Annotated in this window: 55 protein-coding genes and 2 pseudogenes (2 of these 57 only partly in view); 31 read left to right on the top strand and 26 right to left on the bottom strand. The window is 71.8% G+C overall.

Going from position 1 to position 55,845, the window contains the following annotated elements:
* The 5 genes from AMK33_RS21130 to serC all read left to right on the top strand — a co-directional run.
* Nucleotides 1-217, top strand: partial view of a DUF742 domain-containing protein gene (locus tag AMK33_RS21130; protein ID WP_030835307.1) — the 3' portion only. The gene continues 131 nt to the left of window position 1, outside the view; 217 of the gene's 348 nt are visible here — the last part of the coding sequence; its start codon lies beyond the left edge, outside the window; its stop codon occupies nt 215-217.
* Nucleotides 198-815, top strand: coding sequence for a GTP-binding protein (locus AMK33_RS21125; RefSeq protein WP_073934445.1), 618 nt, complete (start codon nt 198-200; stop codon nt 813-815). Before AMK33_RS21130 ends, AMK33_RS21125 begins: the two co-directional genes overlap by 20 nt.
* Nucleotides 812-2,047, top strand: a complete 1,236-nt coding sequence (locus tag AMK33_RS21120; RefSeq protein WP_073934444.1) for a cytochrome P450 — start codon at nt 812-814, stop codon at nt 2,045-2,047. The genes AMK33_RS21125 and AMK33_RS21120 overlap by 4 nt, the downstream gene beginning before the upstream one ends.
* Nucleotides 2,044-3,294 carry a cytochrome P450 family protein gene (locus tag AMK33_RS21115; RefSeq protein ID WP_201263057.1) on the top strand — a complete coding sequence of 417 codons (1,251 nt, stop codon included), beginning with the start codon at nt 2,044-2,046 and terminating at the stop codon, nt 3,292-3,294. Before AMK33_RS21120 ends, AMK33_RS21115 begins: the two co-directional genes overlap by 4 nt.
* A gap of 148 nt (nt 3,295-3,442) precedes the next feature.
* Entirely contained in the window at nt 3,443-4,561 is a 1,119-nt protein-coding gene (gene serC, locus AMK33_RS21110; RefSeq protein WP_073934442.1) for a phosphoserine transaminase, read from the top strand.
* Between the two features lie 288 nt (nt 4,562-4,849).
* Here serC and AMK33_RS44730 read toward each other — a convergent pair whose 3' ends face one another.
* From AMK33_RS44730 to AMK33_RS21095, 4 genes are all read right to left on the bottom strand, one after another.
* Nucleotides 4,850-4,978 (bottom strand): hypothetical protein, encoded by a 129-nt coding sequence (locus AMK33_RS44730; protein ID WP_268817376.1) that lies wholly within the window; start codon nt 4,976-4,978, stop codon nt 4,850-4,852.
* Nucleotides 4,979-5,036: 58 nt separating this feature from the next.
* The gene (locus tag AMK33_RS21105; protein ID WP_073934441.1) at nt 5,037-5,714 is read right to left on the bottom strand and encodes a ricin-type beta-trefoil lectin domain protein; all 678 of its coding nucleotides are present in this window, start codon (nt 5,712-5,714) and stop codon (nt 5,037-5,039) included.
* 889 nt (nt 5,715-6,603) lie between these two features.
* Nucleotides 6,604-7,425: an ABC transporter permease gene (locus AMK33_RS21100; protein ID WP_073934440.1), complete on the bottom strand. Its 822-nt coding sequence runs from the start codon at nt 7,423-7,425 to the stop codon at nt 6,604-6,606.
* Complete coding sequence (locus tag AMK33_RS21095) at nt 7,422-8,384, bottom strand: ATP-binding cassette domain-containing protein (protein ID WP_073934439.1); 963 nt, start codon at nt 8,382-8,384, stop codon at nt 7,422-7,424. The genes AMK33_RS21100 and AMK33_RS21095 overlap by 4 nt, the downstream gene beginning before the upstream one ends.
* A gap of 86 nt (nt 8,385-8,470) precedes the next feature.
* Here AMK33_RS21095 and AMK33_RS21090 point away from each other — a divergent pair, with 86 nt between their 5' ends.
* A complete protein-coding gene (locus AMK33_RS21090; protein ID WP_073934438.1) occupies nt 8,471-9,262 on the top strand; it encodes a TetR/AcrR family transcriptional regulator in 792 nt (263 codons plus the stop codon).
* Here the strand turns inward: AMK33_RS21090 and AMK33_RS21085 are convergent, their stop codons facing one another.
* Nucleotides 9,263-10,237, bottom strand: coding sequence for a hypothetical protein (locus AMK33_RS21085; protein WP_073934437.1), 975 nt, complete (start codon nt 10,235-10,237; stop codon nt 9,263-9,265).
* Between the two features lie 255 nt (nt 10,238-10,492).
* Here AMK33_RS21085 and AMK33_RS21080 point away from each other — a divergent pair, with 255 nt between their 5' ends.
* From AMK33_RS21080 to AMK33_RS21065, 5 genes and pseudogenes are all read left to right on the top strand, one after another.
* Nucleotides 10,493-11,407 carry a transposase gene (locus AMK33_RS21080; protein WP_235618153.1) on the top strand — a complete coding sequence of 305 codons (915 nt, stop codon included), beginning with the start codon at nt 10,493-10,495 and terminating at the stop codon, nt 11,405-11,407.
* 15 nt (nt 11,408-11,422) lie between these two features.
* Nucleotides 11,423-11,647 (top strand): annotated as a pseudogene (locus AMK33_RS43900) (zinc ribbon domain-containing protein); the annotation flags it as partial.
* 184 nt (nt 11,648-11,831) lie between these two features.
* Nucleotides 11,832-12,509 (top strand): SGNH/GDSL hydrolase family protein, encoded by a 678-nt coding sequence (locus AMK33_RS21075; protein ID WP_073934555.1) that lies wholly within the window; start codon nt 11,832-11,834, stop codon nt 12,507-12,509.
* A gap of 110 nt (nt 12,510-12,619) precedes the next feature.
* On the top strand, nt 12,620-13,222 hold the full coding sequence (locus tag AMK33_RS21070) for a Uma2 family endonuclease (RefSeq protein WP_073934436.1): 603 nt from the start codon (nt 12,620-12,622) through the stop codon (nt 13,220-13,222).
* A gap of 30 nt (nt 13,223-13,252) precedes the next feature.
* Nucleotides 13,253-14,245, top strand: a complete 993-nt coding sequence (locus AMK33_RS21065; RefSeq protein WP_073934435.1) for an aldo/keto reductase — start codon at nt 13,253-13,255, stop codon at nt 14,243-14,245.
* 166 nt (nt 14,246-14,411) lie between these two features.
* Here AMK33_RS21065 and thpR read toward each other — a convergent pair whose 3' ends face one another.
* The 3 genes from thpR to AMK33_RS21050 are packed head-to-tail and all read right to left on the bottom strand — an operon-like array spanning nt 14,412 to nt 16,851.
* Nucleotides 14,412-14,984, bottom strand: coding sequence for an RNA 2',3'-cyclic phosphodiesterase (gene thpR / locus AMK33_RS21060; protein ID WP_073934434.1), 573 nt, complete (start codon nt 14,982-14,984; stop codon nt 14,412-14,414).
* A 15-nt stretch (nt 14,985-14,999) separates the two neighbouring features.
* Entirely contained in the window at nt 15,000-16,367 is a 1,368-nt protein-coding gene (locus tag AMK33_RS21055; RefSeq protein WP_073934433.1) for an MFS transporter, read from the bottom strand.
* Between the two features lie 46 nt (nt 16,368-16,413).
* Nucleotides 16,414-16,851: a MarR family winged helix-turn-helix transcriptional regulator gene (locus AMK33_RS21050; protein WP_073934432.1), complete on the bottom strand. Its 438-nt coding sequence runs from the start codon at nt 16,849-16,851 to the stop codon at nt 16,414-16,416.
* Nucleotides 16,852-17,006: 155 nt separating this feature from the next.
* Between AMK33_RS21050 and AMK33_RS21045 the strand changes: the two genes are divergently transcribed.
* Complete coding sequence (locus AMK33_RS21045; protein ID WP_073934554.1) at nt 17,007-17,189, top strand: ribbon-helix-helix protein, CopG family; 183 nt, start codon at nt 17,007-17,009, stop codon at nt 17,187-17,189.
* A gap of 16 nt (nt 17,190-17,205) precedes the next feature.
* Here AMK33_RS21045 and AMK33_RS21040 read toward each other — a convergent pair whose 3' ends face one another.
* A complete protein-coding gene (locus AMK33_RS21040; protein WP_073934431.1) occupies nt 17,206-18,657 on the bottom strand; it encodes an NCS2 family permease in 1,452 nt (483 codons plus the stop codon).
* A 205-nt stretch (nt 18,658-18,862) separates the two neighbouring features.
* Between AMK33_RS21040 and AMK33_RS21035 the strand changes: the two genes are divergently transcribed.
* Both AMK33_RS21035 and AMK33_RS21030 read left to right on the top strand, forming a co-directional pair.
* Complete coding sequence (locus tag AMK33_RS21035) at nt 18,863-19,165, top strand: DUF2530 domain-containing protein (RefSeq protein ID WP_073934430.1); 303 nt, start codon at nt 18,863-18,865, stop codon at nt 19,163-19,165.
* Nucleotides 19,166-19,295: 130 nt separating this feature from the next.
* Nucleotides 19,296-21,695 (top strand): cation-translocating P-type ATPase, encoded by a 2,400-nt coding sequence (locus AMK33_RS21030; protein WP_073934429.1) that lies wholly within the window; start codon nt 19,296-19,298, stop codon nt 21,693-21,695.
* A 361-nt stretch (nt 21,696-22,056) separates the two neighbouring features.
* On the opposite strand, the gene AMK33_RS21025 is transcribed toward AMK33_RS21030, so the two are convergent.
* Nucleotides 22,057-25,200 (bottom strand): sacsin N-terminal ATP-binding-like domain-containing protein, encoded by a 3,144-nt coding sequence (locus tag AMK33_RS21025; protein ID WP_073934553.1) that lies wholly within the window; start codon nt 25,198-25,200, stop codon nt 22,057-22,059.
* 99 nt (nt 25,201-25,299) lie between these two features.
* On the opposite strand from AMK33_RS21025, the gene AMK33_RS21020 reads away from it, so the two are divergent.
* Together AMK33_RS21020 and AMK33_RS21015 are read left to right on the top strand one after the other, a co-directional pair.
* Nucleotides 25,300-26,562: an SLC13 family permease gene (locus AMK33_RS21020; RefSeq protein ID WP_201263059.1), complete on the top strand. Its 1,263-nt coding sequence runs from the start codon at nt 25,300-25,302 to the stop codon at nt 26,560-26,562.
* A gap of 351 nt (nt 26,563-26,913) precedes the next feature.
* On the top strand, nt 26,914-27,519 hold the full coding sequence (locus tag AMK33_RS21015) for a M23 family metallopeptidase (RefSeq protein WP_073934428.1): 606 nt from the start codon (nt 26,914-26,916) through the stop codon (nt 27,517-27,519).
* 87 nt (nt 27,520-27,606) lie between these two features.
* Here the strand turns inward: AMK33_RS21015 and AMK33_RS21010 are convergent, their stop codons facing one another.
* The 4 genes from AMK33_RS21010 to AMK33_RS20990 form a co-directional block, all read right to left on the bottom strand.
* Complete coding sequence (locus AMK33_RS21010) at nt 27,607-27,915, bottom strand: helix-turn-helix domain-containing protein (RefSeq protein ID WP_073934427.1); 309 nt, start codon at nt 27,913-27,915, stop codon at nt 27,607-27,609.
* A complete protein-coding gene (locus tag AMK33_RS21005; protein WP_073934426.1) occupies nt 27,915-28,292 on the bottom strand; it encodes a type II toxin-antitoxin system RelE/ParE family toxin in 378 nt (125 codons plus the stop codon). The genes AMK33_RS21010 and AMK33_RS21005 overlap by 1 nt, the downstream gene beginning before the upstream one ends.
* A gap of 331 nt (nt 28,293-28,623) precedes the next feature.
* Nucleotides 28,624-28,833, bottom strand: coding sequence for a DUF397 domain-containing protein (locus AMK33_RS20995; protein ID WP_073934425.1), 210 nt, complete (start codon nt 28,831-28,833; stop codon nt 28,624-28,626).
* A complete protein-coding gene (locus AMK33_RS20990) occupies nt 28,830-29,708 on the bottom strand; it encodes a helix-turn-helix domain-containing protein (protein ID WP_073934424.1) in 879 nt (292 codons plus the stop codon). Before AMK33_RS20990 ends, AMK33_RS20995 begins: the two co-directional genes overlap by 4 nt.
* Before the next feature lie 159 nt (nt 29,709-29,867).
* Here AMK33_RS20990 and AMK33_RS20985 point away from each other — a divergent pair, with 159 nt between their 5' ends.
* From AMK33_RS20985 to AMK33_RS20975, 3 genes and pseudogenes are all read left to right on the top strand, one after another.
* A complete protein-coding gene (locus AMK33_RS20985) occupies nt 29,868-30,296 on the top strand; it encodes an ATP-binding protein (RefSeq protein WP_073934423.1) in 429 nt (142 codons plus the stop codon).
* Nucleotides 30,297-30,655: 359 nt separating this feature from the next.
* Nucleotides 30,656-31,009: pseudogene (locus AMK33_RS20980) on the top strand (helix-turn-helix domain-containing protein); the annotation flags it as partial.
* A gap of 120 nt (nt 31,010-31,129) precedes the next feature.
* On the top strand, nt 31,130-32,170 hold the full coding sequence (locus tag AMK33_RS20975; protein ID WP_073934551.1) for a hypothetical protein: 1,041 nt from the start codon (nt 31,130-31,132) through the stop codon (nt 32,168-32,170).
* 114 nt (nt 32,171-32,284) lie between these two features.
* On the opposite strand, the gene AMK33_RS20970 is transcribed toward AMK33_RS20975, so the two are convergent.
* Nucleotides 32,285-33,211 carry a DUF3027 domain-containing protein gene (locus AMK33_RS20970; protein WP_073934422.1) on the bottom strand — a complete coding sequence of 309 codons (927 nt, stop codon included), beginning with the start codon at nt 33,209-33,211 and terminating at the stop codon, nt 32,285-32,287.
* A 342-nt stretch (nt 33,212-33,553) separates the two neighbouring features.
* On the opposite strand from AMK33_RS20970, the gene AMK33_RS20965 reads away from it, so the two are divergent.
* The 4 genes from AMK33_RS20965 (at nt 33,554) to AMK33_RS20950 (ending at nt 37,142) form a co-directional block, all read left to right on the top strand.
* Entirely contained in the window at nt 33,554-34,987 is a 1,434-nt protein-coding gene (locus AMK33_RS20965) for an MFS transporter (protein WP_073934421.1), read from the top strand.
* Between the two features lie 64 nt (nt 34,988-35,051).
* Nucleotides 35,052-35,552, top strand: coding sequence for a DUF2703 domain-containing protein (locus AMK33_RS20960; protein WP_235618152.1), 501 nt, complete (start codon nt 35,052-35,054; stop codon nt 35,550-35,552).
* A gap of 5 nt (nt 35,553-35,557) precedes the next feature.
* Nucleotides 35,558-36,301 carry a futalosine hydrolase gene (locus tag AMK33_RS20955; protein ID WP_073934550.1) on the top strand — a complete coding sequence of 248 codons (744 nt, stop codon included), beginning with the start codon at nt 35,558-35,560 and terminating at the stop codon, nt 36,299-36,301.
* Nucleotides 36,288-37,142 carry a 1,4-dihydroxy-6-naphthoate synthase gene (locus tag AMK33_RS20950; protein ID WP_073934419.1) on the top strand — a complete coding sequence of 285 codons (855 nt, stop codon included), beginning with the start codon at nt 36,288-36,290 and terminating at the stop codon, nt 37,140-37,142. The genes AMK33_RS20955 and AMK33_RS20950 overlap by 14 nt, the downstream gene beginning before the upstream one ends.
* Nucleotides 37,143-37,149: 7 nt before the next feature.
* Here the strand turns inward: AMK33_RS20950 and AMK33_RS44915 are convergent, their stop codons facing one another.
* Nucleotides 37,150-37,533, bottom strand: coding sequence for a cold-shock protein (locus AMK33_RS44915; RefSeq protein WP_030864536.1), 384 nt, complete (start codon nt 37,531-37,533; stop codon nt 37,150-37,152).
* A gap of 164 nt (nt 37,534-37,697) precedes the next feature.
* Between AMK33_RS44915 and AMK33_RS20940 the strand changes: the two genes are divergently transcribed.
* A complete protein-coding gene (locus AMK33_RS20940) occupies nt 37,698-37,964 on the top strand; it encodes a hypothetical protein (protein ID WP_073934418.1) in 267 nt (88 codons plus the stop codon).
* An 11-nt stretch (nt 37,965-37,975) separates the two neighbouring features.
* Here AMK33_RS20940 and AMK33_RS20935 read toward each other — a convergent pair whose 3' ends face one another.
* Together AMK33_RS20935 and AMK33_RS20930 are read right to left on the bottom strand one after the other, a co-directional pair.
* Complete coding sequence (locus AMK33_RS20935; protein ID WP_073934417.1) at nt 37,976-38,605, bottom strand: HAD family hydrolase; 630 nt, start codon at nt 38,603-38,605, stop codon at nt 37,976-37,978.
* Between the two features lie 402 nt (nt 38,606-39,007).
* Nucleotides 39,008-40,114, bottom strand: coding sequence for a hypothetical protein (locus tag AMK33_RS20930; protein WP_073934416.1), 1,107 nt, complete (start codon nt 40,112-40,114; stop codon nt 39,008-39,010).
* A gap of 117 nt (nt 40,115-40,231) precedes the next feature.
* On the opposite strand from AMK33_RS20930, the gene AMK33_RS20925 reads away from it, so the two are divergent.
* The 3 genes from AMK33_RS20925 to AMK33_RS20915 all read left to right on the top strand — a co-directional run bounded on the left by AMK33_RS20925 (nt 40,232) and on the right by AMK33_RS20915 (nt 45,401).
* Nucleotides 40,232-43,027 (top strand): helicase C-terminal domain-containing protein, encoded by a 2,796-nt coding sequence (locus AMK33_RS20925; protein ID WP_073934415.1) that lies wholly within the window; start codon nt 40,232-40,234, stop codon nt 43,025-43,027.
* A gap of 448 nt (nt 43,028-43,475) precedes the next feature.
* Nucleotides 43,476-43,661: a hypothetical protein gene (locus tag AMK33_RS42225; protein WP_073934414.1), complete on the top strand. Its 186-nt coding sequence runs from the start codon at nt 43,476-43,478 to the stop codon at nt 43,659-43,661.
* Between the two features lie 96 nt (nt 43,662-43,757).
* Nucleotides 43,758-45,401, top strand: coding sequence for a DNA repair helicase XPB (locus AMK33_RS20915; protein WP_073934413.1), 1,644 nt, complete (start codon nt 43,758-43,760; stop codon nt 45,399-45,401).
* A 4-nt stretch (nt 45,402-45,405) separates the two neighbouring features.
* On the opposite strand, the gene AMK33_RS20910 is transcribed toward AMK33_RS20915, so the two are convergent.
* From AMK33_RS20910 to AMK33_RS20895, 4 genes are all read right to left on the bottom strand, one after another.
* Nucleotides 45,406-45,789, bottom strand: a complete 384-nt coding sequence (locus tag AMK33_RS20910) for a hypothetical protein (protein ID WP_073934412.1) — start codon at nt 45,787-45,789, stop codon at nt 45,406-45,408.
* Between the two features lie 162 nt (nt 45,790-45,951).
* Nucleotides 45,952-46,743 carry an ABC transporter permease gene (locus AMK33_RS20905; protein WP_073934411.1) on the bottom strand — a complete coding sequence of 264 codons (792 nt, stop codon included), beginning with the start codon at nt 46,741-46,743 and terminating at the stop codon, nt 45,952-45,954.
* On the bottom strand, nt 46,740-47,696 hold the full coding sequence (locus AMK33_RS20900) for an ATP-binding cassette domain-containing protein (protein ID WP_073934410.1): 957 nt from the start codon (nt 47,694-47,696) through the stop codon (nt 46,740-46,742). Before AMK33_RS20900 ends, AMK33_RS20905 begins: the two co-directional genes overlap by 4 nt.
* A 37-nt stretch (nt 47,697-47,733) precedes the next feature.
* A complete protein-coding gene (locus AMK33_RS20895; protein WP_073934409.1) occupies nt 47,734-48,402 on the bottom strand; it encodes a DUF4097 family beta strand repeat-containing protein in 669 nt (222 codons plus the stop codon).
* A 221-nt stretch (nt 48,403-48,623) separates the two neighbouring features.
* Between AMK33_RS20895 and AMK33_RS20890 the strand changes: the two genes are divergently transcribed.
* Nucleotides 48,624-49,364: a helix-turn-helix domain-containing protein gene (locus AMK33_RS20890; RefSeq protein WP_073934549.1), complete on the top strand. Its 741-nt coding sequence runs from the start codon at nt 48,624-48,626 to the stop codon at nt 49,362-49,364.
* Between the two features lie 10 nt (nt 49,365-49,374).
* Here the strand turns inward: AMK33_RS20890 and AMK33_RS20885 are convergent, their stop codons facing one another.
* Nucleotides 49,375-49,560 carry a hypothetical protein gene (locus tag AMK33_RS20885; RefSeq protein WP_107425167.1) on the bottom strand — a complete coding sequence of 62 codons (186 nt, stop codon included), beginning with the start codon at nt 49,558-49,560 and terminating at the stop codon, nt 49,375-49,377.
* A gap of 277 nt (nt 49,561-49,837) precedes the next feature.
* Here AMK33_RS20885 and AMK33_RS20880 point away from each other — a divergent pair, with 277 nt between their 5' ends.
* Nucleotides 49,838-51,919 (top strand): HelD family protein, encoded by a 2,082-nt coding sequence (locus AMK33_RS20880; RefSeq protein ID WP_073934407.1) that lies wholly within the window; start codon nt 49,838-49,840, stop codon nt 51,917-51,919.
* 218 nt (nt 51,920-52,137) lie between these two features.
* On the opposite strand, the gene AMK33_RS20875 is transcribed toward AMK33_RS20880, so the two are convergent.
* The 3 genes from AMK33_RS20875 to AMK33_RS20865 all read right to left on the bottom strand — a co-directional run bounded on the left by AMK33_RS20875 (nt 52,138) and on the right by AMK33_RS20865 (nt 54,057).
* On the bottom strand, nt 52,138-52,827 hold the full coding sequence (locus AMK33_RS20875) for a copper homeostasis protein CutC (RefSeq protein ID WP_073934406.1): 690 nt from the start codon (nt 52,825-52,827) through the stop codon (nt 52,138-52,140).
* A 96-nt stretch (nt 52,828-52,923) separates the two neighbouring features.
* Entirely contained in the window at nt 52,924-53,604 is a 681-nt protein-coding gene (locus AMK33_RS20870) for a maleylpyruvate isomerase family mycothiol-dependent enzyme (RefSeq protein ID WP_073934405.1), read from the bottom strand.
* Nucleotides 53,605-53,637: 33 nt separating this feature from the next.
* A complete protein-coding gene (locus AMK33_RS20865) occupies nt 53,638-54,057 on the bottom strand; it encodes a cytidine deaminase (RefSeq protein ID WP_073934404.1) in 420 nt (139 codons plus the stop codon).
* A gap of 48 nt (nt 54,058-54,105) precedes the next feature.
* Here AMK33_RS20865 and AMK33_RS20860 point away from each other — a divergent pair, with 48 nt between their 5' ends.
* Nucleotides 54,106-54,768, top strand: coding sequence for an HD domain-containing protein (locus tag AMK33_RS20860; RefSeq protein ID WP_073934403.1), 663 nt, complete (start codon nt 54,106-54,108; stop codon nt 54,766-54,768).
* Between the two features lie 10 nt (nt 54,769-54,778).
* A protein-coding gene (locus AMK33_RS20855) for a GNAT family N-acetyltransferase (protein WP_235618150.1) crosses the window boundary here: on the top strand, nt 54,779-55,845 show its 5' portion. 19 nt of this gene lie beyond the right edge of the window; the window shows 1,067 of its 1,086 coding nt (coding positions 1-1,067); the start codon lies at nt 54,779-54,781; its stop codon lies off the right edge, out of view.

Below are 55,845 nucleotides of genomic sequence, written 5' to 3'. Positions count from 1 at the left end.
CATGCAGTCCGAGCACGCGGCGATCCTGCGGCTGACCGAACGCCCCACGGCGGTCGTGGAGATCGCGGCCGAGCTGAAGCTGCCCGTGAGCATCACCCGGATCCTGCTCTCCGACCTGCAGGCGGCGGGCCGGGTCAGCGCCCGTCACCCCCGCAAGGCCGCCGTACCCGACCCCGACATCCTGGAGCAGGTGCTCGTTGGACTCCGCAACCTCTGAGACGCGTACGCCGCTGGGCGCGTCGGCCGACAACGGCCTGAAGATCGTGGTCGTGGGCGGCTTCGGCGCCGGCAAGACGACGATGGTCCGCTCGGTCAGCGAGATCCGTCCCCTCAACACCGAGGAGACGATGACCCAGGCCGGGGAGGCCGTCGACGACACCAGCGGGGTGAGCGGCAAGACCGCGACCACCGTCGCCTTCGACTTCGGCCGCATCACCCTCGACACCCGCAATGTGCTGTACCTGTTCGGGGCGCCGGGCCAGGAACGCTTCTGGTTCCTGTGGGACCGGCTGTTCTCCGGCACGCTCGGCGCGGTCGTCCTGGTCGACACCCGGCGCATCGACGACTCCTGGTACGCCATCGACCGGCTGGAGAAGCACGGCACGCCGTTCATCGTGGCGTGCAACGACTTCGGCGGCGCCACCTTCACCCCCCAGCAGATCCGCGAGGCCCTCGACCTCGACCCGCACGTGCCGCTGGTCAACTGCGACGCACGCTCCCGGGAGTCCAGCAAGATCGTGCTGATCACGCTGGTGGAGCACATCCAGGCCCTGTACGCCGACCCGGCCCGAGCCCCCCGTCAGGAGCTGGTGTGAGTCCCGCCTCCGTCCCCAACGCCGTCCGTTTCCAAGGGTCCCTGCTCCAGGACGACCCGGCCCGCGTGTACCGGGAGATGCGGCGCGAGCACGGCAGCGTCGTCCCGGTGGTGCTGGACGGGGACGCACCGGCGTGGCTGGTGCTCGGCTACCGCGAGCTGCACCAGATCACCGGCGACCCGGTGCTGTTCAGCCGCGACTCCGACCTGTGGAACCAGTGGGAGAACATCCCCGACGACTGGCCGCTGCTGCCGATGATCGGCCGCAAGCAGCCGTCGATCCTCTACACCGTCGGCGAGCGGCACCGTGAGCGGGCCGGGATGCTGGGGAACGCGCTGGAGGCGGTCGACCCGTTCGAACTGCGCGGGTACGCCGAGAAGTTCGCGGACGAGCTGATCGACGGCATCTGCCCCAGGGGCACCGCCGACCTGATCGGCGAGTTCGCGATGCTGCTGCCGGTGCGGGTGCTGGCCCGGCTCTACGGCTTCTCCGACGAGGAGGGCCCGGCCCTGGTCACCGCCCTCAACGACATGATCGACGGGCGGGAGCGGGCGCTGGCGGGCCAGACCCACCTGTTCACGTCGATGACGGAGCTGGTGGCCGCCCGCAAGAGCGCGCCCGCCGAGGACGTCGTGTCCCGGATGCTCGCCGACACCTCGGGCTTCACCGAGGAGGAGATCGGCCAGGACCTGATGGTGATGATGGCGGCCGGGCACCAGCCGACCGCCGACTGGATCGGCAACTCGCTGCACCTGATGCTCACCGACGCCCGGTTCGCCGCCTCCCTCTTCGGGGGCCGCAACAGCATCGCCGAGGCGATGAACGAGGTGCTGTGGGAGGACACGCCGACCCAGAACGTGGCCGCCCGCTGGGCGTCCCGCGACACCCAGCTCGGCGGTCGCCGCGTCCGCGCCGGCGACATGCTGCTGCTCGGTCTCCAGGGCGCCAACTCCGACCCCCAGGTGCGGACCGACGGCTCGGCGCTGACCGGCGGAAACAGCGCGCACTTCTCCTTCGGTCACGGGGAGCACCGCTGTCCGTTCCCGGCGCAGGAGATCGCCGAGGTGATCGCCCGGACCGGCATCGAGGTCGTACTGGACCGGCTGCCGGACATCGACCTCGCGGTGCCGGCCGCGAAGCTGACCCGCCGCCCGTCGCCGTGGCTGCGCGGACTGTCCGAACTCCCGGTCACGTTCACACCCACTCCCGCCCTTGGAGGCTCGCTCGCATGACGGCTGGTACGGACACCATGACGACCGACACCGGACAGACCCGTATCCCCCTCGACCCCTTCGTCTCCGACCTGGACGGGGAGAGCGCGGCGCTGCGGGCCGCCGGGCCGCTGGCCGCCGTGACGCTGCCGGGTGGCGTGCCGGTGTGGGCGGTCACCCACCACGCCGAGGCGAAGAAGCTGCTCACCGACCCGCGCGTGGTGAAGGACATCAACGTCTGGACCGCCTGGCAGCGCGGCGAGATCGCCCCCGACTGGCCGCTGATCGGGCTGGCCAACCCGCCCCGCTCCATGCTCACCGTGGACGGCTCCGACCACCGCCGGCTGCGCACCCTGGTCGCGCAGGCGCTCACCCCGCGCCGGGTGGAGCGGATGCGGGAGCGGATCACCGAGCTGACCGAGGGCCTGCTGAACCAGGTGGCCGCCCAGCCCGGCGACACGGTGGACCTGAAGGCGACGTTCGCCTACCCGCTGCCGATGTACGTCATCGCCGACCTGATGGGTCTCGCGGAGGAGCGGCTGCCGCGCCTGAAGGAACTCTTCGAGAAGTTCTTCTCCACGCAGACCCCGCCCGAGGAGGTCGTCGCGACGCTGACCGAGCTGGCCGGGATCATGGCCGAGACGGTGGCGCACAAGCGTGAGAACCCGGGCGACGACCTGACCTCCGCGCTCATCCAGGCGTCGGAGGACGGCGACAGCCTCACCGACGAGGAGATCGTCGCCACGCTCCAGCTCATGGTGGCGGCCGGCCACGAGACGACGATCTCCCTCATCGTCAACGCGGTGGCCAACCTGTCACTCCACCCCGAGCAGCGGGAACTGGTGCTGTCCGGCGAGGCGGACTGGTCGGCGGTGGTCGAGGAGACGCTGCGGTACGCCACGCCGACGTCCCACGTGCTGATCCGGTTCGCGACCGAGGACATACCGGTGGGCGACAAGGTCCTCCCGGCGGGTGACGCGCTGATCGTGTCGTACGCCGCGATCGGCCGCGACGAGCAGGCGCACGGCCCGACGGCCGGCGACTTCGACATCACCCGCGAGATCACCAACCGGCACATCTCCTTCGGCCACGGCCCGCACGTCTGCCCCGGTGCGGCGCTCTCCCGCCTGGAGGCGGGCGTGGCCCTCCCGGCCCTGTACGCCCGCTTCCCGAAGCTGGACCTGGCGGTCCCGGCGGACGAGCTGCGCAACAAGCCGGTGGTCACCCAGAACGACCTGTTCGAGCTCCCGGTGAAGCTCGGCGGGTGACCGACGCGGGTGGCGGCCGGGCCTCCCCCCGGTCCGCCCGCCACCCGTCCCCCCTCCCCTCCCCCTCCCGTCCACCACCCGTCCACCACCCGTCTCAGCGGACGGACGATGTTTCGCCGGGGTTTCCCGCAGCCGCTAGGCTCCGGTCGTGGCTGATATCCAGATTCCCGCTGACATCAAGCCCGCCGACGGACGTTTCGGCGCGGGTCCCTCCAAGGTGCGGACGGAGGCGCTGGACGCCCTGGCCGCGACCGGCACGTCCCTGCTCGGCACCTCCCACCGCCAGGCCCCGGTGAAGAACCTGGTCGGCAAGGTGCGCGAGGGCATCTCCGAGCTGTTCCGGCTCCCCGACGGCTACGAGGTCGTCCTCGGCAACGGCGGCTCCACCGCGTTCTGGGACGTCGCGACCCACGGCCTGATCGAGAACAAGTCGCAGCACCTCACCTTCGGCGAGTTCAGCTCCAAGTTCGCCAAGGCCGCCAAGCTCGCCCCCTGGCTCGCCGACCCCACGGTCGTCTCCGCCGACCCGGGCACGCACCCCGAGGCGGCCGCCGAAGCCGGCGTGGACGTCTACGCCTTCACCCACAACGAGACCTCCACCGGCGTCGCCATGCCCATCAGGCGCGTCGCCGGCGCCGACGAGGGCTCCCTCGTCCTGGTGGACGCCACCTCCGGCGCGGGCGGCCTCCCGGTCGACATCGCCGAGACGGACGTCTACTACTTCGCCCCGCAGAAGTCCTTCGCCTCCGACGGCGGCCTGTGGATCGGCGTGTTCTCCCCGGCCGCGATCGAGCGCGCCGAGCGGATCCACGCGTCCGGCCGCCACGTCCCGGAGTTCTTCAGTCTCCCCACGGCGATCGACAACTCCCGCAAGAACCAGACGTACAACACCCCGGCGCTGGCCACCCTGTTCCTGCTCAACGAGCAGCTCGAGTGGATCAACGGCCAGGGCGGCCTCGACTGGTCCACGGCCCGCACGAAGGACTCCTCGACCCGCCTGTACGCCTGGGCGGACGAGTCCAAGCACGCCACCCCGTTCGTCACCGACCCGGCCAAGCGCTCCCAGGTCATCGGCACGATCGACTTCACGGACGAGATCGACGCCGCCGCCGTCGCCAAGGTCCTGCGCGCCAACGGCATCGTCGACACCGAGCCCTACCGCAAGCTCGGCCGCAACCAGCTCCGCGTCGCGATGTTCCCGGCGATCGACCCGGCGGACGTCGAGGCCCTGACGAAGTGCGTCGACTACGTCATCGAGCAGCTGTAGCCCGCCATACGCGAGTGAGGGGCGCCCGGTGGACGATCCACCGGGCGCCCCTCGCACATCCCTACGCCCTACTCCTCGACGGACAACTCCTCGGCGTCCGCCGCGCACTAAGGGAGCGGTCGAGCCAGGTCTCCAGCACGTCGAGGTCGGTGCAGTCGTTGATCCGCTGCCGGGCCGTGGGCCGTTGCCTGCCCTTCCCGGCCGAGGAGGCATGCTGGAACGTACCGCCGCCCCGCCCCGCGTCAAAGCCCTGGCGCACCGACGACGACGTGGTACGGCCGTACGTCCTCAGACCTTGATGCTCCTGCGAACGCGGGCGATCACCTGCTGGGCGTCGGGCCCGGAGGCGGCCGACTCCGCGGGGGTGCCCCGGACGCGGTGGCGGTGAGCGGTCGTTCCCTCCACGGTGCGGCTCACGGGAGCATCCCACCACCCAGGTCCGGGCCCCGGCGGACCGGCCCTCCCTGCGCAGTGGTCAGGTAGTACTCCACCGCTGGTTGTCACGGCCGTTGCATTCCCAGAGCACCACCTGGGTGCCGGACGCCCCTCCGAAGAGGTCCAGGCATTTGCCGCTCGACGCGGACAGCAACGATTTTCCTGACAGGCTGAACCGCTGAGCTGCCGACTGGTCACACGGTGCGAGGACCACCGGTGCGCGGTCCTCGGTGCCGGTGACGGTCGCGCAGAGGTCACCCTGCTGGAGTGCCGTGTTGGACCCGGTGTTCCACGACTGGGAGGCTGCGCCGGTGCAGGCCGCGACCACGAGTTCGGACCCCGAACCGGCGCCTGTCAGGCAGTTGCCGGAGGCTTCGACCGCGAGCGCCCTCCCGGGGTCGGGAGCCGAGCCGCCTGCCTGGCCGGTTCCGTCCTTGTCCGGCGCCTTGCTCACGGTGGGGTCCGCGTCGTTCTTCGCCGCCTTGTCCGTGCCCGGTTCCGTTTCCCGGCCGGAGGGCGTGGGGGAGCCGGTGGAAGGAGGCCGAGACGACGCGGTCGCGCTCGCCGAAGCGCTCAAAGACGGCTTCACATCGGGGACTTCAGGTTCGGTCGCATCGGACTGGTACAGCTCGCCCGCGACGTTGGACTGCCGATCGTCCTCCCCCTGGGACCCGCTGATCGTGACGACCGCTCCGGCGATTATCACCGCGACGGCCACGGAGGCGATGGCGATCCACTTCGCGGGTGGGCGGCGTGGACCGGACCGAGGGCTGTCGTCCGGCGCCGCCGCCGGGCCAGTGGCGGATTCGTCGCGGCCGGTGATACGGGCGGGCGGCTCCGGTCGTGCAGTTGCCTTGCCGCCCTCGGTGTCGGCTCGGTGAGCCGTAGCCGCACGGGCGAGAGCGGCACGGGCTGCCGCCAGCTTCGCCGCGTCGTTGACACCGGAAGGCCTGTCCGGTGGTAAGTCCACGCGTCGGTCCTGGCCTGTGTTCCGTTTGGGCAGCTCCGGCATTCTGCCGTACTCCTCGTGCAGGGGTCGAGTGCGCCCGGAACTCGCGTTCCGGGAGAGGGCGAGCGGTGCGGTTGCGGTGGGGCCCGGGCCCGTTCCGGGCCGACTGCGGTCCTCGCGTACTCCGCGAACACCCAATAGATCATTTCCTGATCATCGTTGCCAGTTTAAGCACATTGGTGACGGAATCCTGCCCGTGTCCGACGAAGGCAGCGGCGGCGTCGCACGGTGAACCAGCGTGCCGGGAAGCGCCGTTCACCCCGGGAGGGACCTTCGGCTGTCCGCCGGGCTGCGCGCGCCCCGGTGTGGCGCCGGTGTGTGTGACGACAGTGCGGACTTCACGGGGCTGCTCGACAACAACCCGGTCCGAGTGTCGGACCTCGATCACCGCGGTGACTTGTCGGAAGTCGGGCCCCACCAGAAGTGGGTGGCTCCGGTGGAGTGGGACAACCGCGTCTCTTCGTATCGGCAGCGTCGACGAGACCTACAAGAGCGAGGCCGGCCGCGACATCCTCGCCGAGCCCGCCCTCCTGCTTCTCGGACGCCGAGAAACAGGAGGGCGTTCTTCATGTCCGAAGCACTCCCGAAAATCCGAAGCTCACCGGCTGAGCTTCTGGAAACGGCGTACCGCGAGCGGCAGGAAGACCGCCGTCAGCACGAGCGGCCACACCCCCGCCATCAGCAGCGCGTGCTGCTCGACCCAGGAGTCGCCGCCGCCGACCGGCGTGCCGAACAGGTCGCGGGCCGCGGCGGCCGTGGAGGAGATCGGGTTCCAGGCCGCCACCCAGCCCAGCCAGTCCGGCATGAGCTGCGGGGCGACGAAGATGCTGGAGATCATCGTCAGCGGGAACGCGACCGCGAACAGCCCGCCCGCGGCCTCCGGGTTGGGCACCAGCAGCCCCAGCCAGACCCCGATCCAGATCAGCGCGAACCGCAGCCACAGCAGCAGCCCGAACGCCGCCAGGAAGCCCCAGCCGCCGTCCGGCCGCCAGCCCATGGCCAGCGCGGTCAGCATCATGATGGCCAGCTCGGCGCAGGCGACGACCAGATCGGTCACCCCGCGCCCGGCCACCACCGCGGACGACGCCATCGGCATGGAGCGGAACCGGTCGATGACCCCCTTGGTGGAGTCGTAGACGACGACGGTCGCGGTGTTGATGAAGCCGAACGCCATGGTCATCACGAACATGCCCGGCATCAGGAAGTCCTTGTAGTCCCCGCCGCCGGGCACGGTCATCGCGCTGCCGAAGACATAGCCGTAGAGGAGGACCGACAGGATCGGGAAGCCGAGCTGCCAGGCGATGTTGACGGGCTGGCGCCGGTAGTGGGTGAGGCCGCGGCGGACGATGTTCCAGCAGTCCGCGAGCATCCAGTACGTACGGCCGTGCTCGGCCGGTGCGGTCAGTTGGGCCGCGCTCATGCCGCCGCCTCCTTCTCCGTGCGGTGTCCGGTCAGGCGCAGGAACACGTCGTCGAGGCTGGGCCTGCGCAGTCCGAGGTCCTCCACCCGTACGCCCTCGTCCTGAAGGGTGCGCGCCACTTCGGTGAGCGCGGCCACCCGGTCGGTCACGGGCGCGTGCACCCGCAACTCGGTGTCGTCCGACTCGGGTTCGCCCTCGGCGACCCGCGCGACCACCTTCACCGCGCGCGGGATGTCGGAGCGCTCGGCGACCACGACCTCGATACGGTCGCCGCCGACCAGGTTCTTCAGCCCGTCCGGGCTGTCGTCGGCGATGGCCCGCCCCTGGTCGATGACGGTGATCCGGGAGGCCAGCTTGTCGGCCTCCTCCAGGTACTGCGTGGTCAGCAGCACGGTCGTACCGTCCGCCACCAACGCCCGCACAGAATCCCAGACTTCGCCGCGACTACGGGGGTCGAGTCCCGTGGTCGGCTCGTCCAGGAAGAGCACGGCCGGGGCGAGGATCATCGAAGCGGCGAGGTCGAGACGCCGGCGCATGCCGCCGCTGTAACCGCCCACGCCCTTGTCGGCGGCGTCGGCCAGGTCGAACCGCTCCAGCAGCTCGACCGCCCGCGCCTTGGCCCGTTCGCCGCCGAGGTGGAACAGCCTGCCGAACATCTCCAGGTTCTGCCGCCCGGTGAGCACCTCGTCCACCGCCGCGTACTGCCCGGTGAGCCCGATCCGCGCCCGCACCTCGCGCGCCCGCCGGGTGACATCGAGCCCCGCGACCGTGGCGCGGCCGCCGTCGAGCCGGATCAGCGTCGACAGGATGCGTACGGCGGTGGTCTTGCCGGCGCCGTTCGGTCCGAGGAGTCCGTGCACCGTGCCCTCGCGGACGGCGAGGTCGAAGCCGTCGAGGGCGCGCTTCTCGCCGTAGCGCTTCTCCAGGCCCTCCGCCCGGACCGCGTAGCCGTCGTTCATGAGTCCCCCTTCCAAGAACCGAGTACACCGTACCCGATTGCGCGTACACCGTACCCAGTTTTTGTGGGCGGTTTTAAACTGCCCTCATGAGCAGCGGTTCGGGCGGTACGGAGACCAGTGGCGGCGGCGACATCGCCCGCACCCTCGACCTGTTGTGGGACACCGGCCCGCGGCCCAGCCGGGGGCCGAAGCCGGGGCTGACGCTGGACCGCATCGTGGAGACCGCCGTCGGGGTCGCGGACCGGGACGGGCTGGGCGCGCTGTCGATGCGCCGGATCGCCACGGAACTCGGCACCGGCACGATGTCCCTGTACCGCTACGTCCCCGGCAAGGCCGAGCTGCTCGACCTGATGCTGGACCGGGTGCAGCGGCCCTCGGAGGACCCCGCGGACCTCGGCGACGGCGGCTGGCGCGCGGCGCTGGAGGCCCTCGGCCACGCCACCCTCGCCCTGTACCGCCGGCACCCGTGGCTGATGGAGGTCAACCAGTCCCGCCCGATCCTCGGCCCGGGCGCGCTGGACGGCATGGAGAAGGTGCTCTCCCGGATCAAGCCGATGGGCCTGTCCGACCCCGAGCTGCTGTCGGCGATCATCATGATCGACGGATACGTGGTCGGGGCCGCCCGGACCCAGCTCTACCAGGAGCAGGCCGAGCGCGGCTCCGGGCTGACGGACGCGCAGTTCTGGGAGGCGCAGCGGCCGGCCCTGGAGAAGGCCATGCTCAGCGGGCGCTACCCCGTCCTGGCCGGACTGTCCGAGGACACCTTCGGCACCGGCTTCGACCACTTCGAGTTCGGTTTGCAGCGCATCCTGGACGGTCTTGAGGTGTTCGTCGCCGGGCGGGCCCCGGAGGGGCAGGGCGGCGGATCGGGCGGCTGATCAGCGGTTGCGGCGCCGCAGCAGCCGGAAGAGGAGCACGCAGAGGAGGGCCGCCGCGGCGGCGGCACCGACCTTGACGTTGCCGCCGGTGCCGTCGGCGGCGGCGGCGCCGCTCTCGCTCTTCTCGCCCTCGGCGCCCGCACCCGGCTCTCCGTCGGGCCCTGGCGCGTCCTCGGCCTTGACGGGGCTCTCGACGCCTTCCATGCCGAGCAGCAGCTTCCTGCCGTCGGTGGTGTAGGTGGCGGACTCGCCCTGCCCCAGCGGCACGCTGATCCGCCCCCCGCGCCGGATCTCGCCGCCGTTCCAGTCGTACCAGATGCCTCCGAGGTAGCCGCGCACGGCGAGCCGTTCGCCGTCCGGGGAGAACGCTGCGTCGGTGGCCCAGAGGTCGACGGGGACGGTGGGCCGGAAGACGTTCGTTCCGGAGGCGGAGAGCTTCGCCGGACCCTCGTACAGGTGTCCGCCGTCCTCGTTCTTGTCGATGATGTAGACCCGCCCGGTCTTCGGGTGGACGACCATCGACTCCGCGTCGCGGGCACCGTCCGCGTACTTCACGACGTACTGCGTCGCCCGGACCGTCTGGTCCTTCAGCTCCGTCGGCTCGGGCAGCTCGTAGATCCACACGTGGGGCCAGGTACCGCCGAGGTTGTCCCCGATGTCACCGACGAAGATCCGGTTGTCCGGCCCGACGGCGATCGCCTCGACGTCACGGGGCGTGCCGACGCCGGAGAGCGCGACGCGTGCGACCGTCTCGCCGGTGCCGCCGTCGACGGCGTACAGGTAGGGCCCGTCGTCCTGGTCGTTGTGGGTCCAGTAGACGCCGGGGTGGAGGCGGGAGGCGGCGAGTCCGCTGGACTCGGTGATGCGCGGGTCCTTGATGGTGAAGCCCTCGTCGCCGTCGACTGCGGAGGCGGCGGGCACGGCGAGCGCGCCCGCGAGGAGGGTCGCGGCGATCAGGGAGAAGGGTCGGCGCATGTGCCAAGAGTGCCATTGTTCAGCGCACTTCACCGGGTCCCGGCGAGGACGCCCCGGTGTTCACGCCGGGGAGGGATCGGCTCTCCTGGCTGCGACACAGTGCGTCACCGCGTCTGTCCTGCCGGGCGCGGAGTGCCCGTGTGGTTGCCCGGTGGAGCCGGGGAATGCGAACGACTGTCCCGTGAATCGCTTGCTCGGGTGGTCGCCGGGTGAACTGCGATTGTGTGTGCGGTGCTCGGACCAGGGTCCGATGCCATGAAGCTGGTGGTCCAGGTGAAACTGCTGCCGACGCCCGAGCAGGTGTCGGCCTTGGAGGCGACTCTGCGTGCCTGTAACCGGGCCGCCACCTATGCCTCCGGTGTCGCTTTCGCCAAGGGCCTCAAGGACCGCAACGGCCTGCAGAAGGAGGTCTACGCGGACTTGAAGGCCACCTTCGGACTGTCCGCGCAGCCCGCGGTCCGGGTGGTGAAGAAAGTCGTCGACGCCTACGCAACCCTGCAGTCCGGTCTGCGGGCCGGGAGGCTGGGCCCAGCCACCTCCAAGCGGTACCGCAGGGCGGTCGGTACGCCGGTCGCTTTCCGACTCGAGGCGGCCCAGCCGTTCGACGACCGCTGCCTGTCCTGGCAGTACGACGCGCGCACGGTGTCGATCTGGACCGTGGACGGGCGGATGAAGGGTCTCCGGTTCACCTGCTCGCCCGAGCAACTCAAGACGATCGCGGAGCACCGCAAGGGGGAGAGCGACCTGGCCCAGCGAGGCGGGACATGGTTCCTGGTCGCCACCTGTGACATTCCCGAACCGGAGGTGTACGAGCCGGTCGACTGGATCGGGGTGGACCGGGGGATCGTGAACCTGGCCACCACCTCCGACGGCGCGAACTACCAGGGCCGCAGCCTGTCCCGGTACCGGCACTGGCAGGCCCGCAAACGCACCGAACTCCAGAAGAGGAACACCCGCTCCGCCACCCGCCGCCTGGCCCGCCGGGCACAGAAGGAGAAACGCCATGCCACCCACGTGAACCACAAGATCAGCAAGGAGATCGTGTCCGTCGCGCAACGCACCGCGCGTGGTATCGCCGTCGAGGAACTCGGCGGGATCCGTGAGCGGGTACGGCTTCGCCGCGACCAGCGGGGCACCCTCTCCTCCTGGCCGTTCCACCAGCTCGGGTAGCACCTCGCCTACAAGGCCAAGAAGGCCGGGGTGCCGTTTTTGGAGGTGGACGCGCGTCATACCTCGCAGCGCTGTCCGCGCTGCCGGCACACCGAGCGGGCCAACCGGCCCGACCGGGACCGGTTTCGCTGTCGTCGGTGCGGCCTCGCTGGGCCGGCCGATGTCGTCGCCGGGGTCAACGTGCGTGACCGCGCACGCCCGGCGTGGGTGTTTGTCACCGCACCCGCACCCGCGCCCTGAACCCAGGGAGCCGGGTGGATGCGCCCCGTGACCGCCCTGCCGTAGGGGGCAGTCGGGAGCGCGACGAGGTGTGAACGACCGAGTGCACAAGCTCAGCCGCTCACGGCCGAGAAGGTGACGGTAGGTGTCCGGACTCACATCGCGACGGATCGCGGCGGCCGGACCGATCGTCCATGATGACCGGGTGCTCAGGTTCATGCCCGTAGGTGACTCGATGACGATCGGGAGCGCGGGTGAACACACCTGGCGTTACCGGCTGTGGCAGCACCTGTGCACGGCGTACGGCGGTCCCTTCACGCTGGTCGGCCCGCGCGAGACGCTGCACGACCCGGTGGCGGACGCCCCCACCTCGTACGCGTACGCCGATCCCGACTTCCCGCGCGCCCACCTGGCCGGCTGGGGCGAGGGCTGGCAGCACATGGCCCCGCTGATCGGCGAGACCGTGCGCTCCTGCCGCGCGGATGTGCTGCTGGTGTCGCTGGGCCTGATCGACCTGGGCTTCTACACGAACGCCGAGCAGACGGCGGAGAACGTCCGCGCCTTCGTCGCCGGGGCGAGGGCGGCGAACCCGCGCGTCCGCGTGGCCGTCATGCCGGTGGTCCGCAACGTCCGGGTGGAAGCGGACCCGACCTTCGCCGAACAGGTCGCCCACTTCAACGAACTCCTGGCGAAGACCGTCGCCGACCTGGACGATCCGGGCTCACCACTGCTGCTGGTCCCGCCGCCGGCGTCGTACGACTTCCGCACGGACACGTACGACGGCACGCATCCCAACGAGAGCGGCGAGCACAGGATCGCGGGGGCGTTCGCGGAGGCGATGTGGCGGGGGTGGGGGCTGGGCGGGCCGTACGGGGCGGCGTAGCGGCCGGGGAGTTCTGGCATATGCGCTCCGCCCTGTGTCCTCCTCACCGTGCGTATCGTTGTACCGCGCGGCCGCACTCGTCCGTGGGGCGGCCGGGGAGGAGCGCCACGATGACCGTCCTTGAAGACAGGATCGCCATGGCCGACGTCAACACTCAGCGCTTGGACGAGTGGTTCGAGCGCCTGGAGCGGATGCCCGTCCCCGAAGGATTCAGGGTCGAGATCGTCGGGGGCAACGTCTACATGACACCGCAGCGTGACACCCATTGGGCCATCATCTTCAAGCTCGCCATGGCTGTTGAAGCCCGGTTCGGGGAGGACGTCAAGGTGTTCTCGGATGTCCGCATCGACTTCCCCGGCCACGAGAACGGTCTCTGCCCGGACGTCGCCGTACTCCGCGCCTCCGCCGAGAAGGACGACGAGGGCCACTGGCGGTACGAGGACGTCGAGTTCGTCTTCGAGGTCATCTCCGAGGGCACGGCCGCCAACGACTACGGCCCGAAGAAGGCCGCCTACGCGACCGCCGAGGTCCCTCTCTACGTCATCGCCGACCCCTACCAGGGCCGCTGCTACGTCTACACCGACCCGAAGAACGGCGACTACGTCACGAGGACGCGGGTGGACTTCGGTGACGACATCGATCTGACCGGCACCGTGGCCGACCTGACCGTGAGCACCAGCAACTTCCCCCGGGACCGGTCCCCTCTTGCATAGAGCGCACTCCAAGCCGTTGGCTTGACGACCATGGAGTACACGCAGCTCGGACGCACGGGACTCAAGGTCAGCCGCCTCGTCCTCGGGACGATGAACTTCGGTCCGCAGACCGACGAGGCCGACAGCCACGCCATCATGGACGCCGCGCTGGACGCGGGTCTGAACTTCTTCGACACCGCCAACGTCTACGGCTGGGGCGAGAACAAGGGCCGTACCGAGAGCATCATCGGCAGCTGGTTCGCGAAGGGCGGCGACCGCCGCGACAAGGTGGTCCTCGCGACCAAGGTGTACGGCAACATGGCCGCCGACGGCGAGGCGTGGCCCAACCACGACAAGCTGTCCGCGGTGAACATCCGCCGGGCCGTCGACGCCTCGCTGAAGCGGCTGGGGACCGACTACATCGACGTCTACCAGTTCCACCACGTCGACCGGGACACCCCGTTCGAGGAGATCTGGCAGGCGATCGACGTCCTGGTCCAGCAGGGCAAGGTCCTCTACGCCGGTTCCTCGAACTTCCCCGGCTACAAGATCGCCCAGGCCAACGAGATCGCCGCCCGGCGCGGCGGCACCATCGGCCTGGTCAGCGAGCAGTGCCTGTACAACCTCGCCGAGCGCCGCGCCGAGATGGAGGTCATCCCGGCCGCGCAGGAGTACGGGCTCGGGGTCATCCCGTGGTCGCCGCTGCACGGCGGGCTGCTGGGTGGTGTGATCAAGAAGGAGGTCCAGGGCGGCCGACGCGCCTCCGGGCGGGCCGCCGACACGCTCGCCGACCCGTCGTCCCGCGCGCAGATCCAGGCGTACGAGGACCTGCTCGACAAGCACGGCGTCGAGCCCGGCGAGGCCGCGCTGGCCTGGCTGCTCACCCGGCCCGGCGTGACCGGCCCGATCGTCGGTCCGCGCACGGCCGAGCAGCTCGCCTCCGCGCTGCGCGCGGTCGAGCTGGAGCTGAGCGAGGAGCTGCTGACCTCGCTGGACGAGATCTTCCCGGGTCCGGGTCCGTCGCCGGAGGCCTTCGCCTGGTAGCGGCGCGTACGGGGGCGGGCGGCGGCGCTGACTGCCCGGCGGCGCGTACGGCGGCCGGCGGCGACGCTAATTGCCCAGCGCCGCCGCCAGCGCCACCACGACGAACATCAGCACGAGCGCACCGGCCATGATCCGGTTACGGGTCTTCGGGTCCACGCCACCGAGCCTAACCGGCCGCGCCCAGCGCCCGCCGGGCGACCGCCTCGTAACGGGGCTGCTCGCCCGGCACCCCGGACGTCGGCAGGTTGCTGCGCACCAGCACCACCTCGTCCACGGTCCAGGTGCGGCTGCGGAACGCGTGCAGGGCCTCCACGTACGGCCGCACGTCGACGGCGTCCCGGCTGCGGGCCACCGTCAGGTGGGCCTTGTAGCGGCGGTGCTCGTCCATCGGCACGCCCGCCTTGCGCGCCGCCGCCTCGGCCCGCTCGGCCAGCAGCCGCATCGTGCGCAGGTCCCCCTCCGCACCGGCCCACAGCGCCCTGCCGTGCCCGAACTGACCGCCGCCGAGCAACGCCAGCCGGAACGGCTCGGTCCGGGACGCGGCCCGCCCCAGCCGCGCCGTCAGCTCCGGTACGAGCTCGTCGTCGACCTCGCCGTAGAAGGCGAGCGTGAAGTGCCACCCGGCCCGCTCGGTCCACCGCATCCCGTCCGCCCCGGGCAGCCTCCGCAACCGAGCCACCTCGGCGGCGAGCTCACGGACCACTTCCACGGGGGGCAGCACTGCGGCGAAGAGTCTCATGGGGCCAGTCTGCCGTCAGACCGCGGGAGCCAGGGCTTCCTGGCGCTCACGGGGCACGAAGCGGACGCTGGGATGGCCCCGGTGCCAGCCCACCGACAGGCGCAGGCCGCCGACCCTGGCCAGGATCAGGCCGATGACGGTCGCCGCGGCCACCGCGACCGCGCCGCCGGCCGCGAAGCCGACGCGGGCGCCGTAGGTGTCGGTGATCCAGCCGACGATGGGGGCGCCGACCGGGGAGCCGCCGAGGAAGACCATCATGTAGAGGGCCATGACACGACCGCGCATCGCCGGGTCGGTGGCCATCTGGAGGCTGGTGTTGGTGGTGACGTTGACCGTCATCGAGAACAGGCCCAGTGGGACCATGAGCAGGGCGAACATCCACAGCTGCGGTGAGGCGGAGGCCAGGATCTCCAGGCCGCCGAAGGCCAGCGCGGCCAGGATCAGCAGCCGCAGCCGGGCCGTGCCGCGCCGGGCGGCGAGCAGGGCGCCGGAGACGGAGCCGACCGCCATCAGGGTGTTGAACATGCTGTAGGCGCCCGCGCCCCCGTGGAAGACGTCGTCGGCGAAGGCCGAGAGGTAGACGGGGAAGTTGAAGGCGAAGGTGCCGATGAAGCCGACCAGGACGATCGGCCAGATCAGCTCGGGCCGCCCGGTGACATAGCGCACGCCCTCCCGGAGCTGTCCCTTGCCGCGCGGGGCGCGCTCGACGGCGTGCAGCTCGCGGGCGCGCATCATCATCAGGCCGGCGAGCGGCGCGACGAAGGACAGGCCGTTGAGGAGGAACGCCCAGCCGGTGCCGACACCGGTGATCAGCAGGCCCGCGACGGCGGGGCCGACCAGGCGGGCGGACTGGAAGTTCGCGGAGTTCAGGCTGACCGCGTTCTGGAGCTGGCCGGGGCCGACGAGCTCGGAGACGAAGGACTGGCGGGCCGGGTTGTCGACGACGGTCGCGAGACCGAGGGCGAAGGCGGCGACGTAGATGTGCCAGACCTCGACCCGTCCCGTCAGGGTGAGGGCGGCGAGCGCGAGGGCGGTGAGGGCCATCGCGGTCTGGGTGACGAGCAGCGTGGGGCGCTTGCGCAGGCGGTCGACGAGGACACCGCCGTACAGGCCGAACAGCAGCATCGGCAGGAACTGCAGGGCCGTGGTGATGCCGACGGCGGCCGAGGAGCCGGTGAGGCTGAGCACCAGCCAGTCCTGGGCGATGCGCTGCATCCAGGTGCCGATGTTGGAGACGACCTGGCCGATGAAGAACAGGCGGTAGTTCCTGACCCTCAGCGAGGCGAACATCGAGGTCTTGCGGGCGGGGGTGGTGTCGGGGGCGGGCAGGGTGTCGTGGGGGTCAGGTGCGGGGGCGGAAGCTGCTCCGGATCCCGTACTCAAAAGGGTTCGCCTCCTGGCTTGCTGCTGTGGGGCTGTGCTGCCGTGCTCAGATGTGTGCCAGTTTCTCCAGGACGGGGGCGGCGGCGCGCAGTTTCGCCCACTCGTCGTCGTCGAGTTCCTCGACCAGCGTGGCCAGGAACGCGTTCCGCTTGCGGCGGCTCTCCTCGAGCATCGCCTCGGCCCGCTCGGTCTGCGTGACGACCTTCTGGCGGCGGTCGTCGGGGTGCGGCTCCAGGCGGACCAGTCCCTTGGCCTCCAGCAGGGCCACGATGCGGGTCATCGACGGCGGCTGGACGTGCTCCTTGCGGGCGAGCTCGCCCGGGGTGGCCCGGCCGCAGCGGGCCAGGGTGCCCAGCACCGACATCTCGGTGGGGCTGAGGGACTCGTCGACGCGCTGGTGCTTGAGCCGACGGGACAGCCGCATCACGGCGGATCGGAGGGCGTTCACGGCGGCTGCGTCGTCGCCATGGCTGAAGTCCGGCATGTTCTTTAGCGTAACTCATTACTCTGGCTAAGGACCACCCGGAAGGCGCGTACGTGCCCATGACCCCCGCCACTGTCACGCCGTATCACCCGTACGAGTGATCCATCCGCGAATCGCGGCGCGGCGCACCATGGTGTGCAGGGACCCTCATGCGCATGGGGACCGACGTGCTCAGCCTGCGTATCGACCACGAACTGCTCGAACGGCTCCGGGAGCATGCCGCAAAACGCGGCATGAGCGTCCAGGACTATGTCGTCCGGACGCTCATGCGCGATGACTTCGACCAGCGGTTCCAGACCGCCGTCGAGGAGACGGAGAAGTTCTACGGGGTCACGTGAGCCCCCGCGGGCACGGTCAGGTCAGGCCCAGCGCCGGCATCAGGTAGTAGAAGGCGAACACCGCCGACACCACGTACATCGCCGCCGGGACCTCCCGGCCGCGCCCGGCCGCCAGGCGCAGCACCACGAAGGTGACGAAGCCCATGCCGATGCCGTTGGTGATCGAGTAGGTGAACGGCATCATCACCATCGTCACGAAGGCCGGGATGGCGATCGTGTGGTCCGCCCAGTCGATCTCCTTGATCGAACCGGCCAGGATCAGGAAGCCCACCGCGACCAGCGCCGGGGTGGCCGCCTGGGACGGGACCATCGTGGCGATGGGCGTGAGGAACAGCGCCACCGCGAACAGGGAGCCGGTGACGACGTTGGCGAAGCCGGTCCGCGCGCCCTCGCCGACGCCGGCCGTGGACTCCACGAAGGCGGTGGTGGCCGAGGCGGAGGCGGCACCGCCCGCGGCGACCCCGACGCCGTCGAGGAACAGGACCTTGTTGACGCCGGGCATCTGGCCCTGGGCGTCGGTCAGCTTGGCCTCGTCCGAGACGCCCATGATCGTGCCCATCGCGTCGAAGAAGCTCGACAGCAGCACGGTGAAGACGAACAGGATGCCGGTCAGCACGCCGACCTTCTCGAAGCCGCCGAACAGGCTGACCTGGCCGATCAGGCCGAAGTCGGGGGTGGCGACCGGGTTGCCGGGCCACTCGGGGGTCGTCAGGCCCCAGGTGGGGATGTCGGCCACGGCGTTGATGACCAGCGCGAGGACCGTCATCGCGACGATCGAGATGAGGATCGCGCCGGGCACCCGACGCGCGATCAGCACCAGCGTGAGCAGCGCGCCGAGGACGAAGACGAGGACCGGCCAGCCGGTGAGGTGACCGGTGCCGCCGAGCTGGAGCGGGACGGTGGTGTGGGCGGCGTCCGGGATGCGGGAGACGAACCCGGCGTCGACCAGGCCGATCAGCATGATGAACAGGCCGATACCGATGGCGATGGCCTTGCGCAGACCGTAGAGGACAGCGTTCATCACGCGCTCGCGCAGACCGGTGGCGACCAGCAGCATCACGATGAAACCGGCCAGCACCACCATGCCCATGGCGTCCGGCCACGACATGCGCGGCGCGAGCTGGAGCGCGACGACCGAGTTGATGCCCAGACCGGCGGCCAGCGCGATCGGGACGTTGCCGATGACGCCCATGAGCAGCGTGGTGAACGCGGCGGTCAGGGCGGTCGCGGTGACGAGCTGGCCGTTGTCGAGCTGATGGCCGTACATGTCCTTCGCGCTGCCCAGGATGATCGGGTTCAGCACGATGATGTACGCCATCGCGAAGAAGGTGGCGAAACCGCCGCGGATCTCACGGGACAGGGTGCTGCCGCGCTCGGAGATCCGGAAGTAGCGGTCGAGGGCGCCGGACGCGGCACCGGACCCCGGCTGCTCGGGGGTGGGGGCCTTGGTCGTGGCCGACGGGGACATGCGGGGACCTCATCACCGGCGGGCGCCCCCCGAAGCCCTTTGGTGTTTTCTACGAATGAAAGTGGTCAGAGACAAACGGATTCAGTATGAAGATATAACGCCGTCCACGCTATCTCCGCGCGTAGACCAGCGTGGCTCCCTGCGGTCCCCGTCACGTGGCCCACGCGGTCCCCGTCACACGCGGGACCCCTCGTAAGCTGTCCGCATGGCCGGGTTTTTTTCGGGATCCCCCGAGCACGAGGCGCCGGAGCCCCTGGAGGGCCCCGTGGTCGCCACCATCGTCGGCGGCACGATCATCTGGTTCGTCCTGTTCCTGGTGCAGCTTCCGTTCTACGGCTGGTTCGACGACCACGGCCACACCTGGTGGCTGTGGACCTGCCTGGCCGGCGGCGGGCTCGGCTTCATCGGCATCTGGTACGTCCGCAGGCGCGACGCCGCGATCAAGCGGGCCCGGTCGGCCGAGGGGGCGCCGGAGCCGGACCGCTCCCCCGCCCCCTCGGCCGACTGAGCCCGACGGGCCTCCGCGCCACCGTCGTACGACCACGGCACTACGACCGTCCTGACGGCCGTCCTACCCCGGTCGGATCTTCCGCCCATCGGGTGGGTGAACCGCCGAATCCGCACGTACCGTCGAATGCATGACGCATCTCGAGGCGGGCGACCGGATCGATGCCGAACACCCCGCCGGGGTCACCTCGCCGGTGACCGGGCTGACGGCCGCGCAAGTGGCCGAACGAGTGGCGCGCGGACAGGTCAACGATGTACCGGCGCGCAGCAGCCGGTCCCTCACCGAGATCGTCCGCGCGAACGTCTTCACCCGGTTCAACGCGATCATCGGCGTGCTCTGGGTGATCATGCTGATCGTCGCGCCCATCCAGGACAGCCTGTTCGGCTTCGTGATCCTCGCCAACACCGGCATCGGCATCGTCCAGGAGTGGCGGGCGAAGAAGACCCTCGACTCCCTCGCGGTGATCGGCGAGGTACGGCCCACGGTGCGCCGGGACGGGACGGCCACGGAGGTCGGCACCTCCGAGATCGTGCTGGACGACCTGATCGAGATCGGGCCGGGTGACAAGGTCGTCGTCGACGGGGTGTGCGCCGAGGCGGACGGCCTGGAGATCGACGAGTCGCTGCTCACCGGCGAGGCCGACCCCGTGGTGAAGCGGCCCGGGGACCAGGTCATGTCCGGCAGCTTCGTCGTCGCGGGCGGCGGCTCCTTCCAGGCGACCCGGGTGGGACGCGAGGCGTACGCGGCGCAGCTCGCCGAGGAGGCGTCCCGGTTCACCCTCGTCCACTCCGAGCTGCGCTCGGGCATCTCCACGATCCTCAAGTACGTGACGTGGATGATGGTCCCGACCGCGATCGGTCTGATCATCAGCCAGTTGGTGGTCAAGGACAACGAGCTGAAGAACTCGGTCGCCCGCACGGTCGGCGGGATCGTGCCGATGGTCCCCGAGGGCCTGGTGCTGCTCACCTCCGTCGCCTTCGCGATCGGGGTGATCCGGCTGGGGCGCAAGCAGTGCCTGGTGCAGGAACTGCCGGCGATCGAGGGGCTGGCCCGCGTCGACACGGTCTGCCTGGACAAGACGGGCACGCTCACCGAGGGCGGCATGGACGTCACCGAGCTGCGGGTGCTCGGCGACGGCGACGGGACGTACGTACGCGGGGTGCTGGGCGCGCTGGGGGCGGCGGACCCGCGCCCCAACGCGTCCCTGAAGGCGATCATCGAGGCGTACCCGGACGGCGGGGGCCGGCGCCTCACCGACACGCTGCCCTTCTCCTCCGCCCGGAAGTACAGCGGCGCCACCTTCGAGGAGGACTCCGGGGAGTCCGTCACCTGGCTGCTGGGGGCGCCCGACGTGCTGCTGGACCCCGGCGACCCGGCGCTGGCCGAGACCGAGCGGATGAACGAGCAGGGGCTGCGGGTGCTGCTGCTCGCCCGCGCCCGCGACGGCGTGGACGTCGACGACCCCGGGGCCGCCGAGGGCGTACGGCCGTCCGCGCTGGTGGTGCTGGAGCAGCGGCTGCGCCCGGACGCGGCCGACACCCTGCGCTACTTCGCCGAGCAGGACGTCCGGGCCAAGGTCATCTCCGGGGACAACGCGGTGTCGGTCGGGACGGTCGCGTCCAAGCTGGGCCTGTCCGGTACGACGGTGGACGCGCGCCGGCTGCCCGCCGACCCGGACGGCATGGCGAAGGCGCTGGACGACGGCACGGTGTTCGGACGGGTCACCCCGCAGCAGAAGCGGAACATGGTGGGCGCGCTCCAGTCGAAGGGCCACACGGTCGCGATGACCGGGGACGGCGTGAACGACGTGCTGGCGCTGAAGGACGCGGACATCGGCGTGGCGATGGGCTCCGGTTCGGAGGCCACGCGGGCGGTCGCGCAGATCGTGCTGCTGAACAACAGCTTCGCCACGCTGCCGTCGGTGGTGGCGGAGGGGCGGCGGGTGATCGGCAACATCACCCGGGTCGCGACGCTGTTCCTGATGAAGACGGTGTACTCGGTGCTGCTGGCGGTGCTGGTGGTGATCTCGCAGGTGGAGTACCCGTTCCTGCCGCGCCATCTGACACTGTTGTCCACGCTCACCATCGGCGTCCCGGCGTTCTTCCTGGCGCTCGCCCCCAACAAGGAACGGGCGCGGCCGAACTTCGTACGGCGGGTCATGCGGTACGCGATCCCCGGCGGGGTGCTGGCCGCGCTGGCGACGTTCGCGTCGTATCTGGTCGCGCGGGAGTACTACACCGGTGCGGGCGCGCTGGAGGCGGAGACGAGCGCGGCGACGCTGACGCTGTTCCTGATCTCGATCTGGGTACTGGCGATCATCGCCCGGCCGTACACGTGGTGGCGGATCGGGCTGGTGGCGGCGATGGGGGCGGGGTTCCTGGTGGTGCTGGTGGTGCCGTGGTTGCAGGAGTTCTTCGCGTTGCGGTTGGTGGGCATGACCATGCCGTGGGTCGCGATTGGCATCGCGGTCTTTGCGGCGGGGGTGCTGGAGTTTTTGTGGCGGTGGGTGGGGCGGCGGGTCCCGGCGTGACGCCTGCGGCTGCGTAGCGGGTTTTTCGCGCAGTTCCCCGCGCCCCTACAGGGGCCCACCGGCCCGAATGCCCCCGCGGGCCGGTGGGGGCTCTTCGCGCAGTTCCCCGCGCCCCTACAGGGGCCCACCGGTCCGAATGTCCCTGCGGGCCGGTGGGGTGCAGGTATCGGCTGGCGCTGCTCGCAACCCCCCAGGGGCGCGGGGAACTGCGCGACAAGCCACCACGCATCCGCACGGGACCACGGGCCGGATCACCCCCCAGGGGCGCGGGGAACTGCGCGACAAGCCACCACGCATCCGCACGGGACCACGGGCCGGATCACCCCCCAGGGGCGCGGGGAACTGCGCGACAAGCCACCGTTCAGTCGAACCAGCGGTCGCGGGCCAGTTCCTCCGTCCGGGACGGGTCTTCCAGCAGTGCCGCCACCTCGAAGCGGCGGGGCCACTGGCCCGCCGCCCAGGCCAGCCCCGCGGCCACGCCCTCCAGCGTCGCCGCGTGCAGGACGCCGTCGTTCGTCAGCCGCCAGTCGATCTCCACGCCGTCGACGACGAGTTCCTCGTGCTCCACGTACACGGCCGGGGTCCGCGACCCCAGCAGCACCCGCACCGGCTCCGGCACGTCGTGCTCCGTGCCCTCGGAGTCCACCTCCCCAGTGACGGACTCGCTCAGCCGCCGCACCTGGAACAGCTCGGCCAGTTCGGCGGCCCGCGCCGGACGCACCGGCAGCAGCGGCACACCGGAGGTGAACGGCAGCAGGTCCGGCGAGTCGACGACCACCGCGTCGGCGGCGTCCACCACCTCCACCCGCCCGTCGACCACGGCCCGCAGATCGTCCGGCAGGGTCACCTGCTCGGGATCCAGCTCCGCCAGCGCGCCGTAGAGCGCGTGCAACTGGGCCGCCGTGACCGGCCGGTCGGGGTCGGCGAGCCGGTCCAGCAGTTCGGCGGCGCCTCCCGGCTCGTCGAGCAACGCGGCCACCGAGGTCCGTACGCCCAGCGCCCGCAGCACCTGCTCGTCCTCGAACCCGGTCGCGTCGGCCTCGTCGTACAGGCCCCGCAGCAGCGGGTCGCCGCCGGCCGCGCGCAGTCCGGCGGGGCGGCGCCCGCCGATCACCGGGTGCCCGCGCAGCCACCACGCGGTGTACGGCCGTACGACCTCGTGGGTGCCGTCGTGCAGCAGGATCCGTACCGGCTGGACGAGCGCGTCGCGCAGCGGTGGCCGGGACAGCAGGGCGAGGGCCTGGGGCCAGTGGTCGTCGTCCACGAGGTCGAGGTCGCGCACGGCGACGATCTCGGTGGCGACCGGCGGGACGGGGCTGTCCGGGAAGCGGTCGAGGACGTCCTCGCTCCACACGTCCACGGCGTCGAGCAGGCCCGCGTCGTCGGGCTCGGCGAAGTCGCCTTCGCGCGGCTCCAGTTCGTCCGGGTCGAGGACGACGTCGGTGGCGCGGATCAGCGCGAAGTCGACCAGGACCCCGCAGGCGGCGAGCGGCTGTTCGCCCCACCTGTCGGCCAGTTCGCCGTCCACGGAGGCGAGTTCGCCCTCGCGCATGACCTGGGCGAACGGCCCGCCGGGGAAGACCAGCTCGCAGGCAGGGGAGAGTTCGCCGTCCTCGTCGGGGAGGGCGAGGGCGCCCAGCCACGGCTCGTCACCGGGTTCGAGGGCGGCGTCGCGCACCAGGCCGAGCACGGTGTCGGCGAGTTCCTCGGCGTCCGGGGTGTCCTCCTCCTCCCAGTTCACCGGGCCCTCGTCGTCGAGCGACGCGGCGACGGCGGCCCGCACCTGCGGGGTGGTGAGGACGGCGCGCGGGGTGGCGGGGAGCGCGCCGAGCTTCTCCAGGAGGGGGTGGGCGGCGTCCGGGTGGGCGACCTTGAGCCCGAGCCGGGCCAGCACCTCGGGGTCGATCCGGGTGGCCTCCGCTCCGGGCAGCAGCACCTGCCGGGGGCCGATGGTGGTCCGCCCGTCGGCGAGCGGCACGGGCAGCCCGGACAGCCGGTCCGGGTCGACCCCGGCGAGGCTGTCGTACAGCCGCCGCCACCAGTCGGGGGACTTCTCCAGGCCGGCCAGCCGGTCGACCGCGTCGGTGAGCGGGACGCGGGCGACGCCCAGCGTGCGCAGCTCCGCGCGGCGTTCGAGACCGGCGGGCAGGAGGGTGGGGAGGACTTCGGCCAGCACCCGTACGGTGTCCGCGCCCGCGCCCTCGACGACCTCGGCGTCACGGGGCCGCAGCGACCGCGGCAGCTCGGAGTCGTCGTGCTGCTCGGCCTGCTCGACCCGCTCGACGGCGGGCGGCAGGAAGGACGTACGGGGGAGCCGTTCGAGGACCGCCCGGCGCAGGGCGCCGTCCAGTTCGCCCTTGCCGAGCGGGCCCGGCACGAGGTCGATGATCCCGGCGGTCACCGGGCGCCAGTCGGCGAGGAGCCCGGCGTAGGCGTCGGCGGCGCGCTGCACGAGGAAGTCGGTGAGCGGGCCGGGGGCGGCGTGCCGGCGGGTGGAGTCCAGCGGGAAGGAGGCGATGAGCAGCGCGGGCACGCCGAGCGGCTCGTCGCTGGGGGTGGGCGCGTGCACGACGGGGCTGGTGCGGGGCCGGGCGGGGCTTCCGTCGGCGTCCACGGGGACGGCCCAGGTGACCGACCAGTACGGGCGCAGCCGCTCCTCGACGGGCCGGTCGGCGAGCAGTTCGGGGGTGAGCGGGCCGTGCGCGGCGGCGGTACGCCAGCGGGTGGCGCCCTCGCGGGAGTCCTCGACGACGGTGAGTGCGCCGTCGGTGCGGCGGCTCACGGTACGGGGTTCCGCGTCCCCGATCTCGACGACCACCTCCTCCAGGCCGGGCAGGGCGAGCAGCAGGGCGTCGTCGACGGCGTTCAGCAGCCGCTCGGTGAGGTCGGCTGCGGCGGTGTCGCGCAGGGGGAGGATGACGGCGGTGTCGTACGGATCGGGCGCGGTGCCCTCGGCGGCGAACGGGAGCCTGAGCAGGGGCACGTGCCCGTCACGCCGCCGGATCTCGTCCCCGAGCCCTGGGCTGTGCCGTGCGGTGTCGCCCGCGAGGTCCCGCGCCTCGGCCAGCGACCAGCGGACCCCGCCGTGCCGTCCGACGACGGCGGGCTCGTCGGTGACGGCGAGGACGGCGGCGAAGCCGACCCCGAAGCGCCCCACGGCCCGGTCCGGCGCGTCCCGCTTGGCGGAGGCGCGCAGCGTGGACAGCGACTCGACACCGGCCGCGTCCAGCGGGGCCCCGGTGTTCGCGGCGACGAGGACCCCGTCGCGCAGGGTGAGCCGCAGCCGTCCCGGTACGCCGGCCCGGGCGGCGGCGTCGGCGGCGTTCTGGGCGAGTTCGACGACGAGGCGGTCCCGGTAGCCGCCGAGGACGAGGTCCTCCTCGGCGTTGGCGTCCTCACGGAAGCGGGCGGGGCTGGTGACCCAGGCGTCCAGGACCCCGCGCCGCAGACGCGCGGTACCGAACGGATCGGCACCCTCGGCGGCGGGCCGTACGAACTTGCTCACGTTCATCTCTCCTCATCGGCCCCACATCGGCGTGAGGTCGAAGGTACCGCCCCGCGACATCCCGGCGACGCGGTGTCCACGTACCGCCGCCCCCTGTGGATGATCAGGACCGTGCTGCTCGAATCGCTGTCCGTCGCCGCGCTGGCCGTGGTGCTGGTGTGTGCCGTCGTCCGTCCGTTCCGCTGGCCGGAGGCGGCGTTCGCGGTGCCCGCGGCCGGCGTCGTGATCGCGACCGGCGCGATCCCACTGGCGGCGGTGCGGGAGGAGGCCGTCCGGCTCGGGCCGGTGCTCGGCTTCCTCGCCGCCGTGCTGGTGCTGGCCAGGCTCTGTGCCGACGAGGGCCTCTTCCAGGCCTGCGGGAGCTGGATGGCCCGCTGGTCCCGCCACCGGCCGCGCAGGCTGCTGGGCGCGGTCTTCGCCCTCGCCTCGCTGATCACCGCCGTGCTCAGTCTGGACGCCACCGTGGTGCTGCTGACACCGGTGGTGTTCGCCACCGCCACCCGTATGGGTGCCCGTCCGGCCCCGCACGTCTACGCGGGCGCGCACCTGTCGAACACGGCGTCGCTGCTGCTGCCGGTGTCGAACCTGACGAACCTGCTCGCGTTCACCGCCACGGGGCTGGGCTTCACCCGCTTCGCGCTGCTGATGACCCTGCCGTGGCTGGCGGCGATCGCCGTGGAGTACGCCGTCTTCCGCCGCTTCTTCGCCGCCGACCTGGACACGGCGCCCACCGCTCCCCAGATGCCGGAGAAGCCGGCGAAGCCGCCGCTCTTCGCCCTGGTGACGGTGGCCGCCACGCTCGCCGGGTTCGCCGTGGCGTCCGCGCTCGGCGTCGACCCGGCGTGGGCGGCGGCGGCCGGCGCGACCGTGATGGCCGTACGCGCCCTGACCCGCCGCCACACCACTCCGGCGGCGATCCTCCGCGCGGCCGACCTGCCGTTCCTCGCGTTCGTCCTCGCCCTCGGCGTGGTCGTACGGGCGGTCCTGGACCACGGCCTGGGCGACGCGCTCGGCGCGGTCCTCCCCGGCGGCACCACCCTCCCCGCCCTCCTGGCCACCGCGGGCCTGGCGGCACTGCTCGCCAACCTGATCAACAACCTGCCTGCGGTCCTCGCCCTCGTCCCCCTGGCCGCACCGTCCGGCCCCGGCGCGGTCCTCGCGGTCCTGCTGGGCGTCAACATCGGCCCGAACCTCACCTACGCGGGCTCCCTGGCCACCCTCCTGTGGCGCCGCATCGCCCACCACCACGCCCACGAGGTCAGCCTCAAGCGCTTCACGCTGCTGGGCCTGGCCACCGTCCCGACGGCGCTGGTGGCGTCGACGGTGGCGCTGTGGGGGTCACTGGAGCTGCTGGGCGGATGATCCCGGACGGGGATCCCGGAGACCCACGCCACATTCACGCGGACCCCGGATCAGGCTCCCGGTGACAAGCGGCACAGGCGTTCCGTCCGGTACTACCCGGAATAGTGGAAAAGTAATTGAATCCAAAAGGGACATTTAGGGCACGCGGCTGATCGATCAGCTTGAAATGGGGGGTTTCGCCCCGTACGGACCCACCGGTCAAGAGACGCGCGTCTCACACCCGATGTACGACCTTTCGTCGTAGGTCACACCTTTGCGGCTTCTGTCCGGATCCGGTTACCAAGGAACAGCCAGCGCGGCACGGACCCGTTCCGCCGATGGCTTCCCCGTCCCCTCACCCATGAGGTCTCCATGCTCCAGCGCGTCACGTCCCGTCTCCCCCGTACGTCCCTGACCCAGACCCGCGCGGCCGTCCTGGCCGCCGGCATGGGCGCCACGGTCGTCCTGGGAGTCGGGGCCGCGGTCGCCGCCGAGAACACGGCCGCGCCCGGCGCCGCCACCACCGCCCAGGCGCAGGCCGCCGCCAAGAAGGCGACCGCCTCCTGGGTCTCCCCGGTCAAGAGCTACAAGCTGTCCGCGAGCTTCGCCCAGAACGGCGGCATGTGGGCGCACAAGCACAGCGGCCAGGACTACGCCGTCCCGACCGGCACCACCGTGATGGCCGCGCACGGCGGCACCGTCGTCAAGGCCGGCCCCAACGGCGCCGGCGACGGCCCCGCCTACGGCAACGCGATCGTCATCAAGCACGGCAACGGCACGTACTCCCAGTACGCCCACCTGTCGCAGGTCAACGTGAAGGCCGGCCAGGTCGTCAAGACCGGCCAGAAGATCGCCCTGTCCGGCAACACCGGCAACTCCAGCGGCCCGCACCTGCACTTCGAGATCCGCACCACCCCGAACTACGGCTCCGCCATCGACCCGGCGAAGTTCCTGCGCTCCAACGGCGTGAGCGTCTGACCCCGGTCACACCAGCAGCACCCGAGCGACCCCGAGAACGGCCCCGCGCCGTCCTCGGGGTCACTCGTCCGAGGGGCGGGCGGTGAATCAGGCCGCGTGTTCTTCGAAGCGGAACTCGGGACTGGTGCGAGGGTCGATGCGGGCTCCGGCTTCCAGAGCCTCGGCCAGTCGCTCGATCAGCTCCAGCGTGGGGTCGACACCGCTCTCCTCGATGGCCTCGACGTCCTCTTCCGTCAGCGCGGCACGACGCGCCAGCTCCGCAGTGGTCCAGCCGAGAGCGGAACGCCGGTCGTAGACGGCCTGCGCGAAGTCCATACGGCGGCCCGCAGCCCGGTACGCCGCATCCTCACGGTGTTCCGACGGAACTTTCCAGCTCGTGTGGTACCCGCTGCTCATCAGGCCTCCTCGTCCCTACTGTAGAGGGCGTGCTCATCAGCCGGCGTGTGCTCCGCCTCGCACAGTTTCCTCGCTCGCTGCGCTCTCAGGACTTCGTCCCGTTCCCGCATCCGGGTCTTGCGGAAGACGGTGAGGAGGACCGCGCGGCGCTGCGGGGCGAACCAGTAAGTGACGCGCATCGGGCCGATGCGTAGTTCCCGCAGCCCATCGCCGAGGTGGCTGGCGAGTGGAAACGGCATTGCGGGCCCGTCGATGGCAAGCCGGTCCGCAAAACGTTCAGCGGCTCTGTAGTCCGGCAGTGAGAGGGTCGCCAGCCATGTCCGGACCTCGGGCTCGACCTCGATGGTGTAGAAATCCGGGTCCGGCGGTTCCGACATGACCGTTCCGTTCGTGGGGCGGGGTGGTGGACGAGTCTTGCGACGTCCACACAAACGGTCGGTCGGCTGCTCTTGATGCGGACTGCCCGAAATTCACACGATCAGGTAGCGGCCCAGAGCCGGAAGGCCCGGTTCCTCCGCCCACACCTTCCTCCCGCAGGAGCTTCCTCGAACCAAACCCGCCGGGAGATCACCGATGCCGGCCGGGCACGTGAGGGCTACCAGGAGACCAGACGTGCCTACCTGTTCAGCAAGGCAGATCGCCCCCGACAACGACCTCTCGGTGACCTTCACGTCCCAGGCCGCCTGATGCCGAGGACGAAGCCCGGGGTCAGCCCTCGGACGCGTACGGGACGAAACGCGCCCACGTGTCGGGGGTGAAGGTGAGGCGGGGGCCAGCGGTGTTCTTGGAGTCGCGGACGTGGATGGTGCCGGGGGTGAGGGCGAGTTCGACGCAGGAATTGCCGTCGTTGCCACCGCTGTAGCTGCTCTTGAACCAAGCCAGCTCAGAGGCGTCCCCGGCGGTGGACTTGCGGATCATGTTTCTCCCAGCAGTTGTTCGATGAAAGCCAGTGACTCGCGTGGAGAGAGTGCCTGAGCCCGGATCGTGCCATACCGCAGCTCAAGAATGCGCAGTTGCCTCGGATCGGAGGTCGGCCGCCCGTTGAACGCACCGTCGGAGCGGCCCACCGCTGTACCGTCAGCGAACTTCAGCAGCTCGATCCTGCCGTCCATCCCGGAGTGGGTGTCACAGTTCATCGGCATAACCTGAAGCACGACGTTGTGCAACCGCCCCACCTCCGACAAACGCTCAAGCTGCTGACGCCAAACCATCTTCCCCCCGATGGGGCGACGTAGCACCCCCTCCTCCAGGACGAAGCTGAGCGCCGGGGCCGGGTCACGCTCGAAGATCGCCCGCCGATCCAGACGAGCGGCCACCATGCGCTCCACGTCGTCCGGCGAGTACGGAGGTTGCGCCGCTCCGATCACCGCCCTCGCGTGTTCTGGCGTCTGCAACAACCCAGCGACGATGTTGCACTCGTACAGCCCGATCTCGACCGCCTTCGCCTCCAACTTTCCCAGCGCCCGAACCTCCTTCGGGTACCGGACCTTCTTCACGTCCTCCCAGGCCGCCGCGATCAACCCGCCCGTGCCCAGGACCTCGTCCGTCTTGTCCAGGAACTCCTGCCGAGGGATCCGCTTGCCGCCCTCGATCTTGTAGACCATGTCCTCGCCGTAGCCGACGATCCGCCCGAACTCGGCGGCCCGCATCCCCGCCGCCTCGCGGCGCAGCTTCAGCTGGCGTCCGACGGTCGTGATGACCGCGACGCCCCACTCGTCGTCCGGGTCCACCTCCCAACCGGGTTCGTCCGCCTCTTCCTTGAGCCGACCCGCTTCCGCATCGACCGCCGTCATGCCGCACCTCTCCTTCGGAACCGTCCGTGACGCACCCGGCGCCCTACCCGTACCAACCGTCGGAACAGCCCCGACAGCACCGGACAACCACCGGACAGTGACCGTACGTACGCGCTGAGTAACTCATCACGGTACGCGGATCCGGCCACGCTGAGTGATGTGAATCAGCGAACTGCCGAACCCACCACCCCCGTCCGCAACTTCAGCGTGCTGCTCTCCCCAACGCCACGCGGCGCCCACCAAGCCCGGCGACTGGGAGCGGGCCAACTACGTTCCTGGGGGATGCCCGTGGACCCGGCCCGTCAGGTCATCGCGGAGCTGGCCGCCAACGCGACGACCCACGGCCGTGTCGCGGGACGGGACTTCCGGCTCACGCTCCACGTCGTGGCCGACACCCTCCGTATCGAGGTCACCGACACCCGCGGCGAGCGCCTGCCCGAGCTCCGGCCGCCCTCCTCCGACACCGAGTCGGGCCGGGGCCTGCTCCTCGTGGAAGCGCTCGCGGACCGCTGGGGCGTGACCGAGGGCCGCTTCCCGCGCAAGACCGTCTGGGCCGAACTGCGGTTCCCCTCAGGCCGAACGCCATAGGTCCTTCGATTGGCGCATTTCTCCATCCCAGGAGCGCGAAAACCGAGGTGAACGGGCCATTCCGTTGGAGATCCGCTCCTCTGACCACCCTCACGGCACCGGAACCCGGGAACCGAAGCTCCGGTGCCGTCGGCGCCTTCCCCAAGCAAGAACTTCGGGGAAAGCACCCCACCAAGCCCCACCCTTTCCCGTCCGAGGCACGTGATCACTCGGGTGGGTGAACATCACCGGCTCAGCTGGATTTTCGGACCCCCAACGCCTCTACGCTCAGCGCACACCACCCGAAAAGACTTCGGCCCCCGCCGGGACTGGCATCCCGGTGCGAGGGCCTAACCACCCAGGAAACGAGACCTTTCCCGATGGATACCCAAAACACTAGCGCGCCCCCACCCGCCCGGTCAGCCCCCGCCGGCAATCCGACCCGATCGCGTCACCACACCGGCGGCGTCATCCACGACAACACCCGCCACACCACCCGCTTCGTGGTGATCGGCAACCACCTCACCCAGCACCCCGAGCTGTCCCTGCTCGCCATCGGCCTCGGCTGCCACATCCAGTCCCTGCCCACCGGCACCCCCGTGGACATCAAGAGCCTCGCCGCACGCTTCAAAGAAGGCACCAAACGCATCGCCGACGCCCTGCGCGAACTGGAGACCCACGGCTACCTCCGCCGCGAACGCGTCCGCACCCCCACCGGCCGCATCATCACCCGCCCGTCACGGCCTCCGCACCTGCGACGGCTGCGACCGCGCCTTCCGCGCCCCCGAAACCGAAACCCACTGCCGCGACTGCCGTGCAGCCACCGCTCGCCCCGGAAGCCAGTAAGGAAACCCATGGTCAGCCCGCCCCATGAGGCGATGCACCGCATCTTCCAGCACGACCCCGGACTCTTCAGCCGCGTCTCGCGCTTCCTCGGAGTCGACATCCCCACCCCGGTGAAGGCGACAGCCCTACCGACCGACCTGACGGAGACCAACCCCGTCGAACGCCGGGTCGACACACTCCTCCGCTTCGAGACCGCGGAGCAGGGCCCGTTCCTCCTGGCCATCGAGGCTCAGGGCAGGAAACACCCGGACAAGCCGGCGAGCTGGGCGTACTACACCGCGTACCTGTGGTCGAAGTACCGGCTGCCCACGGCCCTCCTGGTCGTCTGCCAGGACCACGCCACGGCCAAATGGGCCCAGCAGTCGGTGAGCTGCGGACCGCCCCAGATGCCCACCCTCACCCTTCGCCCCATGGTCGCCGGTCCGCACAACATGCCCGTGATCACCGATCCGGAAGAAGCCCGCGCCGACCTGGCCCTGGCCAGCCTGGCGGCCATCACACACGCTGCCGAACCGGTCGTCGATGCGATACTGAAGGCCCTGTCCACCGCACTGCGGGACGAGCCCAAAGACATCGCGAGTCCCCTGATCGAATTCACCGCACAGGGCCTGGGCAAGAACCCGGCCAAGCACCTCTGGAGGAACCTGGTGGCCGTGGACCTCTCCTTCTACAAGTCCTACCTCGCCGAAGAGGTTCGAGAAGAAGTCCGAAAAGAAGTCCGCGAGGAAGTCCAGCGCGAGGTCCGGCAGGAAGTCCGCGAGGAAGTCCAGCGCGAGGTCCGGCAGGAAGTCCGCGAGGAAGTCCAGCGCGAGGTCCGGCAGGAAGTCCGCGAGGAAGTCCAGCGCGAGGTCCGGCAGGAAGTCCGCGAAGAGGCCCGCGTCAAGGACCGTGCCGAGGACATCCTGTTCGTCCTGGAGCAGCGCGGACTCGACATCTCCGACGACGTCCGCAGCCGCATCACGGACTGCACCGACCCCGAGCTCCTCCGCCTCTGGCTCGCCCGCGCCCTCGCCGCCCCGAAGGCCGAAAAGGTCTTCGAGGACGCGTGACCGAACCCGTTCCACGCCCCGAGCAGGCGCCCGAAGCCCTGCGGGAGCCGAGTACCGCCCCGGGCGAGGCCCTGAGGGCGGTACGCGTCCGAGCCGTGCCGCCCCCGGCCGGTGCTAGGAGTGCCCCAGCTCCGCCGACGACGCGTCCTCCGTCGCCGGGACCGAGCCGGAGTCGGGGGCCGGGCGGAGGGGGAACGGGTCGACGCGGGTCTCGTCGATGACCGGCGGGGCCGGCTGCGGGGGCTTCGGCATGACCGCGGCCTCGGAGTGGCCGCCGCAGCCGTAGGCCAGGGAGACGACGTGGCCGTCGGCCGGGGAGAACTCGTTGGCGCACACCCCGAACGCCTGGCCCAGCGAGCCGCCGATCGGGGTGAGGAAGCCGCACGACACGCAGGAGGCGGGGGCCGCCTGCGCCATCGGGGTCTTCGCGCCGAACGACTCCTCCCAGCGGTCGGCGGCGCTGTGCAGGCCGTAGCGGGACAGGACCCGGGCGCGGCGCATGCCGAGTTCCTCGGCGACCGCCGCGATCGAGCCGCGGGACGGGGTGACGGGCAGGTTGGCCGGGGCGCCGGCCGTGACCTCGGCGTCCTCCGCCTCCACCAGGTCGGCCATCTCGTGGGAGACCGCGGAGCTCGGCGGCGGCTCCTCCTCGCCGGAGAAACCGGGCTCCAGGCGCAGGTCCTCGGCCTCGGTGGGGAGGAGGTCGCCGGGGCCCATGTCGCCGGGGCGCAGCCGCTCGCTCCACGGCACCCACTCCGGTGCGAGGACCGCGTCGGGGCCGGGCAGCAGCACCGCCTCGTCGACCGTGACGATCTTGGCGCGGGAGGCGCGGGCCACGGTGACGGCCCAGCGCCAGCCGCGGTAGCCGGGCTCGTGGCACCCGAAGAAGTGGGTGACGACGCGGTCGCCCTCGGAGATCAGGCCCTCGTGTTCGCCCACGACCCCGGGCGCGGCGGCCTCCTTGGCTGCGGCGCGGGCGAGGTCGACGGCCTCGGCGCACAGACGGTCGGGGGTGCGGCTTCGCGTTGTCGCTGCGCTCACAGGTATCGCTTCTCTCCTACGCCGTCTCACGAGTGCGCCACTCCCAGCACGGGGGGCGGACGGAGCGGACAGTGGGACCGCGTCGACGTCCGCGCAACAACGTGCTCGGGCGCGCCTCCATCCATTCTGCGGGATGGCTGAGATACGCACGCTACCTTCTCGCGTGCGCTGGGCCTACACCGACGGTTGTTACGGAGTCCCGCGCGCCGGTTTCCGGGGGCGGCCGACCGCCTCCGGCGACGTGTTCCCGTCGGCCTCCGGCATTCGGCCGTACAGCCGCACCACGGCGGCGTCCATGGCGATACGGCATTACACACGGCCTTCTCGGGGCACTATGGCGTCGTGGCTACCGCGAGGACACCCCAGGGCGCCACCGGGACCGGTGGGCCGAAAGGGGTCAGGGGCAGCGGCCGACGCTCCGGGACGAGCCGGGCGGGCGGCCGTCTTCGCGCGTTCGGGCGCGCCCTGCACTTCCCGGTGACCAGAACCGCGCGAGGGATCCGCCGGGCGACCCACGCGCACGGCGCCGGGGAGTCCGGGCTCGGCAAGCTGATCGAGCTGCACGGCGTGAACGGCGCCGGCGATGTCATGATCACGGTCGCGCTGGCGTCCACCGTGTTCTTCTCCGTGCCGACCGACGAGGCGCGCGGACGTGTCGCCCTCTACCTCGCCATCACCATGGCACCGTTCACCCTCCTCGCCCCGGTGATCGGCCCGCTCCTGGACCGCCTCCCGCACGGCCGTCGCGCCGCCATGGCCGGCGCGATGCTCGCCCGGGCGCTGCTCGCGCTGGTCCTGTCCGGCGCGGTGATCACCGGCGGGCTGGAGCTGTACCCGGCGGCGCTGGGCGTACTGGTGGCGTCCAAGGCGTACGGGGTGGTCAGGAGCGCGGTCGTGCCGCGGCTGCTGCCGCCCGCCTTCTCCCTGGTGAAGGCGAACTCGCGGGTCACGCTCGGCGGGCTGCTGGCGACCGGGATCGCCGCGCCGATCGGCGCGGGCCTGCAACAGGTCGGGCCGCGCTGGCCGCTGTACGGGGCGTTCGCGATCTTCGTGGCGGGGATGTTCCTGTCCTTCCGGCTGCCGCCGAAGGTGGACTCCGCGAAGGGCGAGGACGTGGCGCTGCTCGCCGCCGACGAGCGGCATCTGCACGGCCCGCGCGGCAAGGCGGAGAAACGTCCCGGCCTGCGGACGGTCGGCCCGGCCGTCACCCACGCGCTCGGCGCCAACGCCTCCATCCGCTGCCTCACCGGCTTCCTGATCTTCTTCCTCGCCTTCCTGCTGCGCGAGCACCCGATGACGGGGCAGAGCGCCGCCGTGTCCCTCGGCATAGTGGGTGTGGCGGCGGGGGCGGGCAACGCGCTCGGCACGGCGGTCGGGGCGTGGCTGCGGTCGCGCGCCCCGGAGATCATCATCGTGACGGTGGTGGCGTGTGTGGCGAGTGCGGCGATCCTGGCCGCGGCGTTCTTCGGCGCGGTCCTGGTGGCGTGTCTCGCCGCGGTCGCCGGGTTCGCGCAGGCGCTGGCCAAGCTGTCGCTGGACGCGCTGATCCAGCGGGACGTGCCCGAGCTGGTGCGGACGTCGGCGTTCGCGCGCTCGGAGACACTGCTGCAGATGTCGTGGGTGCTGGGCGGCGCGATCGGCATCGCGATGCCGCTGATCGGCACGCTGGGGCTGGCGGTGGGCGCGACGATCGTCGCCGCGGGCTGGCTGACCACGGTCCGCGGGCTGATCCGTTCGGCCCGGCAGGGGAACGCGGGGCGGGCGCGAGTGGCGTAACGGCGCGGCCACGCCGTACCCCCGCATGGGAAGTGTGGCGGACGCGCCAGATAGCCTTCGCCCCATGACCACGTTGCCCCGCGGCGCAGCCGCTCTGAGTCACCGCGCTGTGCGACGCCGCCGTGCCGTCGCCGCCGTCGGCGCCGTATCCGCCGGACTGCTCGTCCTGGCCGCCTGTGACAAGCCGACGTCGATGGCCACCATCACGGTGGGCAGCGACTCGGTGAGCTCGGAGGCCACCTGCGGTGGCGAGGGCGAGGCCCTGAACGCCGAGACGCTCAACAAGTGCCTGCAGGACAAGGGCATCGACGAGATCGACGTCGACCCCACCAAGGAAGTGCGCTTCGGCGTCGACCCGGAGATCGCCGACAACGGCTGGACCATCCTGATGAACGGTCAGCCGCTGGTCGACTCCAGCAAGAAGACCTACCAGGTCATCCCGGGCAGCGTGTTCTTCAACGCCCAGTACGGCGCCCAGGGCGACTCGACCCTGGTGTCGATCAAGGAGGGCGAGAACGAGGCCACGGGGCTGTGGTCCTTCCGGCTGAAGAAGAAGGAAGACTGATCAGTCTGAGCACGTCGTCCTCACGCGTTCTCGTGGCCACCGCGGTCCCCGTCGAGCGGGACGCGGTGGCCGGGGCGTTCCCCGGGGACGTGGAGCAGGTGCGCCTTCCCGGGGTGAGCCTGGTCCGGACGGGCGGCGGGTGTGATCTGGTGGCCACCGGTGTCGGACCCGCCTCGGCCGCCGCCTCCACCGCCGCCGCACTCACCGCCGCCGCGCTCGACGGCGCCCCCTACGGTCTCGTCGTCTGCGCCGGTATCGGCGGGGGTTTCCAGCCCGAGGCGCCGGTCGGCTCGCTCGTCGTCTCCCACACGATCGCCGTGGCCGATCTCGGCGCCGAGACCGCGGACGGTTTCCTCCCCGTCACCGAACTGGGCTTCGGGCACGTCGCGCATCACTCCCCGAGTTCACTCGTGCGGGAGGCCGTCCGAGTGACGGACGCCCGCCCCGGCACCGTCCTCACCGTCTCCACCGTCACCGGCACCGCCGACCGTGCCGCCGAACTGCGCGCCCGGCACCCGAACGCCCTCGCCGAGGGCATGGAGGGTTTCGGTGTGGCCGAGGCGGCCGTCGCACAGGGGCGGCCCGTGCTGGAGATACGGGCGGTGTCGAACCCCGTCGGCCCGCGCGACCGCGCCGCCTGGCGCATCGGCGACGCCCTGACGGCCCTCACCGAGGGCTTCGGGAAGCTCGCGCCCGTCCTGGAGAGTTGGATTCAGCATGACCAGCATGACCAGCATGACCACCCCTGAGCAGCAGCTGCGGATCGCCTACTCGCCCTGCCCGAACGACACCTTCGTCTTCGACGCCCTCGCCCACGGCCGTGTCCCCGGCGCGCCCGCCGTCGACGTGACGTTCGCCGACATCGACCTCACCAACGGCATGGCCGAGCGCGGTGAGCTGGACGTGCTGAAGGTGTCGTACGCGGTGCTGCCGTACGTCCTCGACGAGTACGCCCTGCTGCCCTGCGGGGGCGCGCTGGGGCGGGGCTGCGGGCCGCTGGTGCTGACCAGGGAGGCCGGGGTGGACCTGACCGGCCGTACGGTCGCCGTGCCGAGCGAGCGGTCGACGGCGTACCTGCTGTTCCGGCTGTGGGCGGCGGATGTTGTACCGGGTGGGGTGGGAGAGATCGTGGTGATGCCGTTCCACGAGATCATGCCCGCCGTGCGGGACGGGAAGGTCGACGCGGGACTCGTCATCCACGAGGCCCGCTTCACGTACCAGGGCTACGGGCTGCACCGGCTCGCCGACATGGGTGAGCACTGGGAGCGGACCACCGGGCTGCCGATCCCGCTGGGCGCGATCATCGCGAAGCGGTCGCTGGGCGAGGAGACGCTGACGCGGCTCGCCGAGTCCATTCGTACGTCGGTACGGATGGCCTGGGACGAGCCGGAGGTGTCGCGTCCGTACGTCATGGAGCACGCCCAGGAGATGGACCCGGCCGTCGCCGACCAGCACATCGGGCTGTACGTCAACGAGTTCACGGCCGGTCTCGGCGAGGACGGCTACGCGGCCGTACGGGGGCTGCTCACGCGTGCGGCGGCCGAGGGACTGGTGCCGCCCCTCGGCCCGGACGCGCTGCGGTTTCCCTGAGCCGGCTCTAGACGTCGAGCTGGTCGGCGACCGCGCGGAGCAGGCCGGCGATCTTCTTGCCGGCCGCACGGTCGGGGTAGCGGCCCCGCTCCAGTGACGGCGTGATGTTCTCCAGCAGGGTCGTCAGGTCCTGGACGATGGAGGCCAGCTCGTCCGGCTTCTTGCGCTGGGCCGCCGCGACCGAAGGGGCCGGGTCCAGGACGGTCAGGGAGAGGGCCTGGTCGCCGCGCTGTCCGGCGACCACACCGAACTCGACGCGCTGGCCCGGCTTGAGGGCCTCGACTCCGGCGGGGAGGACCGAGGAATGCACGAAGACGTCTCCGCCGTCGTCACGGGAGAGAAAGCCGAAGCCCTTCTCACTGTTGAACCACTTGACCTTGCCGGTGGGCACGTCTGTCCTCGTCCTCGTACTCGTCGGGAAAACTGCTTCGGAAAACGGCTCTTGATAGCACTCGGGCGGGCCCGATGACCCGCCGGTACCAAGGCTAATGGTCTTCAGGCCGGTGACAAGACGTCACCCGGTTGTTCCTTCGCGCTGGGAACTACCCTGGTCCGGTGCGTGACAAAACCCAAGCGAATTCCCCCGCGCCCGGTGACGGTCTGGTCCGTGCCGGTGCCATCGTCTTCTTCGTCGGTGCTGTGGCCACTCTGGTCACCGTGGCCCCCTTGTTCCTCGGGACGACGCCCTTTCCCACGTACATGTTCGGGCTGAGCATGTTCATGGCCGTCGGATTCCTGATGGCCGGCGCGGGCGTACTGCGTTCGGCCGCGGTGGGGCGCCGCCGGGCGCGGGCGGGGCAGGTTTCCGGTCCGGTTTCCTGAGCGGTTTCCGGTCAGCGGCCCGAGCAGTAGTCCGAAAACCACCGCGGGAATTCCGGCAGACCGGTGAGGACGACGTCCGCGCCGGCCTCGCGCAGCTCCGTGGCGTCGCAGGGACCGCTGGCGACGGCGACGGACAGCGCGCCGGCGGTCCGCGCGCCGCGCACGTCGCCCACGTGGTCGCCGACGTAGACGGTGGCCTCGTGCTCGCGCAGCGCGAGCGCCTTCTGCTCGGCCCACAGGTTGCCGATCACGGCGTCCGGCTCGATGCCGAGGTGGGCCAGGTGCAGTTTGGCGTTGGGCTCGTACTTGGCGGTGACGACGATCGCCCGCCCGCCCGCCTCCCGTACGGCGGCTATCGCCTCACGGGCGCCGGGAAGGGCGGGTGTGGCGGTGATGGCGTACGTCGGGTACATGGCCCGGTAGAGGTCCGCCATCTCGTCGACCCGCTCGGCCGGGAACCAGTTGAGCAGCTCGTCCACCAGCGGCGGGCCGAGGCGGGTGACCGCGAGGTCGGCGTCGATGTACGTCCCGGTCCGCTCGGCCAGTGCGAGGTAGCAGGCGCGGATGCCGGGGCGGGAGTCGATGAGCGTCATGTCGAGATCGAAGCCGACGGTGGGCGGGAGGAGGGTGGTGATGGCCATGCGCGCCATTGTCCCAACACCGCGGCCGCGGACAGGCGTGCCGCCCGTGACTGCGGGCAGTCGCGCCGCCCACCGCCGCAGCCGCGGGCAGTCGCGCCGCAGCCCCCGCAGCCCCCGTAGCCGCGGGCAGTCGTGCCGCAGTCCAGTCCCCGTAGCTGCGGGCAGTCGTGCCGCTGGGGCGGCACGGGTGGGCGCAGCGGCACCTGGCAAGCGCCGTGAGCGCAGCAGACGCCCGGGGTGGATCGCCCCCGCCGCCCCTTCCCATTCCCGTCCCCGGGGGCGCCGCCCCCGGACCCCCGCTCCTCAAACGCCGGAGGGGCTGAATGGTGCCGGACGGGCTGAATGGTGCCGGACGGGCTGGGTCGAGCCAGAGCGGGCCGAGTGCAGCCGGAGGGGCTGGAATCAGCCCTTCTGGCGCTGCGAGCGCCAGACCAGGAACAGCGCCGTGGTGAGAGCCGCAGCCCGGACGACCCACGGCCAGGTCTCGGAGATCGCGGCGTTCATATGCCCCTCGGCAATGGGCGTGCCCCAACGCCCCGCCGTCCTCCCCCAGAGCCACACCACACCGCCCGCGAGCGCGAGGCCGGGAAGGATGACCACCGCCCATTTGATCTCCGCCTGGGTCAGGCGACGGGAGGCGTAGGCGATGAGCCAGCCCAGGATCAGGGCACGCCAGTCGCCGATCACGGTCCCCGCGACCAGCAGCCCGGCGGCGAGCAGGAGCAGGGGGTTGCTCCAGCGTCCCGACGGCAGGCGCGGAAGGAAGCGGCGGCGACGGGAAGCGGCGGGCTCCTCCTCGGCCTCCGGCGCGGCGGCCGGCTCGGCCGGCGTTTCCTCCCTCTCCTTCGCCGGGGGCGGCTTGAGGAGTTCGGGGATCTCGACCCCGCCGACGAAACCCGGCACCTCGTCACCGATGCCGAACGCGCTGTTGTCCACCCGCCACCAGTCGGGCTGGGTGGCACTGTCGCCGAGTTCGTCCGTACCGGCCCGGTGCGGCGGGGACGGTACGTCGGCGGGGGCGGGACTGCTGTCCGGCACCCCGGCAGGGCGGGGGCGGGGGACGATCCGGCGCAGGACACCCTTGGGGCGGTCGGCACGAGCGCCATCACGGGCGTCGCCTCGGACATTGTCGCGGGCGTCGCCGCGCGCGTCCTCGCGGGCGCTGTCACGGGCGTCCTCGCGAGCGTTGCCGCGGCCCCCCGCGCCGCCCTTCCGCTCCCGCTGCACCGGCACAGCGGCAGGCGGCGCAGCGGCGGCGGCGCCCGGAGCGGCAGCGGCAGAGGTGTCCTCGGCCGCCGTGACGACCTCGGTCGGCGTGCCGATGCGGGAGATGATGCGGCGGACCGCCGCGGGCGAATCGACCACGGCCTTCGCCCGCCGCCGGTCGATCTCGTCGCGCAGCTCGGCGACCAGCCGCATGCGGGCCGCCGACGGCAGCTGCCGCTGCTGCGCCACGTCGCCGACGCGGCTCAGATACTCGTAGACGACCTGGTCGCTCTCGATACCCACGAAGTCCCCTCCGGGACGGATGCGTCGGGACACCGTCGCCCGACGGTACCGCGAGTGGGGCCGGCCGACCCAACTCCCGGCACGCCACCGGCGTACCCACCCGCTAACGTGAGGCGGATGAGCACCGAGGAGAAGCCCGCGGCGGCCCCCCGATCCCTCGCTGAGGCCCTCCGGGGGCGGGACGACGTGGCGCTGGCCGCGCTGCTGCGCAGCCGGCCGGACCTCATCACGCCCGTGCCCACCGACCTCACCCAGCTCGCCACCCGCGCCGGCACCCGCGCCTCGGTCGTACGGGCGCTGGAACGGCTGGACCGGTTCACGCTGCAGACGGCGCAGGCGCTGGCCGTGGCGGCGGATCCGGCGTCGTACGACGAACTCCTCGGGCTGATGGCGGGCGACGACCGCGACCCGGCGGTCTCCGCCGCGCTGCCGCACGCGCTCCGCGTGCTGCGCGAGCAGGCGCTGGTGTGGGGCGGTGACGACCGGCTGCGGCTGGTGCGCACCGCCCGTGAGCTGCTGGCGCCGTCGCCGCAGCACCCCTCGCCGACCGGGCTCGGGCCGACCGTACGGGAGGCCACCACCGGGATGTCGCCGGGGCGGATCCAGGAGATCGTGGCGACGGCGGGACTGCCGTCGACGCACGACTCGGTGTCCGCCGTGGCCGCTCTGACCGCCCTGTTCGACGACCCGGCGCGGATGTCCGCGCTGCTCGACGAGGCACCGGCCGAGTCCGTGGAGGTGCTGGAGCGGCTGGTCTGGGGGCCGCCGTACGGGCAGGTCACCGCCGATCCCGCGCCCCGGCTGCGCTGGCTGCTCGACCGGGGGCTGCTGCTGCCGACGGCACCCGGGACGGTCGTCCTGCCGCGCGAGGTGGCGCTGCGGCTGCGGGCGGGGCGGGCGCACCGGGCGGTGGAGCCGTCGCCGCCGCCCGTCGAGGCCGCCGCCACACACCGTCCGCAGGTGGTGGACGCGACGGCGGCCGGGCAGGCGTACACGGCGCTGGCGACGGTCGAGGAGCTGCTGAAGGACTGGCACGAGGGCGGCCCGGCGGTGCTGCGGGCCGGCGGGCTGAGCGTGCGGGACCTGAAGCGGACCGCCGCCGCCCTGGACGTGCCCGAGCCGGTGGCCGCGTTCTGGGTGGAACTCGCCTACGCGGCCGGGCTGCTGGCCTCCGACGGGGAGGCCGACGAGCGGTACGCGGCGACCCCGGCGTACGACGAGTGGCGCGAGCGGCCGGACGCGGAGCGGTGGGCGCACCTGGTCACGGCGTGGCTGGCGGCGACCCGGACGGCGGGGCTGGTCGGCGGGCGGGACGCGAAGGACCGCACGCTGTCGGCCCTGGGTCCGGGCCTGGACCGCTCGGCGGCCCCGGAGGTACGGCACAGGGTCCTGACCCTGCTGTCCGGGCTCCCGGAGGGAACCGCACCGGCCCCGGAGTCGGTCCTGGCACGCCTGCGCTGGGAACGCCCGCCGCGCGGAGGCGGGCGGGGCCCCGCCGGTGCGCCTTTTCCAGCGGCGGAGAGCGCTCGCCAGGCACCTGGCGGCACGACGGCGGGGGCCGGTCGCGGCGCGGGCGCCCCGGCGGCAGGGAGCCCACCCGGCGCGGAGGGCGCCCGCTGGGCGGGTGTGCCGGCGGCGGAGGGCGCTCACGGGGCCGGTGGTGCGGGAGCAGGGGGTGCTCGTGGTGTGTACGGCTCCGTCGCCGGAGGTGTCCGCGGGGCGGAGGGGGCCCCGGGGGCGGGGGACGGTGAGGATCTGCGGGCGCGGGTCGCGCGGTGGACGCTCTCCGAGGCGGAGATGCTCGGGGTCACCGGGCGTGGCGCGCTGTCCGCGCACGGGCGTGCGCTGATCGGCGCGCCCGCGGCCAGGCGGGCGGAGGCGGAGCCCGAGGGGCCGGGCGACAAGCTGCCCGTGCACCACCGGCCCGCTCCGGTACCGGTGCCGCTCTCCCCCGCCGAGCAGGCCACGGCCGCCGCTGCCGCCGCCCGCCTGCTCGCGCCGCTGCTGCCCGAACCGCTGGACCACGTGCTCCTCCAGGCCGATCTGACGGCGGTGGCGCCGGGCCCGCTGGAACGGCCGCTCGCCGACGTGCTGGGGGTCCTCGCGGACGTGGAGTCGAAGGGTGGCGCGACCGTCTACCGGTTCACGCCCGGCTCGGTACGGCGCGCACTCGACGCCGGGCAGACCGCCTCCGACCTGCACGCCTTCCTCGCCGCGCACTCCCGTACGCCGGTGCCGCAGCCGCTGGCGTACCTCATCGACGACGTGGCCCGCAGGCACGGGCACCTGCGGGTGGGTGCCGCCTCGGCCTACGTCCGCTGCGACGACGACGCCGTGCTCAGCGAGATCCTCGCCGACAAGCGGGCCGCGGGGCTGGGCCTGCGCCGGCTGGCCCCGACCGTGCTGGCCGCGCAGGCCGGTCCGGCCGGCCTGCTGGAGGGGCTGCGCGCGATGGGGTTCGCGCCGGCCGCCGAGTCGGCGGAGGGCGATGTGGTGATCGCCCGCGCCGACGCCCACCGCACCCCGCCACGCACCCCTCCCGCGCCGGTCCCGGACGGGCCGCCGGTCCCCGACGACACCCTGCTCACGGCGGCGATCCGCGCCGTCCGCGCCGGCGACCTCGCCTCCACCACCCCGCGCAAACCGGCCGCCGGGAGCGAGCCGGGCCACGGGGAGCCGCCCCGTACGACCGCCGCCGAGACCCTCGCCACCGTGCAGGCCGCCGTTCTCACCGGCGAGGCGCTGTGGATCGGCTACGTCAACGCCGAGGGCGGCGCCAGCCAGCGCGTCATCGCCCCGGTCCGGGTCGAGGGCGGCTTCGTCACGGCGTACGACCACACCGCGGACGAGGTCCGTACGTATCCGCTGCACAGGATCACGGGGGTCGCGGAGCTGGCGGACGACGAGCGCTGAGCCGTTCGGGTGTACGACGGACTTCATGCACGCCACGCCGGGACGTTCCCCCTGATGAGCGAGGTTGTGGGGCGTCGCGCATCCCGCGGCGGGCCGTTGGGCAGCCACCGGATGTCCTGAACGGGCCCGGAAACCACCGCGGTCCGTTCGCACGCAACAGAAAGGAAGTCCCATGCGTGCCGTTCGTCGCGTCGCCGCCGTACTGACCTCCACGGCCGTGCTGCTCGGAGCGTTCGCCGCCGAGGCCGCCGCGGTCGGGATCGACCTCGGCGGGGGTGTGACCTTCTGACACCTCCCGTGTCCTGACACGTTCCGTGTCCTGACTCGTCTCGCGTTCTGATCCGTTCCGTTTCTCGTTCACGGCGGGCCGGTCCCTCGTCCCCGGGACCGGCCCGTTCCCGTCGTCCGAAGAAGTCCGAAGAAGTCCGAAGAGAATGAAGGGTGTCCCGTGCCTTCCTTGTTCCGTGCGGTGGCCGTCTGTCTCTCCGTTCTCGCGCTCGTCGCGGTGCTCACCCCGGCCGCCGCCGCGCTGCCGTTGCCGATTCCGGCCGCCGGAGGGGGGCCGCTCCTCGGCGAGGGGGTGTCCGTCGAGGGGCCGCTGGTGAACAACCTCACGCTGCCCGCGCTGATGTAGCCCGGTCCGCTCGGGACCGTGAGCGCGTGCGATCGGGCAGACTGGAGGTTTGGCCGAAGTGCCCGTGCCGAGCCCGTCGCAGAAAGGCAGCCGCGCGTGAATGGTCCGCTCATCGTCCAGTCCGACAAAACCCTGCTCCTCGAAGTCGACCACGAGCAGGCCGACGACTGCCGTCGTGTCATCGCGCCGTTCGCCGAGCTGGAGCGGGCGCCCGAGCACATCCACACCTACCGGGTGACCCCGCTCGGCCTGTGGAACGCGCGGGCGGCCGGGCACGACGCCGAGCAGGTCGTGGACGCGCTGGTGCAGTACAGCCGCTACCCGGTGCCGCACGCGCTGCTCGTCGACATCGCCGACACCATGGACCGCTACGGCCGGCTCAGCCTGCACAAGCACCCGGCACACGGCCTCGTCCTCACCAGCACCGACCGGCCCGTGCTGGAAGAGGTGCTGCGCTCCAAGCGCATCGCGCCGCTCGTCGGTGCCCGGATCGATCCCGACACGGTGGTCGTGCACCCCTCGGAGCGCGGGCAGATCAAGCAGACGCTGCTGAAGCTGGGCTGGCCCGCCGAGGACCTCGCCGGGTACGTGGACGGTGAGGCGCACCCCATCGAGCTGGTCGAGGACGGGTGGGCGCTGCGCCCGTACCAGAAGCAGGCCGTGGAGAACTTCTGGCACGGCGGCTCCGGTGTGGTCGTCCTGCCCTGCGGCGCCGGCAAGACGCTGGTCGGCGCGGGTTCGATGGCGCAGGCGAAGTCGACCACGCTGATCCTGGTCACCAACACCGTCTCGGCGCGGCAGTGGAAGCACGAGCTGGTGCGGCGGACCTCCCTGACGGAGGACGAGATCGGCGAGTACAGCGGGACGCGGAAGGAGATCCGCCCCGTCACCATCGCCACCTACCAGGTGCTGACGACGAAGCGGAAGGGGATCTACCCCCACCTGGAGCTGTTCGACTCCCGTGACTGGGGCCTGATCCTCTACGACGAGGTGCACCTGCTGCCCGCGCCGGTCTTCAAGTTCACCGCCGATCTCCAGGCCCGGCGGCGGCTCGGCCTGACCGCGACCCTGGTGCGCGAGGACGGCCGCGAGTCGGACGTGTTCTCGCTGATCGGCCCGAAGCGGTTCGACGCGCCGTGGAAGGAGATCGAGGCGCAGGGCTACATCGCCCCGGCCGACTGCGTGGAGGTCCGGGTCAACCTCACCGACTCCGAGCGGCTGGCGTACGCGACGGCGGAGCAGGAGGAGAAGTACCGGTTCTGCTCGACGACGGCCACCAAGCAGAAGGTGACGGAGGCGATCGTCCGGCGGTTCGCGGGGCAGCAGATCCTCGTCATCGGGCAGTACATCGACCAGCTCGACGAGCTGGGCGAGCATCTGGACGCGCCGGTGATCAAGGGCGAGACGTCGAACGCGCAGCGGGAGAAGCTGTTCGACGCGTTCCGGGAGGGCGAGATCAACGTCCTGGTGGTGTCCAAGGTCGCGAACTTCTCGATCGACCTGCCGGAGGCGACGGTCGCCATCCAGGTGTCGGGCACCTTCGGGTCACGACAGGAGGAGGCGCAGCGGCTCGGCCGGGTGCTGCGGCCCAAGGCGGACGGGCACCAGGCCCACTTCTACTCCGTGGTCGCCCGGGACACCATCGACCAGGACTTCGCGGCGCACCGCCAGCGGTTCCTGGCGGAGCAGGGGTACGCGTACCGGATCATGGACGCGGACGAGCTCCTCACCGACGGCTGACCGGTCACCCCTCGGGCAGGTTGAACACCAGCACCAGGACGAACAGCCAGGGCAGCAGCGACAGGCCCGCCAGCCAGACCCGCGGCACCGACCAGCGGCGGGTCCAGGGCAGCAGCCAGGAGGCCAGCCAGGCGCCGCCCGCGAGGACGCCGCCGAAGAACAGGGTTCCGAAGATCACGTTCAGGGCGGTCGTCAGCGCCTGCGAGCAGTCGTCGGGTCCGCAGCTGTCGGTCGCCATGACGGACAGCCCGCCGAACAGGAACGCCACGGGGGCCAGCAGTGCCCCGAGCACGGTCGCGACGGTGGGCGCCACCCAGGCGCGGGGGTCCCGCTCGGCCCGGTACTGCCAGGCGGACGGAACGGGGGCGGCGGCGTGGTGGTGGCTCATACGGCCAGTGAAGCGGCCGGGCGGTGACCGGCACACCGGCGCGGGTACTCAGCGGGACGCGTCCGCGTACTCAAACGCCGAGGGGCGGCGTGCACCGACGCGGTGTCGGAGTACGCCGCCCCTGGAGCCGAGGCGCGGGACACGGTTCGTCCCCTCATGGGGCTACTTCGGGTCCTGGTCGAACCTGGCGGCCGACCAGAAGTAGCCGAGCACCGCCAGTCCCAGGCACCAGGCCACGGCCAGCCATCCGTTGTGGCCGATCTCCGTGCCGAGCAGCAGCCCGCGCAGGGTCTCGATGGCCGGCGTGAAGGGCTGGTACTCGGCGATCGGCTGGAACCAGCCCGGCATCCCCTCGACCGGGACGAAGGCGCTGGACAGCAGCGGCAGCAGGATCAGCGGCATCGCGTTGTTGCTGGCGGCCTCGGCGTTCGGGCTGATCAGGCCCATGCCGACGGCGATCCAGGTGAGCGCCAGGGCGAACAGGACGAGCAGCCCGAACGCCGCCAGCCACTCCAGGGCGGTGGCGTCCGTGGAGCGGAAGCCGATGGCCACGCCGACGGCGCCGACGAGGACCACGCTCGCGACCGACTGCAGCACGCTGCCGATGACGTGCCCGATGAGCACGGAGCCCCGGTGGATGGCCATGGTGCGGAAGCGGGCGATGATGCCCTCGGTCATGTCGTTGGAGACGGAGACCGCGGTGCCGATCGTGGTGGAGCCGATGGTCATCAGCAGCAGGCCCGGCACGATGTAGGCGATGTACGCGGACCGGTCCGCCCCTCCGTCCCCGAGGCCGGCGCTCATCGCGTCGCCGAAGATGTAGACGAAGAGCAGCAGCAGCATGATCGGCGTGAGCAGCAGGTTCAGCGTCATGGACGGGTAGCGCCGGGCGTGCAGGAGGTTGCGGCGCAGCATCGTGGACGAGTCGCGCACGGCGAGGGCGAGGTTGCTCATCGGACGGCCTCCTTGGGCTGGGCGGGGACGGCGGCGCCGCCGGTCAGGGCGAAGAAGACGTCGTCGAGGTCGGGGGTGTGCACGGTCAGTTCGTCCGCCTCGACGCCGGCGGAGTCGAGCAGGTCGAGTACGGCGCGCAGTTCGCGCTGGCTGCCGTCGCTGGGGATCTGGAGGGTGAGGGATTCGTCGTCCCTGGTCGCTTCACGCAGGGCGGAGGCGGCGGACCGGTAGCCGGCCGGGTCGGTGAAGCGGAGCCGGACGTGTCCGCCGGGGACGATCCGCTTGAGTTCGTCGGCGGTGCCCTCGGCGGCGATCGTGCCGTCGTGCAGTACGGCGATGCGGTGGGCGAGTTCGTCGGCCTCCTCCAGGTACTGGGTGGTGAGGAAGACCGTCACCCCGTCGGCGACCAGCCCGCGGATGATCTGCCACATGTTGTGGCGGGAGCGGGGGTCGAGGCCGGTGGTCGGTTCGTCGAGGAAGATGATCCGCGGGTCGCCGACCAGGGTCATGGCGATGTCGAGGCGGCGCTTCATGCCGCCGGAGTAGGTGGAGGCGGGCTTCTTCGCGGCCTCCACCAGGTCGAACCGCTCCAGCAGCTCGGCGGCCACCCGCCTCCCCTCGCGCTTGGGGAGATGGTGCAGGTCCGCCATGAGGAGCATGTTCTCCTCGCCGGTGATCAGGCCGTCCACGGCGGAGAACTGACCGGTGACGCCGATCGCGGCGCGCACGGCCCGGGGGTCGGTGGTGAGGTCGTGGCCGCCGACGCGCAGGTCGCCCGCGTCCGCGGTGATGAGGGTGGAGAGGATCTTGACGACGGTGGTCTTCCCGGCGCCGTTCGGGCCGAGCAGGGAGAAGATCGTGCCTTCCGGGACGGTCAGGTCGACGCCGTCGAGGACGGTCTTGTCGCCGTAGGACTTGCGCAGCCCGTTCGCCGCGATGGCCAAGCCGGTCATGGGGTTTCTCCTTTACGGGCCTTTACGGGCCGCTGGTCTACAGGCTGCGGGCGGTGATGTCGCCGTAGGCGGTGGTCGCGTGGACGGTCAGGCCGGCGGCGGCGCCGTCGGCGTTCTTGAGCGTGTTGTGGACCCGGCCGTAGCCGGTGCCGGCGTCGAGCGAGGCGGAGACTCCGCGGGCGGCGCCGACGGTGATGTCGCCGTGCTCGGTGCGCAGCGTGACCGTGCCTCGCACGGCCTCGGTGACGCGGATGTCGCCCTTCTGGGTGCTGATCTCGGCGGGGCCGCCCAGGCGGCCGACCGAGATGTCGCCGGCGAGGACGGCGAGGCGGGCGCTCGCGGTCTCGTCGAGCTTGACCGGGCCCTGCGCGCCCTCGAAGACGACGTCGCCGAGCCGTCCGACGCCCCGCAGCTCCGCGCCGGCGGCCTTCGCCTCGACGTGGGAGCCGGCGGGCAGCTGGACGGTGATCTCGACGGATCCGGACGGGCCGAGGATCTGGTTCTTCGCCGGCGGGCCGTCGATCCGCAGGACTCCGCCGCCGTACTCGACCCTGGTCTGCTCCGCCGCCTTCGTGTCGCGGCTCCTCGTGGCGTCCGCGGGCAGGACCTCGACCACGGTGTCGGCCCGGTCGGCGGCGATGAACCGGATGCGGCCGGCGGGGACGTCGAGGACGACCGAGACGGGGGTGGGGGTGTCGAACTGCATCGTGCGCTCCTTCGGGTTGTCGTTTCTGACACCGGAAACGCTACGTTGCGTTCATGGATACGGCAACAAGCTCGTTGCGTAGAAAATCTATTTACGCAGTTCAGCGCGGCAATATCGTTGCAACAGATTGGAATCTAACGCAACAAACGAACTCGGCTCGTTGCAATGAATTGAGAGTGAACGCTATGCTGGAGCCATCACGGACCACGGAGGGGATCGCGTTGCCAGGAGGCAGGCTCACCCAGCAGGAACGTCAGCAGATCGCACTGGGGCTGGCCGACGGGCTCGCCTACGCGGAGATCGCCAGACGTCTCGACCGCCCCACCTCGACGATCACGCGTGAGGTGATGCGCAACGGCGGACCCACCGCCTACCGCGCGGACCTGGCCCACCGCGCCACCGAACGCCGCGCCCACCGGCGCAGACAGGCCGCGGCGCCCAAGGGGGCGAAGGCGCTCCCGGAGGAGCACGGACGCGACGCGGAGGCCGTGCGCGAGTACGAGGAGACGCTCACCACCGTCTTCATAGCGTCGGGCACGCCCAAGATGATGGCCAAGGTCATGGCCTGCCTGACCCTCACCGACACCGGCAGCCTCACCGCCGCCGAACTCGCGCAGCGCCTCGAGGTCTCCCCGGCGTCCGTCTCCAAGGCGGTCACGTTCCTGGAGAGCCAGGGGCTCATCCGCCGGGAACGCGAAGAAGGCCGCCGTGAGCGCTACGGCGTCGACGACGACATCTGGCACCAGTCGATGATGGCCAGCGCCCGGTCCACCGCCCAGGTCGCCGAGACCTCACGGCAGGGCGTCGGCATCATGGGGCGCGGCACACCGGCCGCCACGCGCCTGGAGAACATCGCCCGCTACCTCGACTTCATCTCGGAGGCGATCACCCGCGCCGCCGAGCAGGCCCGCGAGGTCCTTCACACGAAGCCCGGAACGACCCCGGACGGCACGGACGAGTGAGGGGCGCCGCCTACTTGCGGCGGACGCCCGCCTCCTCGGCGTACTCGCCGAGGAGGACCACGTCGAAGGCGGCGCCGAAGAACACCTTCACGGCGCGCAGGGCATCGCCGAGGCGGTGCGGGTGACCGCCCTGGATCGGGGTCGCGCCGGTCGGCCGCACCGGCGGGGTGGTGGGGTTGATGGTCGCTGCGCTCATGTCTCCATGGTTGCTCTCCGGCCGCGGTACGGGCATCGGTCGAAGGGACCGGTCCGCGGGCCCTCCGTGTACGTCTCCGGGGCGACCCGTACCTCTCAGGCAGGAGCTCCCGCCCCTAGGGGGCGAGGGGCGGGGGATAAATGGTTTGGAGCGCACCGGCCCGGCGCCCTAGAATCTCCGCTCTTGCCCGCCTCCCCTCACGGAGCGCCGCCGTCCGGACGGAAACCGGCCGGTATCTCGCAGCAACCTCAGCAGCAGTTCTCCCGGAGGCACACCCTTGTCCGCGTCCACACCGGTAGACGAGCCCGTAGACGGTCCCACGACCACCCCTGCGGACGACCCGCTCGCCCGCGAACGCTCCCACCTCGCCGCGTCCCGTTCCGCACTGCGCGCCATGCGCGAGGACGTCGAGGCCCTCGACATCAGCGACGTCACGGCGAACTGGGTCAACGCGGCCGCGCTGGCGCACCAGATCGAGGAGCGCGTCAAGGCGCTGGCCGACCTCAGCGACACCCCGCTGTTCTTCGGCCGCCTCGACTATCTGCACTCCCCCGGCGCCGAGCAGGCCGAAGGCGCGGAGGGCGAAAGCTTCTACATCGGGCGCCGGCATGTGCACGACGCGGACGGCGACCCGATGGTGATCGACTGGCGTGCGCCGGTGTCCCAGCCGTTCTACCGGGCGTCCAAGAAGGACCCGCTGGACATCGCGCTGCGCCGCCGCTTCGGCTACACCGGCGGCGACCTCACCGCGTACGAGGACGAGCACCTCTCCGACCCGGCAGAGGCGGCGACCACCAGCAAGCTGCTCCAGCAGGAGATCGAGCGTCCGCGCGTCGGCCCGATGCGGGACATCGTCGCGACGATCCAGCCCGAGCAGGACGAGATCGTACGGTCCGGGCTGTCGGGCAGCGTGTGCGTGCAGGGAGGTCCCGGTACCGGGAAGACGGCCGTCGGCCTGCACCGGGTCGCCTACCTCCTCTACGCCCACCGCGAGCGGCTGGCCCGCACCGGCACGCTGGTCGTCGGGCCGAACCGTTCCTTCCTGCACTACATCGAGCAGGTGCTGCCCGCGCTGGGCGAGCTGACGGTCGCGCAGGCCACGGTGGACGACCTGGTGGCGCACGTGGAGGTGCGCGGGACGGACGACGCGCCGGCGGCGGTGGTCAAGGGCGACGCCCGGATGGCGGAGGTCCTGCGCAGGGCCCTCTACGCACACGTCACGATGCCCACCGAGCCGGTCGTCGTCGTACGCGGTTCACGCCGCTGGCGGGTCCCGGCGTACGAACTGGAGGAGATCGTCCGGCAGTTGCTCGACCGCGACATCCGCTACGGGGCTGCCCGCGACGCCCTCCCGCAGCGCATCGCGCACGCCGTGCTGGTGCAGATGGAGCGGGCGGGCGAGGCACCGGACGACCGCGTCCAGGACGCGGTGGCCCGCAACAGCGCGGTGAAGGCGGCGGTGAAGACGGTCTGGCCTGCCGTGGACCCGGCGAAGCTGGTGCTGCGGCTGCTGAGCGACCCGGAGTTCCTGGCGGAGCACGCGGAGGGCCTGCTCGACGAGCAGGAGCGGAAGACGATCCTGTGGGCGAAGCCCGCCCGTTCGGCGAAGTCGGCGAAGTGGTCGGCGGCGGACGCGGTGCTGATCGACGAGGCGACAGACCTCGTCCAGCGCACGCACTCCCTCGGACACGTGGTGCTCGACGAGGCGCAGGACCTGTCCCCCATGCAGTACCGCGCGGTGGGCCGCCGCTGCACGACCGGTTCGGCGACCGTCCTCGGCGACCTGGCCCAGGGCACCACGCCGTGGGCGACGCGCAGTTGGGACGAGGCCCTGCTCCACCTGGGCAAACAGGACGCGGCGATCGAGGAGTTGACGGCCGGTTTCCGTGTCCCGACGGACGTCATCACCTACGCCTCCCGGCTCCTCCCGCACATCGCGCCGGGTCTGACCCCGGTGGCGTCGATCCGCGAGAACCCGGGCTTCTTCGAGGTCCGCCGGTCCGAAGGAACGGACGACGTGGTCTCCGCGTGCCGCGAACTCCTGCGCAACGAGGGCTCGGTGGGCCTGATCGCGGCGGACCCCCACATCCCGGACCTGGCGAAGGCGCTGACGGCGGCGGGCATCGCCTACATCGCCCCCGGCGAGGAAACAACCCACGAGACCCGCCTGACCCTGGTCCCGGCCTCCCTGGCGAAGGGCCTGGAGTACGACTACGTACTCCTGGACGAACCCCGCGCGGTGGTCGCCGCCGAACCGGACGAACGCACCGGCCTCCGCCGCCTCTACGTCACCCTGACCCGAGCGGTATCAGGCCTGATCGTCACCCACAACGCCCCCCTACCGGACCAGCTGACGTAGCCTCCTCACCGCCCCCGCGGGCAGCCGCCGCTCCCCGCGATCCGCGGACAGCCGCCGCCGCTCCCCACGATCCGCGGGCAGTCGTGCCGCAGGGCGGCACGGGTGGGCGCGACGGCACCCCGCAAGCGCCGGGCCGCGCGAACACCCCCCGCCCAGCCGCAACCCCACCCAGCGGCAACCCCGCCCAGCCCGACGCCCGGTGACAAGGCAGCGAACGCTCAGCCCCCCAGCACCCGCCGCCACTCGGCGACGGCCTCCGCCGACACGGGCCCGGCCCACCCCCCGGGGCGAGCCGCCCCACCGATGTGGAACCCATCGATCCCCGCATCCAGCAGCGTCGGCACATGCTCCAACCCCAGCCCACCCCCCACCAGCAACTGCTGCTCGTACCCCGGCTCCCCCCGCCGCCGAGCCTCCGCGAGCAGAGTCGGCATCCCCACTCCCACGCCCTCGGCCGCCCCGGCCGTCAGGTAGGTGTCCAGCCCCGGCACCCCGTCAAGCTGCTTGCGCAGAGCATCCCGGTCGGCGGCCCGGTCGATCGCCCGGTGGAACGTCCACCGGCACCCCTCCAGCACACAGGCGACCCGCTCCACCGCCCCCAGATCCACATCACCGTCCGGATCGAGGAACCCGAGCACGAACTCCTCCGCCCCGGCCTCGCGCATCTCGCACGCGGCACCCACCAGCCGCTCGACGTTCCCCGCGGCGAACCCGTCCGCCAGCCGCAGCATCACCCGCGCCGGAATGTCCACGGCCGCCCGGATCCCCGCGACGGTCGCCGCCGAAGGCGTCAGCCCGTCCGCCGCCATGTCGGTCACCAGCTCGAGGCGGTCCGCACCTCCGGCCTGGGCGGCCACCGCGTCCTCGACGTCGAGGGCGATCACCTCCAGGACTGCACGCTTGCTCATGGGACCCCATTCCTCGGCATCAGACGGCGACTACAGGTCTAGTCCAATCCAAGACTACGCCCGACCGCCCGTCCGAGGCTGCCCCGCCCCTCCGCTTCAGTCCCCGAAAATGTTCAGCTCCGCCGCCTCCACCCCGGCCAGCTCGTACGCGGCACCGTCCACCGGACGCCCCGCGTACAGCCGTACGAGGGTCGGCCCGTCGCCGATGTAGCGGGCCGGTGGACGTTCCCCCGTGGCGTCGCCCAGCCGCAGCGGCTCGTCGGCGTCGTCGAGGTCGGCATGCAGCGGCAGATGGCCCTTCCTGCTGGTCACCTGGCCCAGCAGGGTGAGCGCGTACGGCAGTCCCGCGCCCGCGTACGCCCCCGCCTCCCCGAACGCGACCCGTACGTCCCCGGCGTGCACCCACTCGCCCAGCGCGAGCACGTCCAGCGCCCCGCCCGCCTTGGCGATCACGGGCCCCGCCCCGGTCATCCCGCGCTCCAGCTCGTCCACGATCCGGGCGTTCGTCCACTCGGCCCGCTCGGCGATGTCCCGCTCATTGCTCTCGGGCGAGAAGACCCCGTCCTCGAACCGCCGCTCCAGGACCCGGGTGAACGCGGCCGAACAGTGCGCCAGCACATCCCGCACCGTCCACCCCGGACACGCCGCCACCGGCAGCGCGAAGTCCCCGTCGGCCCTCCCCCGCAGCAACGGGATCAGCGCGTCCCGCTCGACGGCCAGCAGCCGACCGGGCAGTTCGGGGTCTCGTACGTTCCGCACATCCGCAGGAGTCGTCATGCCGCCCACGCTAGTGCGGCGGGGGCCCGCGGCCTACTGGGCGTCGACCTGATGGTCGGCCCAGACATAGCTCACGGGCAGCAGCTCGGCGATGGGGACGGCACGGACGCCCTCGCCCTCCTCCTCGCCGACTATGACCTCGAGCCCGGGAAAGTAGTCGAGCAGGACCTGCCGGCACCGGCCGCACGGAGGAACGACCCCCCGGTCCCGGTCCCCCACGGCGACGATCGTCTCCAGTTCGTGGATCCCCTGAGCCGCGGCCGCGCCGACGAGAACCAGCTCGGCGCAGGGCCCGCCGGTGAAGTGATAGGCGTTCACCGCGGTGACGATCCGCCCGTCCCGGCCGCGGCCGGCGGCCGCCATGGTGTGGTTGTCGCCCCGGCAACGGGTACGAGCGACCTCGGCGGCGGCCTCGACGAGTTCACGGTCGGCGGAGTGGATCTGCGTGGTCATCCCCTCAGTGTGCGGCAGGCGTCGGGAGCCGGGGCGGACAATGGGCCCATGGCCGACACCGACGCCCTGCGTGACCGCTGGCTGCGTGCCCTCCTCCCGGCACGGGACGGCGCGTGCTTCCCCGAGCCGTACCGGTACGCCGACGCACTGCTGCGCCGCTGGTCCGAGCCCCAGCGGCACTACCACACGCTCACCCACCTGACCGCCGTCCTGGACCACATCGACGTGCTGGAGGAGTACGCCGACAACCCGGACGTCGTACGGCTCGCCGCCTGGTTCCACGACGCGGTCTACCTGCCGGACCGGTCCACCAACGAGGAGCGCTCCGCCCGGCTCGCCGAGCGGGCGCTCCCCGAGGCCGGGGTGTCCGCGGAGAAGACCGCCGAGGTCGCCCGGCTGGTGCGGCTCACCGTCACGCACGATCCGGCCGACGACGACCGGGACGGGCAGGTGCTGTGCGACGCCGACCTCGCGATCCTCGCCGCGTCGCCGTCGTCGTACGCCGCCTACACCGCCGCCGTCCGCGAGGAGTACCACTTCGTGCCGAACGACGCGTTCCGCGCGGGACGGGCCGATGTGCTGCGGCAACTCCTCGCCCTGCCGCGCCTGTTCCGTACGCCGTACGGGCGGGAGCACTGGGAGGCCACCGCCCGCTACAACATGCGCGGCGAGCTGGAAATGCTGTCGACCCCGGCCGCGCCGCCCGCCTAGCCTGCCCCGCATGCGTGCTGTGGGAGCGGAACAGGTGGAGGAAGCCGTCGCGGACTGCGTGGCGGCGCTGGGGGCGGTCGCCGACCGGGACTGGACGGGGGTGCGGGCCGGGCGGCTGGAGTGGGACTGCCGGGAGACGGCGGCGCACATCGCGAGCGATCTCATCGCGTACGCGGGGCAGATCGCCGGACGGGCGCAGGACGCGTACGTGCCCTTCGAGATCACCCTCGACGGCAGCGAGGACGGCCTGGACCCCGCCGACAACGCGGGTGCCCTCCAGGTGATCACCACGACCGGCGCCCTGCTCGCCGCCGCCGTCCGCACCACCCCGCGCGCCGTCCGCGCCTTCCACCCGTACCCCTTCGGGCACGCGAGCCGTGAGGGCTTCGCCGCGATGGGCGTCGCCGAGGTGCTGCTGCACACGCACGACATCGCCGAGGGGCTGGGCATCGGCTACGAGCCGCCGGCCGAGCTGGCCGCCTTCGTCCTCACCCGGATCTTCCCGCAGGTCCGGCCCGGTCCCACGCCGTGGCGGACGCTGCTGTGGGCCACCGGGCGCGGTGATCTGCCGGGGCGGGTGCCCGTCACCGAGTGGAAGTGGAGCAACAACCCCGTGCTCCGGTCGGAGCGGCTCCTGCTGGAGGGCGTCACCCCCGCGGTCGCGGCCGAACTGTCCCTCGCCGGTGACGGCGGGTTCCACTGGGTGGACTCGGGTCCGTTCGAGGGGACGCGGGAGGGCGCCGGGATGCTGCTCAAGCAGTACGAGGAGGGTGTCTTCCACCCGGAGTGGGCCATGTACGTACTGGTCCGGCGCGAGGACGACCGCGCGGTGGGCGCGATGGGGTTCCACGGCGTCCCGGACGAGGACGGCGGGGTGGAGATCGGCTACGACCTCTCCGTGGACGCCCGCGGCAACGGCTACGCCACCGAGGCGCTGCGCACCCTGTCGGCGTGGGCGCTCGCGCAGGACGGCGTACGGACGGTGGCCGCCGTGGTCGACGAGGAGAACGTGCCCTCGCAGAAGGTCGTCACCCGGGCCGGTTTCACCGAAGTGTCCCGGCAGGAGGGGCAGATCTC

The organism is Streptomyces sp. CB02400, from assembly GCF_001905725.1.
Lineage (GTDB): Bacteria > Actinomycetota > Actinomycetes > Streptomycetales > Streptomycetaceae > Streptomyces > Streptomyces atrovirens.
The sequence above is the reverse complement of the archived record's forward strand: the minus strand, read 5'-3'. Positions and strand labels throughout refer to the sequence as shown.

Bases quoted from the DNA above. Each gene is read 5' to 3' on its own strand.
- AMK33_RS20935 (WP_073934417.1), bottom strand. From the start codon at position 38,605: ATGGCCATCACCACCCTCCTCCCGCCCACCGTCGGCTTCGATCTCGAC.
- AMK33_RS20910 (WP_073934412.1), bottom strand. From the start codon at position 45,789: ATGAGCCACCACCACGCCGCCGCCCCCGTTCCGTCCGCCTGGCAGTAC.
- AMK33_RS21045 (WP_073934554.1), top strand. From the start codon at position 17,007: ATGGGGACCGACGTGCTCAGCCTGCGTATCGACCACGAACTGCTCGAA.
- AMK33_RS20885 (WP_107425167.1), bottom strand. From the start codon at position 49,560: ATGAGCGCAGCGACCATCAACCCCACCACCCCGCCGGTGCGGCCGACC.
- thpR (WP_073934434.1), bottom strand. From the start codon at position 14,984: ATGAGACTCTTCGCCGCAGTGCTGCCCCCCGTGGAAGTGGTCCGTGAG.
- AMK33_RS21080 (WP_235618153.1), top strand. From the start codon at position 10,493: ATGAAGCTGGTGGTCCAGGTGAAACTGCTGCCGACGCCCGAGCAGGTG.
- AMK33_RS20900 (WP_073934410.1), bottom strand. From the start codon at position 47,696: ATGACCGGCTTGGCCATCGCGGCGAACGGGCTGCGCAAGTCCTACGGC.
- AMK33_RS20905 (WP_073934411.1), bottom strand. From the start codon at position 46,743: ATGAGCAACCTCGCCCTCGCCGTGCGCGACTCGTCCACGATGCTGCGC.
- AMK33_RS20875 (WP_073934406.1), bottom strand. From the start codon at position 52,827: ATGAGCAAGCGTGCAGTCCTGGAGGTGATCGCCCTCGACGTCGAGGAC.
- AMK33_RS21090 (WP_073934438.1), top strand. From the start codon at position 8,471: ATGAGCAGCGGTTCGGGCGGTACGGAGACCAGTGGCGGCGGCGACATC.
- AMK33_RS20990 (WP_073934424.1), bottom strand. From the start codon at position 29,708: ATGACGGCGGTCGATGCGGAAGCGGGTCGGCTCAAGGAAGAGGCGGAC.
- AMK33_RS20865 (WP_073934404.1), bottom strand. From the start codon at position 54,057: ATGACCACGCAGATCCACTCCGCCGACCGTGAACTCGTCGAGGCCGCC.
- AMK33_RS20995 (WP_073934425.1), bottom strand. From the start codon at position 28,833: ATGATCCGCAAGTCCACCGCCGGGGACGCCTCTGAGCTGGCTTGGTTC.
- AMK33_RS21010 (WP_073934427.1), bottom strand. From the start codon at position 27,915: ATGAGCAGCGGGTACCACACGAGCTGGAAAGTTCCGTCGGAACACCGT.
- AMK33_RS21065 (WP_073934435.1), top strand. From the start codon at position 13,253: ATGGAGTACACGCAGCTCGGACGCACGGGACTCAAGGTCAGCCGCCTC.
- AMK33_RS21100 (WP_073934440.1), bottom strand. From the start codon at position 7,425: ATGAGCGCGGCCCAACTGACCGCACCGGCCGAGCACGGCCGTACGTAC.
- AMK33_RS20975 (WP_073934551.1), top strand. From the start codon at position 31,130: ATGGTCAGCCCGCCCCATGAGGCGATGCACCGCATCTTCCAGCACGAC.
- AMK33_RS21050 (WP_073934432.1), bottom strand. From the start codon at position 16,851: ATGCCGGACTTCAGCCATGGCGACGACGCAGCCGCCGTGAACGCCCTC.
- AMK33_RS20870 (WP_073934405.1), bottom strand. From the start codon at position 53,604: ATGACGACTCCTGCGGATGTGCGGAACGTACGAGACCCCGAACTGCCC.
- AMK33_RS21035 (WP_073934430.1), top strand. From the start codon at position 18,863: ATGGCCGGGTTTTTTTCGGGATCCCCCGAGCACGAGGCGCCGGAGCCC.
- AMK33_RS21015 (WP_073934428.1), top strand. From the start codon at position 26,914: ATGCTCCAGCGCGTCACGTCCCGTCTCCCCCGTACGTCCCTGACCCAG.
- AMK33_RS20950 (WP_073934419.1), top strand. From the start codon at position 36,288: ATGACCACCCCTGAGCAGCAGCTGCGGATCGCCTACTCGCCCTGCCCG.
- AMK33_RS21095 (WP_073934439.1), bottom strand. From the start codon at position 8,384: ATGAACGACGGCTACGCGGTCCGGGCGGAGGGCCTGGAGAAGCGCTAC.
- AMK33_RS21005 (WP_073934426.1), bottom strand. From the start codon at position 28,292: ATGTCGGAACCGCCGGACCCGGATTTCTACACCATCGAGGTCGAGCCC.
- AMK33_RS20960 (WP_235618152.1), top strand. From the start codon at position 35,052: ATGACCACGTTGCCCCGCGGCGCAGCCGCTCTGAGTCACCGCGCTGTG.
- AMK33_RS20895 (WP_073934409.1), bottom strand. From the start codon at position 48,402: ATGCAGTTCGACACCCCCACCCCCGTCTCGGTCGTCCTCGACGTCCCC.
- AMK33_RS21070 (WP_073934436.1), top strand. From the start codon at position 12,620: ATGACCGTCCTTGAAGACAGGATCGCCATGGCCGACGTCAACACTCAG.
- AMK33_RS21020 (WP_201263059.1), top strand. From the start codon at position 25,300: ATGATCAGGACCGTGCTGCTCGAATCGCTGTCCGTCGCCGCGCTGGCC.
- AMK33_RS21040 (WP_073934431.1), bottom strand. From the start codon at position 18,657: ATGTCCCCGTCGGCCACGACCAAGGCCCCCACCCCCGAGCAGCCGGGG.
- AMK33_RS21085 (WP_073934437.1), bottom strand. From the start codon at position 10,237: ATGCGCCGACCCTTCTCCCTGATCGCCGCGACCCTCCTCGCGGGCGCG.
- AMK33_RS21030 (WP_073934429.1), top strand. From the start codon at position 19,296: ATGACGCATCTCGAGGCGGGCGACCGGATCGATGCCGAACACCCCGCC.
- AMK33_RS20925 (WP_073934415.1), top strand. From the start codon at position 40,232: ATGAGCACCGAGGAGAAGCCCGCGGCGGCCCCCCGATCCCTCGCTGAG.
- AMK33_RS20860 (WP_073934403.1), top strand. From the start codon at position 54,106: ATGGCCGACACCGACGCCCTGCGTGACCGCTGGCTGCGTGCCCTCCTC.
- AMK33_RS21115 (WP_201263057.1), top strand. From the start codon at position 2,044: ATGACGGCTGGTACGGACACCATGACGACCGACACCGGACAGACCCGT.